The organism is Micromonospora sp. NPDC048930 (assembly GCF_043197935.1).
In the GTDB taxonomy this organism is placed as follows: domain Bacteria; phylum Actinomycetota; class Actinomycetes; order Mycobacteriales; family Micromonosporaceae; genus Micromonospora.
In genome coordinates this window covers 1-57,045 of sequence record NZ_JBICUB010000027.1, presented here as the reverse complement: position 1 = coordinate 57,045, position 57,045 = coordinate 1, and the positions used below count along the sequence as shown (strand labels likewise).

Sequence of the window (57,045 nt, the reverse complement as noted above, 5' to 3'; positions counted from 1 at the left end):
ACAGCAGGACGGCGAGGTGCGAGCTTGCTCAGGCGCGCAGCGCGTCCAGCGCTGAGATCGCGGCGGCGCGTAGCCCGCCGGTCAGGTCGCCGGGCAGGTCGGCCCCGGGGCGCAGCGGCGCCGCGGTCACCGTCAGGTACAGGTTCGCGTCGTAGGTCACCACGGTGAGGCCGGTCGCCTCGTCGGTGTAGGTGTAGGCGGTAGCGCCCAGACCGGTCAGCTCGGTGACCGGTCCGCTGCCCTGCTGCACCTGACGCAGCCCCTCGTACATCAGCCGGCCAGAGTCGGGCGCGCCGACGTCCGCGCGTACCGTCACCACCACACCGCCAGGAAGGCGCCCGACCGTGACCGAACACGCCAGGCTGGCGAGGCTGCCGCCCGTGCCTGAGGCATCGTGCTGGTCGCTGACCTGCCCGACCAGGTCGGCGACCGCCCGCAGGTCGAGCCGTGTGCACAGCGCGCTGACCGGCCGGTAGGAGGCCGCGGGAGACGGGCTCGACACCGGCGCGCTCGAGTGGCCGGCCCCGGCGGGCGACGTCGTGCCGGCAGCAGGGGAGGGCGGGTCCGCGGTCGTGGCGCATCCCGACGCGACTAGTCCTGCGACGCCGAGGGCCCCCAGCACGGCCGCCGGCCGGCTCGACCTCACCGCCGACCGGCGTGACAAACCCGATGAAACGCGAGATGTAAACGGCGAAAGAATCATTGTGCACACCTGTTTCAGGACGCGATTGATTATCCTGCGCGCAATCTGCGGCAGGTTTCGAAAACCCATTCCTGTGGTCGGCCGGCGGTGCGCCGGCAGCGGAATCAAATTCAGCACGCCCGCCTGAGCGGTGTCCACACTTCTTGCCAGCTCTGGCAGCATCGCCCAGCCACCGATCGCTGCGGCGATAGGCGGCTGGCCTGCCCATACGACGGGGGCGCCCCCTGCCTCGGCAATGCGAGGGCGAAGATGACGGGCGCACGAGGAGACGGTCAGAGCGCCTGCATGCGCGAGGCGAAGGCAACGCGGCGCAACCCGTAGCGTCCGCCCCTTTTTTTTCAGGTCCCGCGGCCGGTGTGCCCGGCGGTGGCGGCACAGTTTCCGGCCACCGGCATAAGGGGTGGCTCGTACCTGGGGACTCGATGTCGGCGGCATCTGGGCGATCTGGGACCGCCCGTTGTCGGGCTGGCTGGCGGGAGAAGCGGCAGAGCGCCCCGCCTCTTCGAGGGTGCACGTCTGGTCGTCTTCCGGCACGGACCACTGTGTAGTCATGGCGTAGCCCGGAGGTCACGACGGCAAGTTGCGCAAAGCGACCGCGCCCGCATCCGTGAGGGCACGGGCGAGGTGGCGTAGGAGTCCGGCTCGCTGAGCCCGGGCCACCAGTCGTCCAGTGGCGCCAGTCCCGGCTCAATCAAGGTGAGGTCGTCGGGCAGAGCGGTGAGCTGCCCGTCGACGCGCAGTGTGATCGTGGCGGTGCCCGGGTGCGGTACTCGTTCTTGACCATGGCCCTGCGGGGGGCTAACCGGTCGCAGATCGGTGCGACGACGTCGTCGATCCGGTCGTCGGGAACCTGCTGTAGGACGACGCAGTACAGCAGCGCGGTGGTTGGTCGGAGTCGATCACGATGGCGAGGTCGCGGACGGCAAGCGCGTCGAGGATCAGGTAGTGGCGCAGCACGTCTTCTTTTCCGGCACGGTCGCGGGCCGGGGAGCCGCAGTTGGTGGCGTTGCGGCCCGGCAGCGGACGACGGCGGTGTAGTTACTCACTCGTAGGATAAAGAGCGTCACCCGTCCATCGACCTAAAGGTTCCCCTTGACAAGTCAGCACGAAACCGATATTCCGCCGATCAGCGCCTTGCCCCTCCTGACTGCGCAGCTAGAGGCCAGCAAGTTGGCGATACAGGCACATCTGAGTCTCCTGCCAGCGACAGATTTGCCGATAGCCGACTTGAGGGCGTTGGAACAGGAGTGGGAGGCATCCCTTCACGAGCTGCACGAGATGTTTGAGCTGCCAGGCCGAGCCTGGCTCGAGGACCCTGACCTCTCCTCGTCGAGCCGCCGAGAGGTCGACCAGTACCTGGCATTGGTCGGCGAAGTGAGGAAAATTGCTGATGAGATCGTTAGTGCAGTTCGCGCCCTTGGCGCAAAGAAGGCAGTTTGACCGGTTGGGGTAATTTTGGGCGCATGGCATTATGGAAGTTCCAGGTCCGGGTATCGGAGGAGCATGAGAAAGTGCGATTTGTCGTAAGGGTCTACCTTGGATGAATTGCGCTTGGTCGCGCGCTTCCATAACCTAGACCCTCCCCCGAGGGGGATGGGAGTCGTCGTATCGGCATAGGCGAACGGGGGGAGATGAAGGCATGACCGGGTGGCCCGGCCTGCTGGCGCTAATTCTCATTTGGTCGGCCGTTGGGTACCGGTCCTGGAGCCTGCTGCGCCATCCAAGGGGCGACACCGCATGGGCCTGGTGGCGGTCGCTTCTGGCCCTGGCGGGCGCTGTTTCCCTGTTCTATCCGCCGGGCTACAACGCCGTCTACGCCCTCACTGGGATCCCGAACGCAGCCGAAGTGGTGGGGCATTGGCTGATTCTGATCAGTGGCTGGCAGGCATCCGCAGTGCTGATCTTTTTGGCGTACGGGAAGGAACCGGCTGTCGCCCAGCGGATGCTCCGGAGGCGGGGAATCCTGGTGCTTGCCACGCTCGTAGTGGCAACGTACTTCTTCAGCAGGATTCCCGCCGACACCAACACCACCAGGTTCACCACCGTCTACGCGGATGCCCCTTTCATCAACCACTACTGGATCACGTACCTGGTGGCAGTCAACGTACTGCAAGCCGATATTGCGCGACTTTTCATGACGTACTCGTTCAAGAGCACGCGGGAAAGCTTGAGGATTGGGCTGCGGGTCATCGCCGTCGGCGTCCTGATCGGATCGCTCTACTGGGTGCACTGGATCGTCTTCCTGGTGGTGCAGAACTCGACCGGTGAGACGCCCGCCTGGCTCGACGTTTGGGGATCTGTCGCGGCGGTGGGCGCGGTGCTGTTGGTGGTGATCGGATCAACGATCCCGGTGTGGGGACGCCGGGTCGGGTTGAAAGGGCCACTGACTGCGTGGCGGGAGTTTCGGGCTCTACGGCAGCTCAAGCCGCTGTGGCAGGCTCTCACGTCTGAGCTCCCGGACATCGCTCTACGTGAGCCAGGTGACGAGCGACTGTCCTACCGGCTCTATCGGCGAAAAGTCGAAATCCTCGACGGCATGCTTGCGCTTCGTCCGTACCGAGATCCGGAAGTCGAGCGCCAGGTACGGCAACGGTGGCAGTCGCAGGTGACCGACGTGGATGATCTGGACGCAAGAGTGGAGGCTGCAATGATCAAGCATGCCCTGGCTGAACGACGTGCCGGCACCCCCGCCGCCCGGGCTGCCGCCGGCCCCATTCAGAGCGCCGTCAGGGAAGATGTCGCGTGGTTGTGCACCGTGAGCAAGGAGTTTGCCCGGCTGCAGCGGCCCGGCTCAGAGGGTAGGTGACTGCTTTGATCTGGCCTAGTTTGCGCCGAATCGCGCCGCCGGTGGTGAGCCGTATGGCTCCCCGCAGTAAGACCGCCGCTTCCACGAAGTCGCTTGCTTCGTCAGCTCGGGCAAAGTTGCGGGAACTGACACTCGAACTACCGTCGCCCTTCTCTGCGGACGCACTCTGTGCTGTCGTCAGCCGGCAACGTAACCGCCCGATTGTCATTCTGGAAGTCGACAACGTCGACGCCGACGCGCCATGCGGGCTCTGGATCGAGACCGATACCGCCGATTACGTGATGGTGGCCGAGGGTGCGACGAAAACGCATCGGGACCACATCGTGCTGCACGAGCTGGCCCATCTCCTTTACGACCATCAGGGCGCATTGGGAAAGGATTACCTGCATCTCAGCTTCCCGAACCTGAGCCCGGCAGTCATTCGGCGTGCCCTGGGTCGCGGTTCGTACGACGCCCACGAGGAGCGGGAAGCCGAAGTGTTTGCGTCGGTAGTTATGGAACTTGCGGTACGAGAGCAGGAAAGCCGTGCGGTGGGTCACGATCGCGAAGTGCTCGCTACCCTCCGGGACATATTTGAATGATCCACCTCGTCACCGGCGGTTGTCGGAATCCTCTGCCGCACTGGTTGGGGTATCCAGTCCTTCGATGGCGCGTACGTGCTCGACAATATCTGCGATATGACGCAAGCTCTTCGTCGACAGCCCCCCGAGCCGCGTGGCGACCCGTGAAATCCTGGCATCGCTGAGCAGCTTTACCGCGGCCAGCTCGTCGGCGATAGCGCGCGATTTCGCGTCGTCAAAGAAGTAGGCAGGCGACACGTCGAAAAACTTGGCGAGCGCTTCCAGGTGGCGCTTCGTAGGGTTGTCTCGCTCGCCTCGGCGTAGCAACCAAAGGTACGTCGCGGAAATTGTGGAGGTGCCTCCAGTCTTCGCCATTGCCGCAGCAACCTCTTCGTTGCTGTGGGGCGTTCCGTCTGGCCGGCGGATCGTGTCGAACAAGTTATTGATCTTGTCGGCTAGCGACCACCTCGTTCGATCAACGCCAGCCTCGTCACGTTCGCCCGGCTTGCTTGCGGCCATGATCCCCCTTGCTTCACGCGTCAACCGATGTGGATCGGATGTGGTTAGACCATCACATCAGTTGACACCCGTTGCCTACTTGAGTTTAAACTCAGGCCGAGGCGCCGCTCAACTGGTGTGAACCAGGCCGGGCGCGAGCTTCATGAGGGTAACGGGGGTAGAGGGAGCGATGAGGGGCCGCCGAGGTGGGGCGGCCTTCATCGCGCCCTCCGCAGTCGTCGGCCGCGCCGCTTTGCCTTCTGCCGCCCCCCGGGCATGTCCACTGGTCACTCGTGTGTGGCAAGTGGACGACCGTCGGGCGAAGCCGGGCGGCCTCGCTGCGCGGCCAGCACTACATGGGACGGTGATCTGTCAAGGAGTCGGAGGGCACCCGGGTAGCTCCCCTGCGGTTACGCTCTGATGTTTGGTCCGGCACTGATCGCGTATCAGGAGGTCTGGATGCTCTTGGCTCGGGCGCGTCTGTCACGGCGTCTGCGGGAGGCCAACGTTCCACCCCCGCCTGCTCCGTACACCGTGGACGCCTGGTGCGAGGCGATTGGCCGAGCACGCGGACGTGACCTGCGGGTCCATGACGTACGGCTGGGCGCTGACCTTCCGCCGGGGCTGCTCGTCAGGCGAGCCCACGTCGACCGCATCCTCGTCGACGAGGCGCTGCCCGCGCTCGCGCGGGCGCAGACCGTGTTGCACGAGGTCGCGCACGTCGTCCTCGAGCACGACGGTGACGTGCTGCACGACGACGTCGATCCCGCTGTGGAGGCCGAGGCCGAGCTGGCTGCCGACCTGCTGTACCGGCAGTTGACGCGCGCCGCATCCGCTACGGCTGCCGCGCACGCCGCTATGGACGTCTCCCGCATGAGGCTGCCCGGCGCGATGCCGGCGTGGTGGGCCGACCGGCGCCACGACTGGGATCTGCTGCAGTTGTGGATGACGCTGCGAGAGGGCATGCCTGATGTCGCGCTCGTCAGCACCAGCACCGCCGCGCCGGTCCCGGTCGAGATCCGTGGCAGTCGACAGCGCTACCGCACCGTAATTGAGATCCACGAGGCGCTTCGAGTGTTGCGGCCGTGGTGCAGTCGGCAGGTGTACGCCAGCGCGGCCCGACGCGCGCGACGTCACCGGCTCGATGCCGCCGCCGTGGCGGCCGTCGCGGAGGCTGCCACAGTCGCTGTCGCGCTGCGCCGCCGTCATACCTCGCTGCCGCCCGGCGCCGACGATTCGCCGCTGCTGTCCGAGCGCCATGACCCGCACGACGTGCGCGCCGAGGCCCGCCGGCTGGCCCGCATGGCCCGCGCGTTGCACGAGTCTCCGCTGGTCGCCGCGGAGATCGCCCGGCGGGTGCCGGTGGTCGCCGCCGTCGCCGCCGAAGACGCAATGTCTGACCCGACGCCCGTGGGCGGCACTCCGGTGATCTCACTAGCCGCGACGCCGCGGGACCGTTCGCCCAGCGCGGTGTAGCGGTAGCACCCGCGCTGCCGCGTGCAGCGGGGTGGGCTGCCACACCTGCGCGTGGCTGCGGAGCTGGCTGGGGAACATCTCGCCGCCGACCAGTGGACCGCTGCCCAGGGCGCAGCCGAGCCCGGCCAGTTCGCGCCGTTCGTCGTCGGTGGTGATCCCTGGTGCGATGACCGTGAGGTCCAAGTCGCTGGCGAGGTTCACGGCGGCGCGGATGACCGACCGGGCCGGCTGCCAGCCCGCGTCCAGGGCGTAGGCCGGATGCAGACGCAGGTAGCTCCACGTGGCGGCGTCGAGCGACTCGATCCCTCCGTGGCCGCTGCCATAGCTATCCAGCAGCAGCCGCACGCCGAACTGCCGCATCCGCTCGGCGCCGTCCAGTGCGTCCGGCTGCGGTGGCCGGCCGAGCGCCAGCACCAGCGACGTGCCCGCCACGGCATGCTCCCGCAGCAGGTCACGGGTTGTATCGGCGAAGCCGGGCGTGAGGGCGCCGGCCGGCACCGGCACGACCAACGCTGCGTCCGGCAGCGCGTCACGCCAGGTCGCCGCAGCCGACAGGGACCGCGCCACCACTTTCCCCGCCAGGGTCTCCAGACTGTCAGGATCATCGACGAGCTGGTAGGCGTAGTCGTCGGCGGTGAGAACCTCGTGTCGCGAGTACAGCCAGCGCGGTGTGGACTGCACCATGGCGATCCTGTCGCTGACGAGGTCGACAATCGGCTCGAACGAGATCGACATGCGTGCGTGCGACAGCTCACGGGCCAGTGACCACTCGCGTACCGGGCCCGACTGATACGACACCAGCCTGTCCTGACCTCGCCGGATAGCCCGCCACAACACTCGTTCGGCCGCGTCGAGCAGGCGTGGTCCAGGCGGGCCGGATGCCATCCCCGCGCTGGCCCGCACCACCAGCCGGCGCCCATCGACGTTGATCTCGCGGCGCAGCTCTGCCACCGCCCAACACGCCCGCTGGTAGGCGATGTCCGTCGTGACGTCCCCCATGACCAAGGCGAACGTCACGTCGCCCACGCGGGCTACCGCTGAGGTCGTGTCCCTCGGCAGCTGACACAATCGATCGGCGAGAGTCTTCAGCAGCGCCGAGGCCCGGTCCCTGCCGACCGCGTCGGCCAGGAAGTGGTAGTTCTCCAGGCGGATGACCACCGTATGGCACGACTCGCCGGACATCTCGCTGAGGCGATTCAGCAACGCGGCACGGTTCGGTATGCCGGTCTCGTCGTCGTGCGTCGCTGCTGCCTCGTGCTGCCGCGCCTCGGCCGCGAGCTGGCCGTAGGCATGCGCGAGGTCGACACTGGACGCTAGGGTCGCCGCGAAGGCTTGCAGAGCCGCGCGCTCCCGCACCGAGAGCGCATCACGCGGCCCATTCAGGTGCAGCCGCACAATCCCCTGCACCCCGTTGGCGTCGCCGCCGATCTCGTGCCGCACCACTGACCGCGGCCCGGCGACGTCGGGAGCCTCAGCGGCGGGCCCGTCAAAGACCACACGGGTCACACCGCCCTGCTGACTGGCGCGCACCAACCGCCGGCCGCCTGTGAGCTCGATGTCCGCCGCCCGAGCGCCGAACAGGTCGACCGCGCCGCCGGCCGCGGTGTGCAGCACCACGTCGAGGTCACGGGCGGTCAGGGCGTCGCTCAACGCGGCCAGGTGTTCCCAGGCCCGCCGCTCCTCACGAACCCGCAGCCGATAGGTGAGCGAGAGGTGCAGGATGAGCATCATCACCGGCAGCGCTACCAGCGCCCGCTTCTCCAGCCCGGTGACGACCGTAACCACACCGGCGATGCTGATCTCCGCGACAGCCACGCCCAGCCGGGTGAGCCACAGACCGCGCAGCACAACCAAGAACGGACGCCCGGTCGACAACGTCACCGCCGTTGTCGTGACCAGCTCCTCGAATACCACCACGACGAGTGCCGCGACGAGGAAGCCGAACAGATGACGCGAAAGCGACGGGGCAGTCGGCGCAGGCTCGCCAAGATGCGGACGGATGCCGAAGGCAAACATCACCGCACTAGCCAGCGCGGCGGCGATGATATCCATGCTGGTGTTGTGCACGACCTTGTGCGGGCAGAACGAGCGCGGGCGTCGCGCCAACAGTCGGGCCACAGTCAACCCGGCCGCCGCGCACACCACCACCCAAGGTGCTGGCAGCACTGACGCGCACACAAGGCACGCCGTTGGCGTCAGCGTGACCCGCATCGACAAACGCGGCTGCAACGGCACTGAGAACGCCGCGCCCATGGCCATGAGCGCGGCGCCCATCCACAGATACACGTGATGCTCAGGCGGCGGCGATCCCAAGTTTCCTAACGCCCACGCAACACACGCCAGCGCCGTCACGACCCCTGACGTGGTCAGCAGAACCAGCGCCCACCCGTCACGCCGGAACGACATCGATCAGTCCCCCGTGATCATCAACCCCAGCCCCCAGTCGAATAATCATCCACAGTAGCAGGTCGTTTACGGGGAGTTCAGTCCCACTCGACACCCTTACGCATGGCTACACCCTCCTTCCGCTGAGTTCGCGATAAGCGGAACATATCGCCATGCATCGGCATCGATCAAGACTAAAGAGTCGGATTGGTCGGTACATGCACACTGGGATCAAGCGTCATCGCGGACGGTAGTTGAGTTGTAGCGCCGGGCAGCTCTTCTCGACGCTTCCAGACAGCGGTCCTGAACCGGACCATGATGTGAGTTCTGTCCGCCGTAGCCAGTCGACGTCCGCAGTGGGGGAGACCACGGCAACGTGGCGTGGGCAACAGTGCGAGCGCCGGCCACGTGCTGCGGGCACCCTGCGTTCGGCTGACTGGATGGGGCCAGGGAGCAGATTTCCGGGCGGCAGGGACAGCGCTGTCAGGCCACCGGTTGTCTCACCATCCGCCGTGCCGGTTCGGAGTCGTCGCGAGCCTGATGGGCTGGGCCTGGGGAGGCCGGTCACGGGGCGGCTCATGTGTGGAGGGCTGAGGGTTGCCGGCGGCGAGCGAGTCGGAGGACGAGCCCGCTGCCGCCGGCAACGAACCGGCCGCCGTCCCTCACTGATGGGCGGCCGGGTGGGGTAGGCGTCGCACGGCGCCTACTGGGTGAGGGCTGCGGGGAGTTGACAGCCTCCCTGCGGCCCGGGTCTGTGCGCGGTTGCGGGAAGGCCGCTGGCCTCCGGCCGGGATTCGGGCGTGGTGGGCCGGGCGGCGGCACCTCGACCAGCCCAGACAGCGTGCTGCGGGTCAGCTCGCTCTGCGGGCGTGAATCGCCCTGCGTTCGTAGGAGCCGAGGACCACGGTGGGGTCGGTCATGAGGTTGAGGAACCGGTCGAGGTCGGCGTGGGTGACGTCGGGCCCTATCAGGGTCGGGCGGAGGTGGTCGACGGCGTCGGCGAGGAGCCGGCATCCGGGGCCGCCGCCGGTCCAGGTTTCGGTGGAGGTGTGGGTGCAGGCCTGGGCCATGCCGTTGCCGAGGAGCAGGGTGTCGACGTCGGTCGCCCAGGTGCCGCCGCCGTCGGCGCCGGCGATGGTGCGGTAGACGCGCCGCATGACGGTGTGGATCAGGCGAGCGTCGCCGTCGGGCGCCCGGAAGACTCGGGGCGGGGTGTCGGTGACGTCGGCCAGGACGAGCCAGCCGCCGGGCCGCAGTCGGGCGATCATCTGTTCCAACACCTCGGCCGGGTGCGGCAGCGCTCCGTACAGCCACCGGGCGACGACGAGATCGAAGCTGTCGGCTCCGCCGGGAAGCACGTCACCGTCCAGGTTCCGCTGGTAGACGTCGATGACGGGCGTCGGGTTGAGGTAGCTGGTGTCCTTGTCGACCGCGCTGACCGTGCCGTGCTGGCCGACGAGGCGGGCCAGACGGGCGGTGATTTCGCCGGTGCCGGCGCCGATCTCCAACACGCGGTGGCCGGGCCGGACGTCGAGCCTGTCCAACTCCTGCCGGATGATCGGGTCGAGCAGCTCGCGCAGCCGGGCAGGGCGTAGCTGGTCGTGCTGGATGGTCGCCATCGGGAATCCTCCGGGTGGATGAGGGTGTAGTGGGGGCGGCGGGCCGGCTCGTCGGGAAGGGTGTGCGGGTCAGCGGACGGCCGGGGTGCTGGCCATGGCGATGCGCCGCACGAGGTCGGCGGCCTCGTCGACCACGGCCTGCTGCTGGGGTGAGAGGGGCTCGACGGCATAGCCGGCGACCACAGCGGCGAGGGGGTCGGTGACGCCGGTGGTGGTGCCGGCGAGTGTTTCGAGGAACGCCCGGACGCAGTACGGGACGTACCACGGGTTGTAGCCGCCTTCGTGGGCGGCGACGAGCCGCCCGTTGCAGAGCCTGTCCGCGGCGTCGGTGAGCAGCCCGGTCATGGTCCGGTAGGTGTCGGCGGTGAGCATCTGCCTCGCCATCGGGTCGAACACGTTGGCGTCGAAGCCGGCCGCGAGCAGGACCAGGTCCGGCGCGAAACGGTCGAGGGCGGGAAGGACGACCTGGTTCATGGCGTACAGGTAGCCGGCGTGTCCGGTGCCGGGTGGTAGGGGCACGTTGACGGCGTAGCCGGTGCCGTCGCCGTCGCCGTTTTCGTGGGTCCACCCGGAGTCGGGTGGGAAGCAGTTGGCCTGGTGCAGGGAGATGGTGAGCACGCTCGGGTCGGTGTAGAAGATGGATTGGGTGCCGTTGCCGTGGTGGGCGTCGAAGTCCACCACCGCGATCCGCGCCAGGCCCAGCTCTGTTTGAGCGTGCCGGGCGGCGACGGCGACGTTGTTGAACAGGCAGAAGCCGATCGCCTGGTCGGCGGTGGCGTGGTGTCCGGGTGGGCGGGTCAGCGCGTACCCGTTGGTGATGTCGCCGTGGGCGACGGCGGTGACGAGTTCGATCAGCCCGCCGGCCGCCAGCCGGGCGATGTCGTAGCTGCCGTAGCCCACCGGGGAGAACCCGTCGCCGGCGTCCCCTCCTGAGCGCAGGTCGCTCTGCGCCTTGATGCGCTGGATGTGCTTCAGGGTGTGGACGCGCAGGAGTTCTGCCTCGGTGGCCCGGCGGGGTTCGATGACGGCCAGCTCGCCGAGCAGCCCCCAGGCGTGGATCAGCTCGTGCGTGCGCCGTTTGGCCTCGGGGTTCTCGACATGCACGCCGGGCTGGATACCGGCCGGCGGGTTCGCGGGCAGCAGCCCGGCGCTGGTGCCGGTGTCGTGCCACAGGTACTCGGGATGAAAGACGTAGCCGGTGAGGGTCATGTGGGTCGCCTCCGTGGCGCGGTAGACGGTGCCGGAACGAGGACGTCAGTGCGAGGCGGCTGATTCCGTGACGGCGGTGTTTCCGTGGGACGGGCGCGGGGACGCGGGATCGATGCCGCTGGTGGTGTGATGGCGGCGGTGATGTCGGCGACGAAGGCGTCGATCTGCCTGCGGGTGACGCCGGGCATGCAGATGACGTGGCTGACCGCGCCGTCGGTGGCCAGTAGCCACTTCTGCCGCACGGTGGCCGGTGGCGTGTCGAGGACGATGGTGAAGGCGTGCGGGTGCCGCCACGCTGGCCAGCCGGCGGCGGTGAGCCGGTCGACGGTGTAGGCGGCGAGCTGTCGTGCTTCGCTGGCGCGCCACCGGTGGCCTTCTCGGCCGTAGCTGGCGATGGCGTGCCACAGCAGGGCGGCGGCCAGGCCGCACCGGGATCCGCTGATCGTGGTGTCGGCGGTGTTGGTGTAGGTGATGTGCCCGCCGTGGATGCGGGCGGCTCTGTCGCGGATGAGCACGACGCCGCACGGCATGGGTACGCCGAGGAACTTGTGCCCGCTGATGGCGATGCTGCCGATGCCGCTGCCGTCGTCGATGCGCAGCTGGCCGTCGAGGGCGAGGGGGATACCGGACAGGGCCGCGTCGACGTGCAGGTGCCCACCCGGGCCGTGCGCGGCCAGGACGTCGCGGATACGGGTGGTGTCGTCCACCGCCTCGGTCATCGTCGTGCCAGCGGTGGCGACAACGATCGCCGGGCGGGTGGGGCGTCGCCGCACCTGCGCGGCGAGGTGCGCATAGTCCATCTCCCCGTCGGGGCGTGCGTTGATGACGACCGCCCGGGCACCGATGACGTCGACGATCTTGGGTATGGAGTAGTGCGCGGCGGCGGAGTAGTAGACGACCGCTCGCCGGTGGCGGCGGTGGGCGGCGTGGAGGGCAGCGAGGTTGCCCTCGGTGCCACCCGTGGTGACGTATCCCCACCGGTCATCCGGTGGCATGGCGAGGGTGTCGGCGAACCAGGCGACGACGGCCCGCTCCAAGGCCTTGGTGTGAGCGGCTCCGCCCGGGTCGGTCGCCGGGTCACCGATGTTGTTCCACAGCCGGTGACCGAGGCGGGCGACGACGTCGGTGTAGTCGAGGTCCACCGCGCCGGGAAACCCGATGCTCGTCGCCGCGGCGGCGTGGGCCCGGTCCACGAGGTGCTCGAGCACGGCCGGGACATCGATGTCCATCCGGCTCAGCTCCGCCACGACGGCGAGGTCGGCGACAGGGCTGGTGGTCACGCCGGCCGCCGGTCGGTGAGGTGGGCGGTGAGAACCCGGTGCAGGACCTCAAGCAGGGTCCATGTCTGGCGGGTGGTGTCGTCGCCCTGCTCAGTCAGGTTCGCGTACCGGTTGTAGTAGCTGATCCGGTCGGGGTCGAGGGTCTTGGTGCAGCGGATCCCCTCGTCGCCGACGGGCCGGTTGCGGTTCTGGTCCACATACAAGGCGGTGCCGTCAGTCAGCAGGGCGTAGCACTGGCCGCGCAGGTCGAACATCGACACCCCACCGCCGAGCCGCTGGTCCCGCACCTGCCGCGCCACCCGGTACCAGGGGCCCATCTCCGAGTCGAGCGTGGTCACCGCGACCCCGACGTAGACAGCGGAGGACGGCAGTGTCATGTCTCCCCCGTTGACCAGAGAGTTCTCCGGTCCGAGCGGATCCCACCGCCGCCCCACCCTGGCGGCGCGGGTGACGTTGTCGGTCGCAACCTCGACTAGGTCGACCAGAACCCGGTGCAGGTCATCCGACTCCGGCGACGACAGGAACAGACGGGTGGCCAGCTTCAACTCGAACCCGTGCGGCTGGTGCTCGGCCGGCACCACGTACAGCAGCCCGATCCCGTGCGGGCCGAGGGCATTGCCGCGATCGAGCCGCTCGTAGGCCGCCAGCACGTGGCCGACATTGGCCCGCTGCAGCCGGAACCCGACCTGCCGACGCAAGTGCGCCCACCATCGGTCCTCCGTTGTCACCGGCTCGTCGGCCGGCACCTGACCGGACACGCCCAACGATGCGGCAGCCGGGGCGCCGGGCGCGGACGGCGCGGCCGCGGTGTCGGGTGCGCGCGGGTAGTCGGGGGGCATTCGCGCCGCGCCGTAGCCACGTGGTGGAACGTGGGTGGCTGGGCTTGGGTATGCGGCGGGAGGTCCCGCCGGTGGGGATTCTGGTCGCCAGCCGGGATCCAGCGGGTCGACGCCGTAGTGACGGCCGGGTGGCGGCGTGGCCGCGTGAGTCATCATCCTCGCCCCTGGTCAGATCGAAACGTTCACGGCGTCGGGAACGGCGTGGGTCTTCGGGGTGCCTCGGCCGATACCGGCGTACACATCCGGGCGGAACCGGCGCAGGTGCCTGGCCCATACCCCGCCCACCACAGCGGCAGCGAGGATGATCACGGGCAGCAGGAACGGCAACGGCGACCCGGGTGCTGCGCCGAGTAGGGATCCGACGTTGCCGACCATCGCGGCCAGCACCACCACCCCACCGGCCAGGCCCAGCCCTGGCGCGAGTGTCCACGACCACAACCCGGGCCGCTGGCCCCGCACGTTCTCCTTCGCCGCCATCGTCGCGACCGACGCGGCCAGCAGCAGACACAACAGGCCCAACGCGCCCAGCGTCGACAGCCACGTGAACATCACGACGAGGGGGTCGGCGCGGGCCACAGTGAATGCGGCCACGAGCACCGCCGCGACCGCGGTCTGCACCAGCGACCCGCCCCGCGGTGCGCTCACCCGGGTGCCGCCGCTGGCCCGGGCGAGACCGGCGGGCAGGACTCCCTCGCGGGCCATCGCGAACACATACCGTGCGACCACCGAGTGGAAAGCCAGCATCGAGGTGAGGATCGCAAAGACCAACAACAGCTCCGCGAGGGCGACCCACACGCCGCCGACACGCTCCAGGACCACGAACGGCAATCCCGCCGCCGGATCCGCAGCCACCTCGGCGACAGTCTCGGGGCCGACCGCCACGCCCATCGCCCACGCCGCCAGGGCGTAAACCGCGCCGAGGATCACCACCGCGGCGATCGTCGCCTGGCTGATCGACCGCCGGTCCACGGCCTCCTCGGCGAAGCTCGCCGGCGCGTCAACGCCCATGAACGCCGCCACGCACAGGGCGACCGCCCCGCCGATACCGCCGACGGCCAGCCCCGAGGCGTTGAAGCCGTCCCAGGACACCTCGCCACCTGCCGGCTGCCCGAGCCCGGCGAGGACGAACACACCGACGACCAGCAGCGACGCGGCGAGCACAGTGGCTAGGACCAGGGTGGACAACGCGATCGCCCGCATCCCCAACAACCCGACGAGGGCCAGGGCGATACCCGCCCACACCCACCAGGTGCCGCCGAGCTGACCGGCCATCGTGGCGCCGAACAGCCCGTACAGGCTGGCCTGGATCGCGTTGTAGGCCACCAGGGCGACCAAACCCGCCGCCACACCCCAGCCCCGCCCGAGGCCGTTCGCGAGGATCGCGTAATACACCGCCGGATGCCCGAGCTGACGAGCCATCGCCGTGTACCCGACGGTCAACAGCGCCACCACGCCCGCGACCAGCACGAACGTCAACGCCAGCGCGGTCACCTTGGTGGTCGCGTACGTGGCGACGATGCCTCCGGCCAGCACCACCATTGGCGCGGACGCTGCCGAGCCGAACACCCACAGTCCGATCGGCGTCAACGTCCGCCGGGCGAGGGCCACTTGCGTATGAGTCGTGCTCACCGCTGCTGCCCTCGCTCCGGGGAGTTCGGGCACGACGCGCTACGGCAGCCGTCCACCGGGTGCCGGTTCACGTCGGCGGCGTTGGCGGGCACGACGTACACCGCTGCCGGCCGCACCGGGCCGCTACTCCAGTAGCTCTCGTCCCGGGCGAGCTGCCGTTCGGCCTCACTCTCGTTCGACGTGAACCCGAACAGGTCGTGGGCGCCGTCCGGCCACTCCCGCCGGATCGCGTACCCCCACGCGAACTCCTCCGACGTCACGTCTCCCGCGCCCGTGACGGCGGCACCAGTCCGCGCGGCGGTCAGCCATGCTGGCAACCACCGTCCAGCATTCAGCCGTCGTGGTGGCGACGAGGTGGCGCAACGAGTAGCTACGGTCGGCATGAGGGGTGCCTCCTTCGAATCGGGGTGCAACGAGGTAGCCCGCCGGACGTGAGGTCATCGCCCGCAGGTTGATCGACTTGGTGCGTTATTGGGGTGGTGCGGTATCGGTGGTCAGGGAGAACGCGGTGATGCCGCCGGCATCACCCGACCGCGAAACGGTGTCGCGCTCCGAGACAGGCGCACCCGGCGCGGCAGCCCGCCAGGCTGATCTCCGCCCGGCGGAGGCCGCCACATCCGCCACAGAACAGGGCCGCCCGGCTCCAGCAGAACCGGCGACCGCTGCTGATAACCGAGCCGAGCAAGCAGGCTGTCCCGAGGCCGGTCGCTGTCGACCTCCGCACACGACGGCAACCCATCAGCGTCCAGAAGACGGTGGTGGTCGGTCAGCAACGCGTTCGCGGCTGCGTCCTGCCCAGAACGGGCCGCGATCTGGGCGAGGTAGTGATGCGGCGTGTGCGGGTGCACCGCGTCGACGTAGGCGTGCAGCAGCGCGAACCGGGCCGCGTGCCGCCCGAGGAGCCGGTGCAGGTCGAACACCCACCCGGCCGCCGGCGGCGGTGGCTCCAACTGGGCGTACCACACCGCCACTGCGGCGTAGTCGTCGGTCGTGTCGACCTGGCCGTACTCCAACCCGTGCGTCACCACGAGATCCGCGTAGCGGTACAAGACCTCCGGGCGCTCGGCCGCATCCGGCACCAGCCAGGCTCCCACGGCATGGGCCATCAACGCATCAGCCACCACCGTCGACAGCGCGGCAAGGTCCTCGCCGGTAGCGCGGCGGACGGTCGTATCTATCAGCTTCACGTCGCTCCCCTCCGGAAGCGGTCGGCCCCACTGCCCCTGGGCGTCGCGTCCAGCGCAGGCTCCACGGCATTCGTGCTCGACGGGCGTGAGCGAGACACCCACAGCGCCGAATTGAGCGCGTGCTGAAAAGTCGCTGCGAGGTGCAGACAGCCCGGCTCCACACCTGCAGCGGGCAGACGAGTCCGAGCCGCCTCAATCAACTGCGGTGAGCCGCAGACATAGAACGCCTGCCCTGGCCGATAGTGAGACAAGGCCATGCTGAGCAGATCGCCTTGCGCGGCTGGCTCAACGTCACGGTCGTCGGAGAAGGCCAGCACGACTGTGAGCCAGTCACGCTGTGCCTGTGCAAGCTTGTCCAGCGCCACCGAGTCGTACAGGTCGAGCAGCGAACGTGCACCCACCACCAGGGTCACCCGCCGCTTGATCGGCGACGCGGCCACCTGCTCGACCAGCGCCCGTATCGGCGCAAGACCGGTACCACCCGCCGCCAACAACAGATCAGCCTCACCGGCTACCTCCAGCGACAGCCCGACATCGAACGCCGGCCCCAACCACAGCGACTCCCCCGGCGCCACGCGCTCGACCAGTACCGGTGACACCGCGCCCTCCGAGATTGCGCGGATGTGGAACTCCACCGTCCCGTCCGGGCGAGGAGCGTTCGCCGGCGAGTACCACCGCCACACCCCCGGCAGGCGAGGCGTGCACACCGGCATCGCCTGGCCAGGCAGGTAGCGAAGACGCCGCGTCGGCCGGACGGTCAACACCGCGACGCCATCTGCCGCCGCATCGCACGCCTCGACTTCGCCGACCGTGACATGAGGGCCATCGCCCATCGCCGCCGCCGTCCGCTCGGCCAGCCGGATCACCCGGCGGCAACCCCGCTCCCAGACACCGGCCAGCTCCGGCTCCCAGCTGGTACCCGCGAACCGGCGCACGGTGTCCACCATCGCCGCCGCGACCACCGTGCCGTGATAGGGGTACAGCCCGAAGCGCCGATACATGCGGCCCAGCACCGCCAGCCCTGCACGCCGGCCAGCCGGAGCGTCCCTGCTCGCGACCAGGTGCCCCAGCGTGGAGAAGAAGATCGGCGCGAGCTGGTGTGGGAGGAATCGCACGCTGCGGTCCTCCATGAACGACCAGAAGTGGTCGGCGGCGCGGTCGTGCGCGGCGAGGGCGCACGCGAGCGACTGTGCTGGATCAGTCATCGGCCCGGCTGCTCCTGGGACGACGAACTCCTGTGGGCAGGGCCCGCGGGCCGTGCAGTGGAGGGCCCTGAAGGCCGGATGGCTGGATGGCTGGAACGCAAGGTCGCAGTGGTATTGCCGCTCGTCTGCGCCTTGACGGTTCGGTGGTGCGGGTTACGTTCGTCGGGCCCTCCGCACGACCTTCGAGGGACGCTGCGGCGGCTCTGCTGTCCGGGGAAGGGCAACCGAGAGGATTGAACGCCCGGTCGTCGGCCGGGAGGAACCACTTCATCCGCCGCATTTCATCCCTCCTCGTTCACCTGCCGGGCATTGACGGGTAGCTCGCTGCAAGTCAACGATCACGCAACGACACGGAGCTGGGAATGCCGACCTTCGGTCCGACTTCAGGTACTGACTTGCGGTCCGACCAGTAGGTGACCTGCGAAAACGTGTCGGACCGACAGCTGCGCCAAGATCATCCCCCGGGCTGGCGGGGTTACATTGACCTCACCCCGGCCGGCCATCCGTCGATCGGGCGTACGTGGTCCCTGGAGGCTGCCGGTGAACCGTCCCAGTCCGTACGTCCGCCGACGATGGCTTGGACGCGAGATCCGTCGCCTGCGTGAGGAACATGGCCTGACGGGCGAGTCGATCGCCCGTGCTGTTGGGTTTCCGCGGCAGCAACTCAGCGCGCTGGAGAACGGGCATCTTGGGCCTGACATCGACCTCGTCAGCGGGATCTGCGACTACCTCGCGGTCGGGGTGAACCGGCGAACAACCATCATGGACGCGGCGGCCGACGGTTGGACGCGCGGATGGTGGGCAGCCGACGCCGAACGGATGGGCATCCGGCAGGCCATCTACGCCGATCTGGAAAGCGGCACCAAGACCATCACCGAGTACGCCATGGCCCTGATTCCCGGCTTGCTTCAGACGCCCGCGTTCGCCGATGCGCGGCTACGCAGCGACCCTGCCCGCCACGGCGACAGGTTCGACCCTGCCGCCGCGGTCGCCGCCCGCGCACGTCGGCAGAGCCTGGTGCTCGCCGCGGGCGGGCCGCGGTACGAGGCCGTCATTGACGAGATCGCGATCCGACGACGCGCGGCCGACCCCGTAGTCGTCGCCGAGCAGCTTCGGCACGTCGTCGCCGTGTGCGCGAACGATCCATCCGTGACCGTCCAGGTGCTACCTCTCGATGCATCGATCAGGGGTCACAGCGCCCCCCGGTCCGCGTACTCGATCTACCGCTACCGCGACTCGTACGGTTCACAGGCCGTCGCGGTCGACACTCTGACCCACGACGTGATCCACACCGAACCGGGCGAACTGGACCCCTATTTGAGCCTGCACAGCCGACTCAAGGCCGCCGCCCTCTCACCCGAATCAAGTATCCGTCTCCTCCGCGCCGCGGCGGAGAACCTGACACCCACCGAAGGAGTCCCGGCATGACACCCCAGCACACCTGGCGCAAGTCCAGTTACAGCGACGACGGCAACTGCGTCGAGGTTGCCTACACCCACGAACCGGTCCTGGTACGCGACTCGAAGAACAGTGCTGGGCCGGTGCTGCGGTTCGACCCGGAACAGTGGCACGCCTTCATGGAGGGCGTCCGTGATGGCGGATTCGTATCCCCGGCCGTGACGGAGAGGCACAAGTACCTCTAGCGTCACGACTCGGGCGGGTCCAGCACCCAGGAGGCCGAGATCGGCCACCCTGCCTCGGCGACGCCGCCCGGGACTTCCTTGACTCTGAGTGTGCCCGCCACCACGCTGGCGGCAGCGGGCCGCGCAACGCTAATACGGCCCTGGCTGAGGGTGCCGGCGAGCGCGCCGGGGCATCTGCATGAGTCCAGTCAGGTACACGGGGAGGAGGTGTCGGTGCCTCGTCATCCGGAGACGATGATCAGGCCCAACACGCTACTCACCGAGAGACGTGCGGGCCTGCCATCGCCCCGGCGGCCCGGCCAGCGCATGTCCCGGACCGAACTGGCCGATGCTGTTAACGCCGCCCTGGATCAGCTCTACCCGGGCCGGGACCTCGCCGCTCACTACGTCGACCACCGGTGGGTGGGCAAGCTGGAACGCGGGGAGCACCGCTGGCCCAGCGAGGAACGCCGTGCCGCCCTACGGCTCGCCCTCGGCGCCGCCACCGACACCGATCTCGACCTCTACAGCCCTCGGCGCTCCGCCAGCAGGCGGACGGACGAAGTTGAGCGGGAGCAGGTCGCTCGGTCCGGTCCACGGCCCGACCTGCTGCCCGACGGCGATCTGCTGCAACTCGGAACCCCCACGCCTGGACGCCAGCTGCTGCCCGACGGTGACCGTTCCCTGTGCCGCACGATCTCGGCCCCGACAGGACAGCACTTCCCTGGAGCGGCGATCGACGTCGAGATGTACCCGGCGGTCGACGACGGCCGCGTCCTCGCCACGATCACCAATGCCGACACAGAACAGAGATGGCGCCGTTCCGTTCAGCGGCGGCTCATTCTCGGGCATGTCGACAAACCGGATCGTGTCGGTGTCTTCGCGCTGGACTCTCGGCGGGCGTTTCGGCATCTGGTCGAAGCCGGTCGGGATGCCCGCCTGCTCATCCCTCGCGTGTACCAGCTCGACGCGATCACTGCCGGGGTTCTGTGGGCGGTGGCGAACCTCGACCTGTCGCTACTGCTGGACGACGCCCGGTTGGACGCCGCCCAGGCCGCCGCATCCACGTACAGGGACATGGCCAGGTCGGCCGCAAGCCGCGACATCGCCGAAGACTTGGATTCGGTGTCACGGCTGTGGATCGGATCGGCATTCTGCGCCGACCACATCCGCCGCCACTACCATCTCCTGTCCGACGTGCCCGTCTACTGGACGCGGGAGCAAAGCGGGGAGGAAGCCAGCACGTGGCTGCTGTTCCGACACAAGCTGCGGTACCTGCGCGAGACCGCCGAACGGTTCCGAAGCGCGTCCAAGCCGATGACCAGGATGTTCTGCCTTCCCCCGCACGCGGTGGCCGCCTCGTCGACGTCTGAACGGATCCTGCTGCTGCTCGCCGTGGCATTGATGGAATCCCTCGGGATTCACACCGCGGTCACCGACGACCCGGAGTACGCTGCGCTGCCCGGACTCGTCATGGACAAGCAGCGTGCGATCATAGCCACCTGGATTCGCGCCGATGACGTCTGGCACGTTGATGTCGCCGACCACCGCAACACCGTCGCCGCCTACCGTGACGCCCTCGGCCATGTGCAGGCTCATTCCGTCACGGCCGGCGACACGCCCGGCGGACGGCTCCGCCACCTAGCCGACTACTTGAGCCTCGACTGGCCCTGGCTGCAAGGCCGCTGTGCCGACCTCGGCCAGTACGGCTTCGCGGGCCTCGCCGAGCCCCGCAGCCGTCTACTTTCCCTCGACGGCGTCGACCAAGCATGCCGCTTCATCGGCACCCTGCCGTACTAGGCTCCTGCGCACCACGCCGCGACCGCCGGAAGGAACTGCCGTGTCCTCGACCCCGACAACGCCCGGGCCGAAGGTGGTGGTGTTCGGCCTTGGCGGCACGATCGCCATGACCAGCGGCACCGGCGAAGGCGCCAGTCCCACGCTGTCCGCACGCGACCTGGTTGACGCCGTACCAGGGCTGGCCTCGACCGGAATCGACATCGAGGTGGTGGACTTCCGCCGACGCCCGGGGGCGTCCCTCACGTTCGCAGACGTGGCCGCGCTCGCCACCGCGGCGACCCACGAACTCGCCGCGGGCGCCACCGGAGTGGTCGTCACCCAGGGCACCGACACGATCGAGGAGACCGCGTACCTGCTCGACCTGCTACACCACCGACCCGAGCCCGTGGTCGTCACCGGCGCGATGCGCAACCCCACCATGGCCGGCGCCGACGGACCCGCCAACCTCCTCGCCGCCATCCAGACCGCTGCCTCACCGACCGCCCGGCACCAAGGCTGCCTCGTCGTTCTCGCCGACGAGATTCACGCCGCCCGCTGGGCCGCCAAGACCCACTCCACCAACGGCGCCACCTTCCGCTCACCGGATACCGGCCCCCTCGGATCCGTCATGGAAGGCGCCGCAAGGCTGCTGACCCGCGTGCCGTGCCGGCTCACCATCCCTACCCCGAGTCAGGCCGAACGCGCCCGTGTCGGCCTCTACACCGTCAGCCTCGACGAGGATCCCACCCTCCTCGACGCAATCGGACGGCACTGCGACGGCCTCGTCGTCGCCGGATTCGGAGTCGGCCACGTACCCGAACCCCTCGTCGACACCCTCACCACCCTCGCCGAACGAATCCCCGTCGTCCTCGCCTCCCGCACGCCGGCCGGCCCGACGCTCACGCGCACCTACGGCTTCCCCGGCTCCGAACGCGACCTCCTCGCCCGCGGGCTCATCCCCGCAGGCTGGCTGCACCCCTACAAAGCCCGCATCCTGCTCCGCACGCTCCTCGCCGCTCAAGCCAAGCCGCAGGACATCGCCCCAGCATTCGCCGTTGCGGGCAACCTGGATGAACCGTCCTCCTGGCCCTGGCCGACACCAACCCTGACCGACGACCGAACGGAGGCAACAGCGGCGCATGCGTAGCCACAACCTGACCCCAGGACGGATGATCGGTGTGGTCTTCGATCACGGCGACGACTTCTTCACCGCCCTCGCCGACGCCTGCCGCGCCCACGACATCAAGCAGGGATACGTTCCGATGTTCATCGCCGGCCTGTCCACAGCCAAGATCGTCGGCACGTGTCAGCGCCTCGACAACCCCGGGGCCCCGGTCTGGACGCACGTCGACCTGACCAACGTCGAAGCACTCGGCGGCGGCACCATCGCCTGGGACGACACCACCCAGAAGATCCGCCCTCACATACACATCACCGCCGGGCTCAAGGAACACAGCGCCACTGCTCACACCAGCCACCTGCTGGACGCCACTGTCCAATTCCTCACCGAGATGCTCATCATCGAGATCAGCTCACCGGACATGCGCCGGCTACCGAACACCGACCTGTACGACGTACCACAACTCCGCTTCGGCTAACGATCCCCAACGTTGCCCACGGAGGAGGGCACAGATGCCCCGCCACCCCGACACCGTCATCACACCCAACACGCTGCTCACCGAAGCCCGTCGCCGCCTGACGTCACCGCAGCGACCCGGCCAACGCATGTCCCGGGCCGAACTGGCCGATGCCGTCAACGCAGCACTCGATCAGCTCTACCCGCGCACGGACCTCACCGCGCACTACGTAGATCATCGCTGGGTGGGCAAGCTGGAGCGTGGGGAGCACCGTTGGCCCAGTGAGGAACGTCGCGCCGGGCTGCGGCATGTCCTCGGCGCCGCTACCGACGCCGAACTCGGCCTCTACAGCCCACGGCGTACCGGCGGCATGTCGGCTCCTGGTCATGAGCGCGAAGCCCCAGACAACAGTTCGCTGGCCGATCTGCTTCCCGTAAACGATCTGCTCCAGGTCGTAATGCCCACTGTTGGGCGCCGAGTTGGCCACGCCGCCGTGAGTGATCTGGCCGCCCGAGTCCATCGACTGCGACTGGCTGATGACGTCCTTGCCGGTGGCGACCTTATCGCTCCTGCCTTTCGCGAACTGCGGGCTGCGACGAAGCTGTACCGGGAGACGTCCCATACGGAGACGGTTGGACGCGGGCTGCTGGTCCAAGTAGGCGAGCTGGCGCAGATCGCGGGTTGGATCGCCTCCGACGCAGGGTTCGCCTCGCTAGCCGAGCGTACGTACCGGCTGGGTGCATCGGCCGCCCGGCAAGCCGGCGACCGATCGCTGGCCGCGAACTTGCTCGGGTCGCTGGCCTACCAGCATGCGAACACCGGTCGCGAACGACTCGCCGTTGATCTCGCCCGAGCCGCGTTGCGGGAAGCCGGACCGGAAGCACCTGCCGAGGCCCGAGCATTGTGTTTGGACCGTCTGGCATGGGCCTATGCCCGGGTCAAGGACCCACAGCCGGCTCTGCGCGCGCTCGGAGAGGCGCACGATGCACTACTTCGCAGGCGCGATGGTGATGCGCCTCGTTGGGCGTACTGGGTCAGCCAGGATGAGCTGGACGTCATGGACGGTCGTGTGTTCACAGAACTCCAACGGCCACTCAAGGCTCTACCGCTACTGTCGAGGGCTCTGGAAGGCTACGACGCGACGCACGCCCGCGAGGTGGCGCTCTATCTGTCGTGGTTGGTCGTCGCCTACGCCGATGCGAAGGAGCCAGAGGCAGCTGCTTGCGCAGCAGCGCGCATGCTCGATCTCACCGAAGGCCTGCCCAGCGCGCGAGTTGCCCACCGGGCGTGCCACGTCATGGAGAGGATGATCCCCTTCCGCGGTGTCACCGAAGTACGTGCGCTGCTTGCGGACCGTTGGGCGCCAGGCCGAGGGAAGGCGTAGGTGCCTCGCCATCCGGCGTCGGGTGGGGCACCGCACTTGATGGAGAGCCACAGCTGATCAGACGAGCCGTCACTCACGGCGCGCATTCGCGCGGGCTTGGTTATGCGGTATCGGCTCGCGGTGCAGGAGTCGGCTTGGGTCGGCGAAGGCGAACACGCACACTCGTACTACCGCGGTAGACATTGACTACTTCGAAACCCGCCGGTGTGAGGTCTGCGGTGGCTTCCAGCTTGCCGACCCAACGGAAGTTGACGTAATGGGCGGTGAGGTCGCGGCCCGAGTAAATCCGGTCGAGCGCCGCGTTGACCGCATCGGCCAGCTCGCTGCGGGACATGCGCTGGCCAGGACGCATCCGCGAGGGTAGACGTTGCCGGGCGCCGCTGAGCACGGTGTTCGGCTTGATCATGGTGTCCGGATGGCGAGGCACCGTCTCCTCCCTCGACCAACATGCCGGCCCTGCCGACTATGCCACCGGCTGTCTAGATCATCCACCTCCCATGCATCCGCGCTCGGAAGCGACACGGGTTGAGAGCGAAGTCGGACCGTAAGTCGGTATTCCCGCACCGGTCACCATGGGTGATCGTGTGAGGCGTACTCGGTAAGGCTCGGTGCGGCAGCCGGCCTTCACAGCCCTCTTGTAGGCGTTACGGGAGAGCAAGCGTCGCTGCTCGATCGGCAGCGGCAGCCAGCCAGATAGCTGAGGTAGGACGACATGACAACCACAAGCGAGCAGCGTGCTCAGGATCCCGCGACGTTGCGTGCGGTGATGGTGTCCGAGCTACGCGAGGACACCATCACTTCAGAGGCCGTGGCCGCTGCGTTTTCGGTCGTGCCACGTCACCTTTTCGCTCCCGGTGAGCCGCTGGAGGCGGTGTACGACTCGAACACTCCGCTGGTGACGAAGAGCGGTCCGGACGGTACGGCGCTCAGTTCGGTCTCCGCGGCGCACATCCAGGCTGTGATGCTGGAGCAGGCCGAGATCGAGCCGGGGATGCGGGTGCTGGAGATCGGCTCGGGCGGGTACAACGCGGCCCTGATCGCGGAGCTGGTTGGTCCTGATGGCTCGGTGACGTCGGTGGATATCGATCCGGAGATCGTCGCTCGGGCCCGCGCCTGTCTGCAGGCGGCAGGTTACGAGCGGGTGCGGGTGGTGCAGGCCGATGCTGAGCACGGCGTGCCGGAGCACGCGCCGTATGACCGGATCATCGTCACGGTGGGGGCGTGGGACATCCCGCTGGCTTGGATCGACCAGTTGTCTGAGCGGGGCAGGGTCGTAGTTCCGCTGCGGTTCGCCGGGCTGTCCCGCTGCGTCGCGTTCGACCGGTCCGGGACGGGGTTGGTCAGCCGCAGTTACTGCCTTGGTGGTTTTGTGCCGATGCAGGGCGAGGGCACGTTCAGCGAGACGCTGGTGCCGATCAACGGTGAGGCGACGCTGCGCCTCGACGGACCGGACCCGGGCTTCGACGTGCCGGCGCTGCGCAAGGCGATCCACGGGCCGAGGATCGAGCGTTGGTCTGGGGCGGCGTTCGACCTGCCCGACGAGCTGGAGTTGTTTGTGGTGACCAGCGTGCCGCAGGTGCCGTTTCTGTACGCCAGCCAGAACCTGGTGGATCAGGGGGTGTTCACTCCGGCGGTGACCTACGGCGCGGCCGTCCTGGTCGAGGGCGGCAGTTTCGCCTACCGGACGAAGCGGGAGAACGAGGATCTCGGCGGGTGGGAGAGCGGTGTCTTCGCGTACGGGCCGCACGCCGAGGCGGTCGCGGAGCGGTACGTCGGGCTGCTGCGTCGCTGGGCCGCGGACTACCGGCGTCGCGGGGCCGCGCGCATCGAGTACATCCCCACGCGTGCGGGCAAGGCCGCGCCGGCCGGGTGGTACGCGGCGAAGCGCCACGGCGTCGTCGCGGTTTCCTGGCGCTGACAGCTACCGGCGCCTCGACCGGGGTGCCGGAGGATCACAACCCCTCGAAGGAGGCCGCCATGTCGATCATGACCGAGGACAGGACCGCCCCAGCCGCGCCACGCGTGAACGGTAGCGAGGACGAGTTCGGTCCGGATGACTGGGAGTTGGACGTCACGTTCGTCGAGTCCGGTGAGGGCATCGACAAGCTGATCTACATGACCAACGACGGGTGCGGCAAGACCTGCCAGTCCGCCTGCAGCACCACCTGCCCGAAGTAGGTCGAGATCCCGGGGCGTCTGGCCGTGCGGTGCTCCGCACGGTCAGGCGCCTCACGTTCAGGGGAGGAAGCGTGTATCGGCACCTGGACGCGCTGGTGGTGCGCGCTGCGGTATGCCCTCCGGACCGCTCGTCTGGCGGGTGGCCGGACCTGACCGAGTCGGCGGCCGGTGCAACGTCGTGGCGGCCGTGGTTGCAGCAAGCCCTCGCGGTGCCGGAATTCGCCGCCGCGTTGGAGCAGGCCAGCCCGGTGCTCGCCGAGCGCGTCCGCGCGATCTGCGACGGCCGCTCGGTGGGTGGGCGTGAGGCGCGCCGGGTGGTGGTGTCGGTCCTGCGGTACCTGCTGCGGGCGCGCGGACGGGCGACACCCTATGGCCTGTTCGCCGGGGTCGCCCCTGCCCACCTCGCGCCGACCGCAGGGGTCCGGATCGGTGGCGGACACCGAGCGGTGGCGCGGGTACGGGCGCAGTGGCTGGCTGCCCTGATCGGCCGCCTGGAGGCCGACCCGGTGCTCCTGCCGCACCTGACGGTCCGCGCCAACAACCTCCTGACCTGCCACGACGACCAGATCGTGCTGGAGCATCGCCCCAACCAGGCTCCCGGCGAGACGGTCACCCACGTGCACGTGCGCGCCACCGGACCGGTGCGCGCCGCGCTGGCCGCGGCGAGGGATCCGATCCGGCTGGAGGATCTGGCCGGCAAGCTCGCCACCGACCACCGTGTCCCCACCAGCACTGTGCATTCGATGCTCGCGGAGATGGTGTTGCAGCGTCTGCTCCTGACTCATTTGCGGCCAGCGACCACCTCCACCGACCCGTTGTCCGTCGTTACCGCGGGCCTCGAACAGGTGGTGGCCGATGCCGACGACAGCACCGCGGGCCACGGCAGGCTCGCCCAGGCACGCGCCACGCTCGGCATGCTGCGAACCCTCGTCGAGCAGTCGGCGCAGCACAACGCGTCGCCACACGGCACCGGGGAGCAGCGCATGCGGCTCGCCGCGACGATGGCCGCCCTGCACCGTACCGACGAGTCGCCCGTCGTAGTCGATGTCCATGTGGACGTCGATCTGCGCGTTCCGGAGGCTGTCGCCGTTGAAGCCGTGACAGCAGCCGGCGTTCTCACCCGCCTCGCTGCTCCCGGCCGTGCCGGGTGGGCGGCGTGGCACCGCCGTTTCCTGGAGCGCTACGGGCCGCACACGTTGGTTCCGGTCCGTGACGCGGTGGACGCCGATATCGGCCTCGGCTATCCCGCCGGCTACCGGGGTGCCCCGCCTGTTCCGCCCGTGGCCCTGACACCACGAGATCGGAAGCTGCTGGCCCTGGCCCAGGAGGCAGCGCTACGACGCCAGCACGAGGTCATGCTCGACGACTCCATGATCCGCGACCTGGCCGGCGAGGAGCCGATCACGCAGGTCCAGCCCAGCACCGAGCTGACGGTCGCCGTTCACGCCCGCACCATGAGGGAACTCGATCAGGGTGACTTCCGGCTCGCGGTCGTCGGCGTATCCCGCAACGCCGGTACCACCACCGGCCGGTTCCTCGACCTGTTCAACCCGGCAGACCGGGCGCGGATCGCCGGCCAGTACGCGACCCTGCCAACCACGACTCGCGGTGCCCTGCTCGCCCAGGTGTCGGCAGTGACCCCGTACACGATCACCGAGGACGTGGCCCGCGCCCCGCAGGTGATGCCGCACCTCATCTCGCTCGGGGAGTACCACGACAACGCACCCGACCGGATTGGGCTGGACGACATAGCCGTCACCGCCGACGCCGACCGCGTATACCTGGTGTCTATCTCCCGGCGCTGTCCGGTGGAGCCGATCGTGCTCAACGCGGTCGAGCAGGTCCACTACACCCTGCCGATCGTGCGGTTCCTCGCCGAAGCCTCCACCGCCTCCACCGCCTTCACCGCGCCGTGCAGCGCGTTCGACTGGGGCGTCGCGAACGGGCTGCCGTTCCTACCCGCCCTGCGCTACCGGCGGACCATCCTGTCGCCCGCGCGCTGGCTGCTGCAGGCCGCCGACCTGCCCGCTCCCGCCGCCGGATGGCGGCAGTGGATCCAGGCCGTGGCCGCGTGGCGCGACACGGCCGGGTGCCCTCCGGCGGTCTATCTCGGTGACGGCGACCAGCGCATCGGCCTGGACCTGGCCAAACCCGCACACCAGGCACTGCTGCGCGACCACCTCAGCCGCACCACGACCGCGGTGCTGCGCGCCACACCGCCACCGGACGCCGCCGGGTGGATCGACGGGTACGCACACGAGATCGTCATCCCCCTCGCGTCGACGGTCGACCCAGCGCCACCGCCCCGGCTGCTCGCCACCGCGCCGATGATCGATGTCCGCGAGCACGGGCACCTCCCCGGCAGCGGTGATCACCTTTACGTCAAGCTGTACGGTCACCCCGACCGACAGTCCACGATCCTCACCCGGCACCTGCCGTCCCTGCTCCAACAGCTGAGTCCACGGGTCCGGTGGTGGTTTCTCCGCTACGGCGATCCCGAACCGCACCTGCGGCTGCGGCTGGCCGGCGACGCGAGCAGCGTCCTGGTCGGCGAGTGGGCGCAGGACCTTCGCCGCGCCGGCCTGATCGCCCGGGTGCAGGTCGACACCGACTACCCCGAGACGGCCCGCTTCGGCGGCCCCACCGCCAGCACAGCGACCGGGGACGTCTTCGCGGCCGACTCGGCAGCCGCGCTCGCGCAACTCGCCGCCGACGGCGACCGCAGACCGGCATCCGATGTCCGCGCGGTGACCGCCGCAAGCCTGCTGGACATCACCACCGCCCTCATCGGCGACACGGCCCTGGGCATGCAGTGGCTGATCGACCACGCGCGCCCGCACCGGCCCGCTCCACCCCGCGACGTCTACGACCACGCCGTCCGGCTGGCCAACCCCGACCGCTCAGGACTGGCCGAGCTTCCTGGCGGCGAAGAAGTCCGCGCCGCATGGGACCGGCGCCGCCGGGCGTTGACCACCTACCGCGACACGCTGCGAACCGTCGCGGTCACTCCCGCGGCCGTGCTGCCCGACCTGCTCCACCTCCACCACACCCGCATGATCGGGCCCGACCCGGACAGCGAACGCACCTGCCTGCACCTGGCCCGCGCCGCCGCGCTGAGCTGGACCGCCCGAGCAAGGAGCCGCACATGACCCCCACGCACCCGGCGGCGCTCGCGGCAGCCACTGCGGTCGCCGAGGCGCTGGCCGACCCGCAGGCCATTCAACGCGAGACATTGGATGGGCGGGCCCGGCCGCAGTCCCTCGCGGGCGGCGCGGTCGGCATAGCGCTGCTGCACATCGAACGCGCCCGCTCCGGCCACGGCGACGATGCTCTCGCCCACGCCTGGCTGAAACTCGCCGCATCCCAACCGATCAGCGCGGGCAACAACGCAAACCTGTTCCACGGCGCACCGGCCCTCGGCTTCGCCCTGCACGCCGCCAGCACGACCCGGTACCGACGAACCCTGGCCGCGCTCGACGACACCACGATCGCGCTCACCCGGACGCGCCTGGCCACCGCCCACACCCGCATCGACCGGGGCGATCCACTCCTGATGCGCGAGTTCGATCTGATCCACGGCCTGACCGGGCTCGGCGTCTACCACCTGCACCGCCACCCCGCGCACCCCGTCACCCGCGACGTGCTGGCCTACCTGGTCCGCCTCACCCACCCCCTCCCCGGCCGACCCGGCGTCGAGGACGTGCCGCCGTGGTGGATGCCGGTGGGCCTGTCCGGCGAGCCCCACCCGAACTACCCCCAAGGGCACGGCAACATCGGGATCGCCCATGGCATCGGCGCGATCATCGCTTATCTGTCCCTCTCCATCCTCCACGACGTGCCCGCAGCCGGCGTCCGTGACGCGCTCGCCCGGCTCTGCGCCTGGACCGACCAGTGGCGCCACCACGACACCACCGGCCCCTGGTGGCCCGGCTACCTCACCCTCGACCACACCCGCCGCCTCGAACCACCGCAACGCCCCCGGCCATCCTGGTGCTACGGCATCGCCGGCACCGCCCGCGCCCAGCAACTGGCCGGCATCGCCCTCGGCGACACCAATCGGCAAGCAACAGCCGAGAACGGAATGCTCGCCGCGCTCCGCGACCCAACCCAACGCGCCCTGCTACCCGAAATCGGCCTGTGCCACGGGAAAGCCGGTCTGCTCCAGGCCGCCTTCCGCATGGCTGTCGACGCCCGCAGCCCGGCGTTGGCCGCCGAACTGCCCGACCTGGCAGCTCAACTCGCCACCCAACTGGCCCAGCCGATGACCGATCCCGAACTCATGGACGGCGCCGCCGGAGCCGCCCTCGCGCTGCACACCGTCGGCACCGGCGCCGCACCCGCCTCCGCCTGGGACGCGGTCCTCCTGCTGGCCTAACGATTCCCCCACGCCTCTGAAGGACAGCCATGACGCCCTCACCGTGGCTCCAGTTCAACATCGAGCTACCCGATCCGAAGCGGGCCGAAGACATCGCCGTCGCACACCTGGCCCCCCTCCTCACTGAGGCAGAAGCCGGCGGCCTCATCACCGCCTGGTTCTTCATCCGCAAGACGCCCCAATGGCGGCTGCGCTACCTCCCCGCGGAGGAGGCCACGGCAGCGCGGGCGCACCTGCGCGATCGCCTCGACAGGCTCACACGCGGCAAGCACATCAGGCACGCGGTCGAGGTGGTGTACGAGCCCGAAACCCGCGCCTTCGGCGGCGCCCAGGCCATGACAGTGGCGCACCGACTGTGGCACGCCGACAGCCGACACGTACTCGACTACCTCGCCGCCACCGCACCGGACCCCACGACCCGACGCCGGCGAGAACTCCCGATCTTGCTCACCAGCACTCTGCTGCGCGCGGCCGGCCTGGACTGGTACGAGCAAGGCGACGTCTGGGCCAAGGTCGCCCACCACCGAGCCCCGCCCGACGACCTCGGCCCGAACGCCACCACTGCCCTCCAGGCGGCGCTCCGCCGACTGATGAGCATCGACCTCGCCCGCCTCACGAACCCGGGGGCACCACATGCTGCGGCTACCGACTGGGCAGCGCCATTCGCCGCCACTGGCCACGATCTGGCTCACCTCGCCGCAACCGGCGACCTACACCGAGGGCTCCGCGACGTCCTGGCACACCACGTCATCTTCGCGATGAACAGACTCGGTCTACCCGCCACCACCCAAGCCGTCCTCGCCACCAACGCCGCCACCGTCATCTTCGGCCCCGACCCCACCCGGCCCGCGACGCGCACCGACGGCCGACACACCACAGCAGCACCGGCAGCCGCCACCAGCCCGGGAACCGGTAGCTGATGGACGCCACCGCACCGCAAGCCCGCCGATTCCCCCTCGTCGCCCGTCCCCGGCCCGCCTGCACACCCCTCACCCAGCGCGTGGCCGACCTCCGTCGCCGCGCCGCTGCCGCAGCCCACGAAAACGATCCCGCCGCGGCGACCGCCGTGTTCAACCTCGCGGCGCTGCTGGCATCCGACTGCGGACGACCCGACCTGGCCCACCAATGGTCAACGCGGCTCGCCCGCGCCGCGCTCACCCACCCACCACAGGACTTCCAAGCGGCGAGCCACAGCCTCGAACCCATCATCAACCTCGCCCGGCTCCGCACCCGCGCCGGAGACGGCATCGGAGCCTGGGCGATCCTCGAGGAGCTCTACCGGGCGGTCACCTCCCGCACCGACACCACCGTCGCGGGCATCACCGTCCCCGCCTCACGCCTCGCCGCGGACCCCACCGAGCACCGCGAGCTCCGCCGATGGCTGTGGGCAGTCCTGCTCTCCAGTGGCGCGCACGCCCTGGCCGTCACCGGTCGATGGGACGACGCCTACCGCCGGCTCGACCAGCATCACGGCATCGGCCGACGCATGCTCGACGGCCGGCAGATCGCCGTCATCGCCCACACAACCGCCGGCAGACATGGCCAAGCATCGACCCTGCTACGCGACACCGAGCCCGGCGAACCGTGGGAACGAGCAGTCACCGCGTGCCTGACGCTGCTCTGCCAGCGGACCACCACCAGCATCGAGCGCAACCACGCCGTACACGCCTACCAGGCGCTGAGCCCGGCCGAGGCAGGCCTCGCCGTGTTCCACACCCGTCTCGGTCTCTCCCTCGTCGACGCGCTCGGCGGTATCCACCAGCCGGCAGCACACCCCATCGCCACCGGCCTGATCGAACGGGCCACCGGGGATGGATACGCAGCCCGGGACCTCCTCGCCCATGCCGGCTGCCGCAGCATCCTCACTCCGCGACAGGTCGAACAGTTCACCGACTGCGTCAGTACCTGCGGGCTCGACGCGGGTGTCGTAACGGACCCCTTGCTGGCCGAACTCGCTGGTGCGCTCGAAATCGCCGCACGCCTCCTCGGCAGAACGCCCACCGCCAGCGCAGCCCCGCGAGCACCACAACCCGACGGTTGAGGGCCGGGTGCCTTCCGCCGCCGGCAAGCCACTCGTTTTGTCGCATGCGCCCGATATTGTCGCCGCGCATCCGCACCGACGCCCACCCACGGAGGTCAGATCATGGCTGGTTCCGCGCTCGACACCATTCCAGCCGATGAGGCTCGCGCCCGACTCGTCAACCAGCTACTCGCCGACGGCAGCATCACCTCACCATCGGTGGAGATGGCGTTTCGCCGGGTGCCGCGGCATCTGTTCGCGCCCGACGGCGTCAGCATCGACGCCGCGTACGCCGACGACGTGGTAATCACCAAACGCGGAACGGACGGGCGCGCGACGAGTTCAATCTCCGCGCCGTGGCTGCAAGCCACGATGCTGCAAGCCGCCCGCCTTCGCCCCGGCGCGCGAGTGCTGGAGATCGGCTCCGGCGGCTACAACGCCGCGCTGATCGCCGAGGTCGTCGGCCCGCACGGCGCGGTCACCAGCATCGACATCGACCCCGACGTCGTCGCCCACGCCCGAGCCGCGCTCGACACCGCCGGGTACCCGCATGTCCAGGTCGTAACGGCGGACGCGGAAACCGGCTGGCCCGCCTCCGCGCCATACGACGCGATCATCGTCACCGTCGAAGCCAGCGACATCCCACCCGCCTGGACCGACCAACTCGCCCCCGACGGCATCCTCGTCGTGCCACTCCGGATGCGCGGCAACACCCGAGGCCTCACCCTCACCCGAGAAGGCGACCACCTCATCGCCATCAGCGCGATCGTTTGCGGTTTCGTACCCATGCAAGGCGCCAGCGCCAACCCGGTCACCCGGCGGGCCCTGCGCGGCGACGACGTGACCCTGCGCATCGACGACCCCGACACCCAGGCCCTGAATCTCGACGCCCTGACCGCCGCACTGAACGGACCCCGGGTCGACGCCTGGTCGCCGGTCACCACCCCACCCGCGACACCGTTCGACTCCCTGCACCTGTGGCTGGCCAGCCAACCCCACCCCTACGGCCAGCTCGCCGTCGACCGCCACCGCGCAGCGGACATGGACCCGCAGAACTGGGTCGCCTGCCCCGCCCTTCTCACTCAGGACAGCATCGCCTACCTCGCCACCCGCAAACTCGACGACACCACCTGGCAGTTCGGCGCTCACGGCTACGGCCCCCAAGCCGCCCCACTTGCCCAGCACATTCTTGACCTCATCGCCGTATGGGACCGCCGCTACCGCAACGAGCCCGGCCCACACATCGCCGTCTACCCCAGCAGGGCTACCCTCCCGCCCACCAAGCAGCCGCGCCTGCTCGTCCCCCGCTGCCACACCATCACCGCAATCACCTGGACCACCTCCGGAGGACCCGCATGACAGGCGAAGACCCTGTCCTCGTGATCGTGCGCGGAAACTCGGGAAGCGGGAAGACGACCGCCGCCCGGGAGGTTCGCCGCCGCTATGGGCGTGGGGTGGCCCTGCTGGAGCAGGACCATCTGCGCCGCGTCGTCCTGCGCGAACACGACAGCGCTCACATCGACCCGGTCGCGCCGGCGTTCATCACCGCGATGGCCCGCACCGCTCTCGACCTGGGCTACCACGTCATCCTGGAAGGCATCCTGCACGCCGAGCGGTACGCCGAGGCGCTGTGCCAGCTCATCAACAACCACCCGGGACCGGTGGCCGTCTTCTATATGGACGTGTCTTTCGACGAGACCGTTCGCCGCCATCTCAGCCGGTCCGAGCCCATCCCGGTTACGGCCGACGAGATGCGCCAGTGGTACGCCCACCGCGACCTGCTCGACATCCCCGGCGAAACGGTTATCCCCGAGACGACCACCTTCGAGCAGATGGTTACGACGATCCTGCACGCCAGCGGCCTCGCCGGCACAACACCGCAAACGCCCTGCCCGCGGCGCTGCCGGCACTGCGCCCGCGAATCCGCCCAGCCGTCGCCCACCGTCGCAGCGGCTCCTTGATGCAGCGTGCGGTCCCCGGCCCGGCCGGGGAGCCATCAGAAGACTCGCCAGGCACCACGACGCGCGGATCCTTCCGACCCGAGGGGCGACGACACCGGCAGGGCGGAGACGGTCACCTACGCCCGCAGCGCCGGCGTGCCCGAGGCACTACTGGGCGGGCTCCGCTGACCGTCCCCGGCCGGCGTCCCCACCTCGCCGCCTGCTGTCGGTGTGGGGCAAAGCGCTACGCCGAGGACCGCCTGGGCAGACGAGAAGAGCGGCCCCTCCCGTCCAGGAAGGGGCCAGTGTCGGATCTGTGTGGCTTGGCTGGTGGTGGGTTAGGCGGCTTTGCGGTGCTTGCGGGGGACGAGTTTGGTGGTGGCTTCGGCGGTGGTGCGCTTGAGTTCCTGCAGGACGGAGGTGTAGGTGTCGGCGGTGAGTTTGTAGGAGGCGTGGCCGAGGGTGTCTTGGATTTCCTTGATGCTGGCGCCGGCGGCGAGCATGAGGGTGGCGGCGGTGTGCCGCAGGTCGTGGAACCGGACGGGGGGTAGGCCGCTGGCGGTGACGAGGCGGTCGAAGCGGGCGGTGATGAGTTCGGGGTGCCAGGGGCGGCCGTCGCGGCGGACGAAGAAGGTGCTGCTGTGGTGCCACTTGTGGCCGGCGGCGAGTTTCCATGCGGCGCGTCGGGCGAGGTAGGCGCGCAGCACATCGACGGTGTCGTCGGCCAGGGGCACGATGCGGTCGCCGGCGGCGGACTTCACCTCTTTCTCGATGACCTGGTAGCCGACGCTGGTGCGTTGGTCGGTGATGGTGATCTCGCCGGTGGTCAGGTCGATGTCGTAGTCGTGCAGTCCGGCGAGTTCGCCGCGTCGGGGTCCGCGGTGCACGGCGAGGTCGAACAGCGCGGACAGTTCCGGGTCGTGTGCCTCGACGTAGTCGAGGAACTCGCCGACCTGGGCGGGGGTCCACACCATGACGGGGCTGGGGCGTCGTCCGGTGTGCCGCCAGCGTCTGACGGCGGAGGCGGTCCAGAGGCGCGGCTTCGGTGGGGTGCCGGAGCGCAGGTCAACGGCCTCGGCGGGGTTGTGGTCGGCGAGTTGGTGGTGGTAGAGGCGGCGGGCGTCGTTGAGGGCTTTGCGCAGGGTGGCCCGGATGCGGTGCATGCTGGCAGGGCTCACGGTGCGCACACCCTTGACCGTGTCGCGGACCGCGCGGTCGGTGCTGGCGCGGAGGGTGAGGATCTCGGCGTTGCGGGCCTCGATCGCGGCGAACACGGTCTGGATGTGCCCGGCGGTGAGGGCGTGCAGGGGCACGTGTCCGATCTGCGGCTTCCAGTACTTGGTGATGTGGTCGCGGTAGCTGCGCAGGGTGGCCGGCGCGAGTCCGGTGCGGTTGTTGATCCAGGTGTCGAGGTAGGCGCCGAGGGTCAACGCGCTGTCCCTGGTGGGCACGCCGGTGTGGATGCGGCGGGCGACGAGGTCTTTCTGGGGCAGGGGTTCGCCGGGCTTGAGGTGGTGCAGCAGGTCGCCGATGTGCTGGCGCAGCACCTTGTCGGTGCCGGCGAGGTCGAGCAGCCCGCGGGCGTGGTCGCGTTCGTTGGCTGCCTGCTCGCGGGTGTCGAAGCCGGCGCGGCGGAGCTGCCGGCGGGAGCCGGTGGCGTTGGTGGGGAGTTCGAGTTGGTAGGCCCAGCTGCCGTGGTGGGGGTTCCAGCCGTTGCCGCGGCGCAGCTTGGGGCACTTCGCGCCGAGGCGCTTGCCGTTGCGGCGGCAGCTGCACTGTTTGGTGATCGATCCGTCGGCCATCAGAGATGCCTCTCTTTCACGCCGATGCCGTTTGCGGCGGCATCGGATTGTCGGGTGTCGCTGGTGGTTGATCGACGCTCGTCACGGCCACACGATCAAGTCTTCGGCGGTGGCCGGCTGGGGTCGGTGGCGGTGAGGACGGCGATGATCGCGGTCACGGACACGCGGTAGCGGGAACCGACCTTGATCACCGGCACGGGCAGAGTCCCGTCGCGGGCCATCTGGTAGGCGCTGCTGCGGGACAGGCCGAAGATCTGCCCGGCGGTGGCGACGTCGGTGACCGTGCCGAGCGCGCGGACACGCTCGAGGGTCCACGGACTCTGATCGGGGGGTGGTGGCTGGGCGGACGGCTGGCGCGATGACATGAGGTGCTCCTTCAAGGGGATAGGCAATGCGGTGTGCGGGCGGGGAAACGGGACCCCTGGTGGAGTCAGCTGGGCCTGTCGGTCTGGGGTGGGCGCCCGTGCTGGGCAGACGCCCAGCCCAGGCCGGGACGGGTGTGTCGGGTCAGTGGCATGGCTGCCAGCGCAGCCGGGCGATGTGGTCGGCGCGGGGCAGGGCGGGTCGGGACCAGCCGGGCATGGGTGGGCGGGCGGCGACGACGCGCCACCCGGCGGCACGGAGGCTGTCGTCGGTCATGACGGCACCTGCCATCGGTGCGGGCACAGCAGCAGCCGCAGCGCGGCTGCCGCCTGCTGCGGGACGACGCCGTTGCCGAGGACCCGCAGCGCGAGGGTGCGGGGCAGCCCGAGCGCGGGGTCGGTGACGTGGCCGGCGTCGAGGCCCATCAGCCATTCCACGAACGGTGGGGCCAGCACGGGCTTGCCGTGCTGGCCCGGCTGTGTGGGCTCCGGTGCGGGCCGGCCGAGCAGCAGTTCCCACCGGGCGACGGCGGCGGCGTAGCCGCCCCACCGGTCCTCGTCGAGGTGGCCGAGGCGGGCGACGGTGGTGCGCAGGTCCGCGCCGCCATCGCCGTGGTGTCCGGGGCCGCGTCCGTCGGACGCGCGTGGGGTGGGCAGGGTGCGGGCGGGTACCCGCACTGCGGCGGAGGGGAGGGTGAGGTCGCCGTGGGAGCCGCGCTGGCCGGGGCAGCCTTTCGCCCCGTCGGTGGCCCTCGGGGTGGGCAGCAGCACCTGCGACAGCGGGGGCCGGAAGCCTGCACCCGCCTTGCGCCCCGGGGTGCCGGTGTCGCTGGCGCGTGGGGTGGGCAGCAGCCGGGTGGCGTCGGTCAAGGTGCGCCCCTGGTGATCGGTCGGGGTGGCGCGGCTAGCGGTGGCGTTGGCCGAGGAACGGCTGTCTGCCGATGTCGGGGTGGGTAGCAGCGCCTGGGGGTCCTCGGGTTTGCCGCCGGGATGCGGTTGGTATCCGCGGACTGCGGATTCCAGGGCGGGTCTCCAGGTGTCCCGGTTGCTGCCGCTCATGTAGCCGGTGCCGCCCCCGGCGGTCGGGGTGGACAGGAGCGATCCGGCGATGCCCGCCAGGCTCGGCCGGCGGGCCGTTCCCGCGGATGGGGATGTGTTCGACCCGTGTGGCGCCGCGGTGGGGGTGCGTAGGAGGCCGTGGGTGGAGCCGGACGGTTCGATCAGGTCGGGCAGCCCGTACTGGTGGCCGGGGCCTTTGCCGTCACGGGCGCACGGTGTCGGCAACGTCCGCACCCCCTCCCAGCCGGTCGGCGGGTGTGGCGAGCAGGAACAGCCGGTCGCGACGGTGAGCGGCGCCGATGTCGGATGCGCGTAGGCACGTCCAGCTCGTGTCGTACCCGATCGCGGCCAGGTCGGCTTCGACGACGTCGAAGCCGCGGCGGAGGAGCGCGGCGACGTTTTCCACGAACACGAGCGGCGGTCGAAGCGCGCGAACGGCGTCGGCGACAGCGTTCCACAGGCTGGAGTGCGCTCCGGTGATGCCGGCGCGTTTGCCGGCGTTGCTGATGTCCTGGCAGGGGAACCCGGCGGTGAGGATGTCGACCGGCGTGACGGTGCTCCAGTCGACGGCGCGGATGTCACCGAGGTTCGGGATGCCGGGCCAGTGGTGGGCGCACACGGCGCTGGCGTGGCGGTCGGTTTCGGCGTACCAGGTGAGCTGGCCGCCGAGCACCAGCTCGACGGCCATGTCGAGGCCGCCGTAGCCGGTGCACAGGGATCGTGCGCCGTGAGGCGCTTCGTTGTATCCCCACCACAGGTGGGAGGAACTTGAAGGGAGGTTCCTGGGTCGCCTGACTGACCTGGACGCGAAAGCGCGAGGGGACAACAGCATGTCAGGTAAGCGGTGGCCGCTCGGAGGCGTCCTGGGCGGGGTGCCGTGAGACCCGCGCGATATGGCCAAGGCTGGATTGCTTGAAGCCCAATCCCCAGGTGGCGAATCTGCACACCCGCCGGAAAGGACGTCTGTAACCGGTGCCACGGTCTGCTCTGCCCACGGGTCGTCAGCGGAGCAACCTTCGGTCCGTGGACCATCTCCCAGCGAGGGAGGGCAAGGGGATGAGTGGGCGGCCTACGTCGTGCTCGACACGTACAGCGAAGACGTACCACGGGATCACCTACCGGGCGCGAGCCCCATGGTGACGGAGTGCCCGTAGTAGTCGCAGGAGTAGCGCCCTGCCAGGGCGGCCGGGAAAGCCGGTCACAGGGCGAAGGGGCACAGGTGAACTCGACGCTTGGCGATGGGAGGCATGCGAAATGCAGAGCGCTACAACGGTGCTGAGCGTCATCCGGGAACGCGGCAGGCGAGGCCTGCCGTTGGAAAGGCTGTACCGCCAGTTGTTCAACCGGCAGTTGTTCCTCATGGCCTACGGGCGCATCTACGCCAACGCTGGCGCGATGACGCCCGGGGCCGGTGGGGAGACCGTGGACGGCATGTCCCTGGCGAAGATCGACGCGATCATCCGGGCGTTACGCGCGGAGACGTACCGATGGACGCCCGTGCGGCGGGTCTACATCGAGAAGAAGGGATCACGCAAGAAGCGCCCGCTGGGCCTGCCGACCTGGTCGGACAAGCTGGTCGCCGAGGTAGTGCGCTTGCTGCTTGAGGCGTACTACGACGTGCAGTTCTCCGACCACTCACACGGTTTCCGGCCTCGGCGGGGCTCCCACACCGCCCTGCGCGAGGTCGAACGCCGCTGGCAGGGCACGCACTGGTTCATCGAGGGAGACATCTCGGACTGCTTCGGCAGCCTCGACCACGAGATCATGCTCACGGTCCTCGGAGAGAAGATCCACGATGGGCGGTGGCTCAACCTGATCAACCGGATGCTCAAGGCGGGGTATCTGGAGGACTGGCGGTGGAACGCCACGCTCAGCGGCGCGCCGCAGGGTGGAGTGGCCTCCCCGATCCTGTCCAACATTTACCTCGACCGGTTCGACCGGTTCGTTGAACAACACCTGATGCCGGATTACAACCGAGGTGACCGGCGTCGGTGGAACCCGCCGTACTCCAGGCTCGACGGGTTGATGAAGCGGGCACGCAAGCGCGGAGACCGGGCTGCGGTGAAGCAACTGCGCAAGCAGAAACGCGGTCTGCCGTGCTTCGATCCCGCCGACCCGACCTATCGACGTCTGCGGTACGTGCGCTACGCCGACGACTGGCTGCTCGGGTTCGCCGGACCCAAGCGAGAAGCCGAAGAGATCAAGGCCCGGATCGCGACGTTTCTGCGCGAACAGCTCAAGCTGGAGCTGTCGGAGTCCAAGACTCTGATCACGCACGCCGGCAGCCAGCCGGCGCGCTTCCTCGGCTACCACCTGAAGGTTCAGTACTGCGACACGAAAATCACCGGCGGGCTGCGCAGCATCAACGGCACCGTCGGCCTGTTCGTGCCGCGCGACGTGATCCAGCATCACTGCGCGACGTACCTCAAGGGCGGGAAGCCGGTACACCGGCCCATGCTGCTCCACGACAGCGACTACTCGATCGTGGCGCGGTACCAGGCGCAGTACCGAGGACTCGTCCAGTACTACCTCCTCGCCCAAGACGTGTTCCGGTTCAACCGGCTGAACTGGGTGATGGGGTACTCGCTACTGGCCACCCTGGCCTGCAAGCACAAGTCCTCCGCAGCGAAGATGGCCCGCAAGCTCAAGGCGACCGTCGACACTCCCAGCGGACCCAGGGCCTGCTTCGAGGTCAAGGTGCAGCGAGAACAAGGGAAACAGCCGCTGGTCGCCCGCTTCGGCGGGATACCACTCAAGCGGCAACGCGACGCGCAGCTGACCGACCGGACGCCGACCATCAGCTACACCAGCACCAACGAGCTGCTGCGTCGGCTACTGGCCGAGGAATGCGAGCTATGCGGATCAAGGACCAACATCGAGGTCCACCACATCCGCAAGCTCGCCGACCTCAACAGGCCCGGACGGTCACCCGCGACCCCGTGGATCAAAGCCATGGCGAGCCGCCGCCGCAAGACCCTCGTGGTCTGCCAAGGCTGTCACCAGGACATCCACGCCGGCCGCGCCCCAGCCTCCACCCGGAGATGAGTTTGCTGGAGAGCGGTGTGCTGGGAAACTAGCCCGCACCGTTCGGGAAGGGGCCGTCGGAAAAGGGTCCACACCACGGACACCTCGCCGGCGGCCTACTTCACCGATCCGGGGCGGAAGGTGCTGCTCAATCACGCCACCTCCCGCCCCGGCGCCGCTACCGCGTCGAGTGCCGCCTCGGCGGGCGGGTCGGCGTGGGGGCAGGTCCATGGCCCGCACCCCGGCGTGTCCGCCGGCTCCTGTGCGCGGGGGCGGAGGGTGACCCGGTTGAGGGGAATCCGTTGGCGGTGGAGGAAGAACTGCCCGCGCAGAGGCCGCCCGGCGGCGTTGGCCCGCGCCGATCCGTGGCGGATAGCCGCGTCGAACGCCACCGCTTCCGCCCACCCGGCGGGGTCTTCGCGGCGCAGCCGCACCCACTCGGCATCTGTCCGGTAGGGACACCCGACGCACGCGCTGCGTGGGGTGTCCGCCAGGTCGTGTTCGGTGAGGTAAGCCAGGCAGTCCTCGCGCCGCCAACCCAGGTCGAGCAACGGGAAGGTGTTGCGTATGTAGGCGACGTCGGCGTCGCGGGCCCGGCCGATCTCGTCGAGGCTGATCCCGATCGCCATCTCGGCGACCACACCCGCCGGAATGCGGGCGGGGTGCGGGTAGCCGAGTCGACGCCGCACCTCCGCCTTGATGGGTTTGATCTTGTACTCGGAGGTGCACTGGCGGCGAGCCATCCCGCGCTCGCCGCCGGGCCCGAGCGTGAAGAGTGGCATGCTGGCGAACCGGTGGGCCGGGTCGAGGGCGTCGTGGCGGATGTTGCCCGCTGACACCCGCACGACCGGGATCCCGGCCGGGGCGGCGAGTTGTTCCAGGCGTCGCAGGTGGGTGTAGACCGGGGCGGGCTCCCATCCCGTGTCGGCGAAGATCGCCGCGTCGAAGGTGGGGATCTCCCCGCGCGCGGCGAGCAGCAGGACGGTGGAGCTCTGGACGCCGGCGCCGAGGCTCAGGTAGCGGCGGGTGGGTATGCTCACGCGGCCACCCCGCCCCCGGTGGCGTCCTTCAGGATTCCTGAACTCGGGTCCTCGCCGTCGGGGCGGCGGAAGATCAGCACGTCCTCGTGCGTGATCAGGTGCAGGGGTGTGCCGGCCGTGCGAGCCTTGCGCACGGCCTGGAGTTGGAAGAACGACGGCCGGGCGACGAGCTGCCCGTCGCGGACCGCGGCGAGGAGCGCGACGCACCGCTCGGTCGGCACCAGGCCGGCGCGGACGCCGGCGGCGATCACCGCGGACGGCAGGTCGACCAGTTGGCCGTTCTTGCGCCACGGCCGGGCGGTCACCACCACGGTGCCGCCGGGCCGCAGCAGCATCGCGCAGCCGCGCAGGATCTGCTCGAACCCGTCGGCCAGGCCGGTCAGATCCCGGTAGGCGAGGTTCCCGCGGTCGGTGCCGTCGTTGTAGGCGTTGTCGAACTTCTCGACCCCGTCGGCTCCGGGTCGCACCAGGCCGTGGACCGTGGGCCCGTACGGCGGTGAGGTCACGACCAGGGCGACCTGCCCGGTCAGTGCCGCGGGCAGCAGGGCGGCCAGGCGGGTGGCGTCGCCGCGAACCACCGACGCCCGCCCGGTGGCGCCTTGGGCGTGGGCGTGGGTGATGTTGGCGTCGGCGATGTTCGACCAGCGGGGCTCGTACTCGACACCGATGGCGTCGCGGCCGGCGTGGATGGCCTCGACGAGGGTGGTGCCGATCCCGCACATCGGGTCCAGGACGAGGTCGCCGGGCTGGGTGTAGGCGTGCACGGCGTGGGCGGCGATCGCCGGGAGCATCCGGGCGGGGTGCTTGACCGACTCCGGCACGTACCGGCCGCGTCTCTGCACCGGCCCGGTCTTCTGCGCGGTCGTCCACACCGACAGGCCGTCAGGCTCCGCGGCGTGCCGTTCGGTGGTGTCCCGGTGTCGGCCGTCGTAGGCGCGGTGCCGGCCGTGGTAGGTGTCCTCGCCCGGCTGGTTCGCTTCCGCGGGGGGCGGGGTGTGCTCAGCCACGGCGCTCACCCCCGTCCCGGCGCCCGTCGCTAGGCGCGACGACGGGCGAGAAGACGAGCAGGTCGGCGTGGACCGGCATGTGCGCCACCGCCCACCGCGGGTCGCTCTGGTGGGTGAGGGTGAGCAGTTCCTCGTCGGTGACGTGGTAGACGAACGCGTCGCCTTCTGCGTCGGCGGCGACGGCGACGATGTGCTGCAGGTAGCCCAGGCCCACCGACGCGGCGGCGGTGGCCACCGGGGTGAAGTCCTCGGGTCCGCCAGCGGCGGTGGGGACGGTGACGACGAGGACGAGGCAGCCGCCGGGGCGCAGCAGCCGCGCGCACGCGGTCAGCAGCCATGCCAGCCGGATCCGGTTGGTGGCGTCGGCGGGGTCGAGGGGCCAGCAGGCCACGACCAGGCTCGTCGCCCCCGCGAAGGACGTGTGGCCGGGCGGGGTGTTGGGCGGTTCGGTGGGCAGGTCGGGGTCGGTGAGGTCGTCACCGAACCAGGCGCTCATGTCTGGCACGTCCTCGCCGTCGTCGCCGAGGGCAGCGGGGTCCGGGCGGGTCGGCCGGGTGGGCGGTCCGATGATCAGGCTGGACGCGTCGGTGAACCATGCCGGGTGGTGCCGCCGGCCGCCCGCCGCGCTGACGGCGCCAAGGGCGTGGTCGGCGGTGACGTCGACAACGACCTCGCCGGGACGGGTGTAGGCGGCGACGAGCCGGTAGGCCAGCCGGGCGCTGATGCTGTGGCCGGCGTCGGCCGGGCCGTGGGCGGTGCGCCACACCGTGACCGGCACCGGCGGGTCGCCGGCGACCAGGTCGATCAGGGTCGGGTCGACCTCGAGCGGGTCGACGGAGTGGACAGGGTCGTTGTGGTGCTGCGGCGTGTGCTCGCTCATGTGATGTCGGCTCCGCGCCGCGCATGCAGTGCGCTGACACCCTTAAACCCGCGTTTGTGTGCTCTGGCGAACGCCTGCCTCACTCACACCGGGTCACAGCCACTCACAGGGCGTGGGGCGCGCCTGTGTCCTTTCTCAGTTGACCTGCTCTTTTCTCACTTGAGGTGATCCGGCTGCCTGTGAGCGGGTGACCGCCAGGCGGTTTCTGACAGGGCTGAGGCTCGTTTGTCAGGTTCGTGAGCGCTGCTTCGGGTTCCGTCGCCGCTGTCGACGTCGTCGACGCGGACGAGTTCATGATCGGGTTCGTTGGCGTGGACGGTCGGATGCGCTGTGAGCCGCTGGCTCGGTGTGGCGGGGTGCGGTTTGAGGACGTCGCGCCGGCGCGGGCGTTTCCGATGTTCAAGGGTCAGCGGAACTTCCCGGGCCGCTGGTGGTCGTCGACGGTGGGCCGGCATGTGGGCTTCGAGTCGTGGCTGGAGCGGGATCAGGTGATGCTGCTGGACTTCGATCCGGCGGTGGTGGGGATCGCGTCGCAGCCGTTCTGGCTGTCCTGGCCTGTGGCGGGCGGGGTGCGCCGGCATCTGCCGGACTACTTCGTCCGCGTCGAGGACGGCACCGGGCTGGTGATCGATGTGCGCCCCGATGAGCGGGTCAAGGCCGGTGATGCGGAGGCGTTCGCGGTGACGGCTGCGGCGTGTCAGACCGTCGGGTGGCGGTTTCGTCGTGTCGGTGTCGTGGGGGCGGTGTTCGCGGCGAACGTGCGCTGGTTGTCGCGGTATCGGCATCCGCGTTGCGGCCGGCGGGAGGATGTCGCGGCCCGGTTGTTGGAGGTGTTCGCGCAGCCGGCGCCGTTGTTTGAGGGCGCCGAGCGGGCCGGGGATCGGCTGCTGGTGCTGCCGGTGCTGTTTCACCTGCTCTGGCGGCAGGTGCTGGCGGCGGATCTGGTCGGTGCGCTGCTGGGCCCGGCGACGGTGGTGCGCGTGTCGAGGCCGGCGTGGTGAGTGGGCGGCGGTTGCCCCGGCTGCGTCCGGGGGATCGGGTGCGGGCCGCCGGGATCGTTCGGACGGTGGTGGGTTGGTCCGGGACGCTGGTGCTGCTGACCGACGAGGCCGGCCAGACCGAGGGAATCCGGTTGGCGCACCTGCTGTCGGAGGCGGACTTCGCGGTGCTCGGGCAGCGCAGCGTCGCCGCTGCGGTGGGGTCGGCGGCGGTGCTGGACCGTCTTCCCGACGACGTGGCCGAGCAGGCGTTGTGGTGGGAGCGGCAGGTGTTGGAGGTCATCCACGGCCTGGCGCCGGACGCGCCGGCCGGCGCGGTGGCCCGGCCTGGCTTCGACCCGGCGGTCACGACGGTGACCAGCCGGGAGAAGGTCAAGGCTGCGGAACTGCGGGCGGCCGGATACGCGGTGACGGTGGCGACGCTGAAGCGTCAGCGGCAGCGTTACGAGGCCGGCGGGGTCGCGGCGCTGGTCAATCAGCGGCTGTTGCGGCAGCCGTCGCGGTTCGGCCGGATCGACACGCGGGTGGTGGAGGCGGTGCAGGCGGCGGTCGCCGAGGCCACCGACGACTCGACTCGCACCGGCGGTTACGTGTTGTGGCGGGCGCGGCAGATCCTTGATGAGCGGCACCACGGCCTGGTGGCGATGCCGTCGCAGGCGACGTTGTATCGGCTGCTGGACAAGCTGACCGTCGGCCTGCACACGACGGGATCGGCCCGCACTCGCCGCTCGGTGGCGGCGGCCCCACCGGCGCCGTTCTCTCGGCCTCGGGTGTTCGCCCCGGGTGAGCTGATGGAGATGGACTCCACACCGCTGGACGTGCTGGTCCTGCTCGACGACGGCACGCCGGGGCGGGTGGAGCTGACCGGGGTGATCGACGTGGCCACCAGGACGGTGACCGCGGCGGTGCTGCGCCCAAGCACGAAGTCGGTCGACGCCAGCATCCTGCTGGCCCGGACCCTGACACCGGAGCCGATGCGGCCGGGCTGGACGCAGGCTTTGGCGATGTCCCGGTCGGTGTTGCCGCACCGGCGGCTGGCCGGCATCGACGAGCGGCTCGAACACGCAGCCGCCCGGCCGGTTATCGTTCCGGAGACGATCGTGGTCGACCAGGGCAGCGTGTTCCTGTCGCGCAACTTCCGCTCGTCCTGCGCGTTCCTGGGGATCAACTTCCAGCCCACCCACCCCGGCTCCCCGGCGGAGAAACCGCACGTCGAGAAGCTGATGTCGGCGGTCGGAACCCTGTTCGCCCAATTCGTGTCCGGCTACGCCGGCTCCAACACCGAACGCCGGGGCCGGCGGCTGGAGGCCAAGGCACTGTGGTCGATGCTGGAACTGCAGAACCTGCTCGACGAGTGGATCGTCGCCGCCTGGCAGAACCGCCCCCACGACGGCCTACGCGACCCGGCCGCTCCGGGACGCACGTTCACCCCGAACGAGAAGTACGCGACGCTGGTCGAGTCGACCGGCTACCTGCCAGTCGCGTTGTCCGGCGACGACTACATCGCGTTGCTGCCGACCTGCTGGAAAGCGATCAACGCCTACGGCATCAAGCACCGGCACCGCACCTACGACGCCGAACAACTCAACCCGATGCGTCGGCAGCCGTCGGGAAACGCGGCCCACAAGAACCTGTGGCAGGTCCACCACGACCCCTACGACGTGTCCCGGATCTGGATACGCGACCCAGACACCGGCGACTGGATCACCGTGTTCTGGACGCACCTGCACCGCGACGGACTGCCGTTCGGGGAACTGGCCTGGGACCACGTCCGCGCGAAGCTGCCCGACGCCACGGAAGCCGAGATCGCCGAGGCGGTGCAAGCGCTGCTACGACGCGCCAACCGCGGCCCCGACCCGACGCCTTCGGCGTCCAAGCGGGACCAGCGGGTCCGCGCCCGCACCCGCTCCACCGCCCAGCCGGCCTGGCCACGCCCCGAACCCCCAGCCACGCCGGAGCCCGAAACCGGCCCCACCCACACCGGCGCACCCGACAGCGACGACACCGGCGAAGCACTGGCCGAGGTCATCCCGCTGGGCGTGTTCGACCCCTACCTGGAGGCAACAAAACGATGGTGACCGCGGCCCCCGCCCCCGCCGCCCAGCCGACACCACACGACAGCACCGACGCCGAACATCTGCAGCTGACGACGCTGCAGGGATGGCGACGGTTCGTGCAGACCGCCCCGCAGGTCCCCGACCTGCTCGACCACGGCCGACTGGCCACGCTCACCGCCAGCCAGCGGCTGGCCTACGACGAAGCCCGCCTCACCCACCACGCCCAACTGGTGGTGATCGCCACCGCCACCATCCGCCGCGTGACCCTCGAGGGCCGCCGGCTGACCTACCTCAACCGCCACGCGCAGACCGGACGCTGCGGGCTGATCGTCTCCGGCCCCGCCCGCACCGGCAAGACCACCGCGATCATCCAGATGGCCAAGACCCTCGAGGTCATCCACCGGCAGCGCCACCCCTACAACGGCGGCGACATCCCGGTCGTCTACATCACCGCCCCACCCGCCGCCACCGGCCGGATGATCGCCGTCGAGTTCGCCCGGTTCCTCGGCATCCCGCTACTGCGCAAACCCAACATCACCGAGGTCATGGAAGCCGTCTGCGGCGTCTGCCTCGACGCCCGCACCAACCTCATCGTCGTCGACGAAATCCACAACATCAGCCTGACCACCCGCAACGGCGCCGAAGTGTCCGACACCCTCAAGTACTTCGCCGAACGCATCCCCGCCACATTCGTCTACGCCGGCATCAACGTCGAACGCAACGGCCTGCTCTCCGGCACCCGAGGCGAACAGATCGCCGGCCGGTTCGGCATGGTCCCCACCGGCCCGTTCCCCCTCGGACCCGACTGGACAGCCCTGGTCAGCGCCGTCGAGACCAGCCTGCGCCTGCACCACCACACCCCCGGCACCCTGGCCCACCTCGACCGCTACCTGCACCAACGCACCGCCGGCATGATCGGCAGCCTCCTACGCCTGATCCGCAGCGCCGCCATCCAAGCCGTCATCGACACCACCGAAGCCATCACCCGCGACAGCCTCGACACCATCGCCGTCGACATCGCCGCCGAGGCCAACCGCAGGACACGACGATGACCAGCCCCGACACCAGCGACGTCCTCGCCGACCGGCCCCAACCACTGCCGGTCATACCCCGCCCGCGCCGCGACGAGACCCTCGGCTCCTACGTCCGACGTCTCGCCCTCGCCAACCACCTGCGACCCAGCTACCTACGCCAATACCTCTGCGCCCCGCCCGCCTACCAAGGGTCGGTACGCGCCGCACGCCTGGCCGTGCTCACCAACCGCACCGTCGACGCCCTGACCCGCCACTTCACCACCCTGCAAACCACAGCCCGACCCCACCGCCTACACCCCGAACCCAACACGCCCACACCGCAAGAACCCGAGCCCGACGAACCTCCGCGCCGACCGCGCAGCATCGCCAACCTGGTCAAAAAACGCGGCCAGAAAGCCGCCCGCGAACTCCTCGACGCCATCCGCCAGGAAGCGAAGATCAACCCGTCCCTACGCTCCATCACCCGCAAGTTCAGAGTCCACGCCGACACCGTCCTCCTCGCCCTCACCACCGACCCGAACCCGCCGACGTTCAGGCGCACACCACCCCGACGGAACCGCATCTTCGACCCCTACGCCCACATCATCGACGACCTCCTCGCCCAAGACCCGGCCATCTCCCGGTGGGCAATCTGGGAACACCTCGTCGACGAACACGGCGCCGAACTCTCCTACGGCTCCGTCCGCGACTACATCATCGGCAAGATCCGCGACCAAACCGTTCCACGGAGCAGATCAACTGAGAAAACCAGCCCGAAACGCCACAGCCGAGCAGGTCAACTGAGAAAACCCGACCACCCGCATTCTCAATCGAACTGATCCGCCCAGCTCAGCGCGTTCCGCCCGGAGCAACTTCATTGAGAACGGACAGCCTGTTCGTTCTCAGGCGATCTGCCCCGTTCCCAATGCTTCTGTTCCAAACCGCGCCGGCCTTCTCACCGCTCGCCTCGCCTTACGGGGCTGGATTGCATGAACGCGGCCACAGCGCTGCTCAACGGGATCTCACCGGACGCCGCGCTACCTCGACGTCATCGACGAATGGCTATGACAAAGTGTCACGCGGCGCGGTGCGGCATCGGCATCCGCGTAGCTGTCATGGCCGCCGTGTCCAGTGGCGCGTGACCGAGCCGGACATGTGCGTCGGTGTCCTTGGCGTTTTCCCTGGGACGCTGGGGCGATGCCCGGCGGAGTGCAGCCGGCGGAAGTGCGCGTCAGCGGCATGGCATGGGTGCTGTGTCGGTGACCGGGCCAGTGTCAAATGCCTGATCAATGGCCCTGTCGGACAAAATGTCAACGACGGACGCCGATGTTATGGCGGGGCTCGTCCACGGCGGCGTGACCTGCGTGGGTGATGCCAACCTTTAGGTCACCGGCCCGATCCGGCGCGCCGGCATGGCCGGCGCCGCTTTGCCACTACACACGTGTCCATCGACGGTGTTCGTTGACATGTGTCGCGCTGACATGGCGCGCCTCGGCCCCCGTCCGGACGCCGACCAACCTCTGTCATCGCTCGGCTGTCACGCGCCGGATGGCATGTCCACGTCACTGACAGCGGCGACCGCTTCCATCGCGTCGACATGCGCAGTTGCTCGGTGCGCGTCGCCGCCAGGTCTTCACCAGCTCGGCGGATGCCGGACATCCTGTCCTCTAGGTGGCGTGGCTCTGCGACCTCGCCGCGCCGTGAGCGTCCGGAGGCGGCAACACCTGGCCGGGCGGTGGACCGCGTCAGCAGAGGGCGCATCCGGCCCGGGAAGGCACCGCGCCGGACACCAGACGGGTCGCTGTGAGCGGCTGTGAGTCGTTGTGAGCGACCCTGAGGTACGCCAGCCGGTGTGGGCAGTGGCGGAGCGGGCCGCGTGTCGCGTCGTTGTTGGGCGGCATGGCGGGGGCATCGCTGGCACTCACAGGCCTGCTCAAGGGCCCTGCCGGGCACCTGGCGCCACCAGTGCCGGCCGGATGGCCCGGTTCGCTGCACTGAGTGCCCCACAGGGGGGTCGTGCGGCCCTGACCTGCGGTGTGAGCGTGTGTGAGTCGGCCATGGCGTGATCGGTGTCTTCGAGCGTGGCCCAGATGTGACGGCTACGCCGCATCGTCTCTGACCTTGGAGTGGCAACGATGACTGCCTCGAACACCCAGTGGCCGGATTCTCCGCTGGAGGCCGCGGACGTGGCCTTCGCCCTGCTGACCAGCGACCCCGAGCCCCTGTCGATTGACTGCGACGCGTTCAGTCCGGACGTCGGACTGCCGGCGGAGGTGATGACGCTGCCGGCGGTGCGGGACTGGCTGCTGGCGCACCCGCGTGCCTTCCTGGCGCGCGACGCGGTGTGGGCGGAGGTCATCCGCCGCGCACGGCTGGACGGGCCGCAGTGGGTTATCGGCGCGGTCGGCATGGCCATGCCGGCGCTGCGCCGCTATGCCCGCCAACTGCGTGCCGGCTACCGTGGCGACCCCGACGACATCGAGGCGGAGATCCTTGCCGGGTTCCTCGCGGCGCTGCGCGACCACGTGGACCTTGCCCAACCCGCCCCGTACGCGGCGTTGTGCCGTGCCGGGTGGCGCGCTGGCCACAAGGTGCGTCAGCAGGCCGGGGAGTTCACTCCGGTGGAGGACGTGGAGCACGCCACGGGGCCGCGTACCCCACGGGTGCCGTACGGGCATCCGGACGTGCTGGTCAGGCGGGCCGTTCGGTTGGGGATCCTCGACGAATGCGATGAGCAGCCCTACATCGACGTGCGGCTGGGCCGGCGGGCGATCGAGCCCATCGCTGCCCGGTTGGGCCTGACCACCGACGCGCTGCGGATGCGGTTGGGTCGCATCGACACCCGCATCGCCGAAGCCCTCGCGAGCGGACTGCTGACCGGAGTCGCGTCCCCTCAGGCCGCGAAGGAGCTGACGGCGCGGGCCGAGCGGCGGGCCGCCTTGCGCGCCGCCAGCCGACAACTCGCCCGCAGCGGCACGCCACAGGCGGCAGCCGCGTAGTAGACGACAACCGATACACGTGGCGCCCCTACCCCGCCCGGTAGGGGCGCCGCGCCGTGTCCTGCCATCGAGCACGCAACCCAAGGGGCGTCAGGCTCGCGGCTTACAGCTCGGCCGTCGCTGCCACTGGGGCCGTGGTGTGAGCGGTTGTGAGTCGCTGAGAGCGACTGTGAGTACGGCAGGCGTTCGCCAGGGCACACAAACGACGGTTTAAGGGTGCGGGCCTTCCCGCCCGCCCCATGGCGGGCCGCAGGGGTTCCGCCCGCCGCCAGAAGACCGGGCACGCACCAGACACAGCCCGTGCCGGACGTCTCCGGGTGCCGCGCAGCTCGGTGCGCTGACACCTCATCGAACGCCGCTACCCGACAAGGGAGGACGTGCTCCTCCCGGGGACGGCTCGTGCTCGTGGCGCTGTCCGCGCCCGCCCTCTGGCGGTGGTTCACGCACCCTGTCCGCCCGCAACCGCCCCGCCACGCGCTCTTACGGCCGCCGGGGCCGGAGGTGACCACCCTGATGTTCCGCATCCCGGCACGTCTTCGTGCCCTCACCCGCTCCCGCACCATCTACCGGGTCGCTGCGGTGATGGCCGCCGTGATCCTGCTGCTGTCCGCACCCGCCGCCGCGCACGCCGCCCCCAGCGGGCAAGTGGTCCTAGCGGCGAACTCCCTGCCGGTCGTCATCGGCAACCTGCAGACCTGGCTGATGGGTTTCCTCGCCGCCGTCGCGACCCTGTTTCTCATCCTCGCCGGCGTCTACTGGGCCACCGCCGGTGGTGACCCGGCGCAGGTCGACCGGGCCAAGGGCGCGTTGAAGAACGCGCTCATCGGCTACGCCCTCGCCGTGCTCGCGCCGGTCCTGCTGCAGGTCGTGCAGGGAATCGTCGGGGGCTGATCATGGGCTGGCTGCTCGACCAGATCCTGGACTGGCTGGCGACGGCGATCCTGGCGACCCTGGACGCGCTGTTCGGGGTGATCGGCAGCGCCTTGCTGATCACCCCGAACGTCACGAGCCTGCCGCAGGTGCAGGCCCTGACCGGCCGTTCCGTGCTCGTCGTGGACACCGTCTTCGTTCTGGCCTTCGTGGCCGCCGGCGTGCTCACCATGACCGCCGGCGGCAGCGAGACCACCCGCTACACCATCAAAGACCTGATCCCGAGGTTGATCGTCGGGTTCGTCGCCGCGCACTTCTCGCAGCTGTGGTGCGGCATGCTCATCGACCTCGCCAACGCCCTGACCGGAGCGCTCACCACCCCGGAAGGGGACAGCGACGGCGCGCTGCGGGCGATCAAGACCCACGTCGCCGCCGGACAGGACAAGATCGCCGGGCTGCTGTTCGTGATCTGCGCGGCGATCATCGCCGTGCTGCTCGCCAGCACCACGTTCAGCGTGATCGTCCGCTTCGCGGTTGTCCTCGTCCTGACCGCCTTCGCGCCGCTGGCCCTGGCCTGTCACGCGCTGCCGCACACCGATCCGGTCGCCCGGCTGTGGTGGAAGTCGTACATCGGCGTCCTGGCCGTGCCCGTGGTGCAGGGCTTCACCCTCTACGCGGGGCAGTGGATGCTCACCGACCCACAGCACCTGCTGCCGGTGCTCGGCCTGCCGGTCGAGCCCGGCGGTGTGCTCAACCTGTTCGTCGTCATGGTCATGCTCTGGACCACGCTGCGGGTCCCCGCCCTGATGCGCCGCTACGTCGCCGCCGGAGGCAGCGGCGGCCGCGGGGTGAACATGCTCGGCGCCGCCGTGCGGGTCATCGTCGTGCAGCAGGTCACCCGCTCCATCCCCGGTCTCGGCCGCGGACTGAGGGCGGTGGGCCGATGAGCACCCATGCCGACCGGTCCGACGCGGCCCGGGCGCGGATGCCGACGGGCGCTTCATACTGCCTCTCCTGCGGATGGTGTTGGGGTTCGCGTGGCTGACCGTCGCGTTGGCGATGTCGGCAAGTGTCCAACGAGTGAGTGGGGTTGACCGCGCCTGGTAATGTTCGGGGGTCGTTGCGTTGGCGGGGTCTGCGCTGTCAGGGTGGTGTGCGGGGCGTGGGCGGGAGTGTTCACGCCCCGCACGGCGGGCATCCTCGGCGAGGAGACCGTCCTGCCGTCGGCGGGTACGCCATCGCGGGGAGCGGCGGGTGGCCAGGCAGACGGGTCAGGTTCAGCGGGTGTACGGGAAGGGCAATCTGCTGCTGGGTTGCCGAGGCCGGGTGGTTGGTCTGCGTGGTTGGTGGTCAGGGGCGTCGGCGGGTCAGTTTCCACGCGGTTTCGGTCACGGCGGCTACGGCGAGGCCGTAGGCGAGGTGGGCGACGAATCCGCGCAGGTGGGCGGTCAGGGGGTAGGCCCGGTTGGGGGCGGAGAATCGTAGCGCTGGGGTGAGGCCTTCGTCGACGATGAGGGACATGGCCGCGCCGGAGGCCAGACCGGCCAGCACCGGGTTGAGGCCGGTGGTGCGGCGTAGCACCGAGTAGATCGGCGCCCAGCTGATCGCCAGGCCGTAGTGGATGGCCATCCCCGCCCGCTGCCGTGCCGTGCCGCGTAGGTCGACGCCGAGCAGGCGCAGGGTCTTGGCGGCGGCGATCTCGTAGGGCAGGCCGGGGCGGGCGGTGTCTTCCCGCTTGCGGTCGGCGTCGGATTCGAGCTGGTAGAGCTTCATGCTGATCGGGTCCATCACTTTGGTTGCCGCGTAGCCGGCTGCCGGGGCGACGGCCAGGTCCTTGATCGTCTCGGTGAGCCTCATCGTGCGGTCTCCTTCGGTGGTGGGCGCGGTGCCGCTGGTATGTGACTACCCGGGGATGTCGTGAGCGTGCAGGAGTGCGCCGAATTCGGCAGTGCCGCTGTCCCAGGGGGCGGTCAGGAGGCGCAGCAGGACAGCTTCGCCACGTCGCGGGTGAAGGTTTGGGCGGCGAGTTTCAGACTTTCGGCCATGGTCAGGTAGGGGCACCAGGTGTCGGCCATCTGCGCCACGGTCATGCCGGCTTGCACCGCGTAGACCGCGGCGGCGATGACGTCGCCGGCGTTGTCTGCTAGGACGTGCACTCCCCGGATGCGGCCGCTGCCGCGCTCGGCGACGATCTTGATGAGGCCGCGGGTGTCGCGGTTGACGATCGCTCGTGGCACGTAGTCCAGGGGTAGGACGCGGCATTCGCAGTCCAGGCCCTGCTCGGCGGCTTGGGCGTCGGTGAGCCCGACTGAGGCGATCGCTGGGGTGGTGAAGGTGACCCGCGGCAGGTGGGTGTAGTCCATGCTGCGGCTGGCGTCGTCGAAGGCGTTGTCCACGATCAGGGCGCCGTGTGCGCCCGCCACGTACACGAACTGCGGATGCCCCGTGACGTCGCCGGCGGCCCAGATCCGCCGGTTGCTGGTGCGTAGGTGCTCGTCGACGATGATCTCGCCCCGCCGGCCGACCGTGACCCCCACCTGGTCGAGGTTCAGGCCCCGGGTGAGGGGGCGGCGGCCGGTGGCGACCAGCAGCTGCTCGGCGGCCAACTCCAGGGTGCCGGTACTGGTGGTGAGGGTGAGTGAGTAGCCGGCGGCCTTGCGGGCGACGGCGGTGACGGTGGCGCCGGTGTGCACGGTGATGTCCTCGTCGGCGAACACGCCCTCGATGGCCGTCGAGATCTCCGGTTCCTCGAACGGCGCGAGCCGGTCCACGGTCTCCACCACGGTGACCCGTGTGCCCAGGCGGGCGAACAGTTGTGCTTGTTCCAGGCCGATCGCGTTGCCGCCGATGACGATCATCGACTCGGGAAGCCGGTCGAGGTCCATCGCCGTGGTGGAGGTCAGGTAGCCGGCGTCGGCGAGCCCGGCGATCGGCGGCGTCCACGGCGCCGATCCGGTGGCCACCACGTAGTGCGTGGCCTCGATCGTGCGGGTGCCCCCGTCGGCCTGTTCCACCGTCAGGCGCGGCTGGTCAGGGTCGCCGGTGAAGCGGGCCGTGCCGGGCAGGATCTGCCAGCCGTACTCGGCGGCCAGGTCCACGTACTTGTCCGCGCGCATCGTCTCGACCATGGCGCGTTTGCCGTCGATCAGCGCCGCGAAGTCCACCACCGGTTCCGTCGGCCGCAGACCGGGGAACCGGCCGGCGGCGAGCGCGGTGTGCCGGGCGTCGGCCGCGGCCAGCAGCGCCTTCGACGGCACACAGCCGGTGTTCACGCACGTGCCGCCGACGGTGCCCTTCTCGACCATCACCACCGACAGGTCGCGTCGTCGGGCCGCGATGGCCGCCGCGAACGCCCCACCACCGGAACCCACGATCGCCAGGTCGTACGCCATGGCCCTGTCCTCCACCCTGCTCAGCCGAGCCCTGTTACCCGGATGGGAAGATGCTACGCTCTCATCTTGATATCCGGATGAATAGGGGTTTGTTTGGTGGGTCAAGAGTCACGCGATCGGATCATCCTGCTGCCCGACGAGGCAGGCGGGGTGGAGATGGTCGCCAAGTTCTTCCGCGCCCTGGGTGACCCGACCCGGCTGCGGCTGCTGGAGTTCCTGCTCCACGACGAGCACACCGTCGGCGAGTGCGTCGCGCACGTCGGCCTGGCCCAGGGCCGGGTCTCCACCCACCTGGCCTGCCTGGCCGACTGCGGCTACGTCACCGCCCGCCGCGACGGCCGGCGCACCTTCTACACCGCCACCGACCCCCGGGTCGCCGACCTGATCCTGCAGGCCCGCTCGCTGGCGGCCGACAACGCCGCCGCCCTGGCCGCCTGCATACGCATCACCCCCAGCCCCGAAGACGGCGCCCGATGACGATACGCAACCGGCCCTCCGCCGCCCCGACGGCCGCAGCCGCTGGCGGCGTGGCCGCCATGGCCGCCTGCTGCACCACCCACCTACTCATCCTCACCGGAGTCCTCGGCGGGATCGGCGGGTTCATCCAGGGCGGTGTCGCCCTCGGCGCCGGTGCCGCAGTCGCCGCCGCAGTGGCCATTGAGCGTGTCGAAGATCGCTTCGATCCACTGGCGCACGTGTAGCAGGCGCTGTTCGGTGGGACTCACGGCGGGGGTCGGATGTCCTTGCGGGCGGGGCGGACCAGGTGGGCATTGAGGTCGTCGAGGAACGCCTCGAACGCCTGACCGGCGAAGCCCCGGTCGGCCAGGATCACCTGGCCGGACTGGACGAGGTGGTGATCGACTTCCAGCAGGGCCCTGGTCACCTCGCGTTCGTCGAGTTTCGGGTGGCCAGGCACCAGCTCACCGGCATGCCCTCGACGGTCGTGACCAGATACAGGTGCATGCCCCAGAAGTAGCGGGAGTGGGAGGCGCAGTAGCCGTAGCCGGCGTCGCCTGCCAGGTCGCAACGTTTGGCGGTCTCGCGGGAGGCTCCGCAGGGCACGGGCGTGGAGTCGATCAGTCGCAGGGCCGGTACCCCGGTCGGGGTGTTGGCGGCCAGGTGCCGGATCACTGTGGCGCCCAAAAGTTCGCGTGTCGGCTTCACTGTGAACCACCCGTACTCGTGCGGGTGGACGCACATCGGGTCGGCGCGCTAACGAGTGAATCACCACAGTTGCGGGGACGGGACCGTTAGCGAGACAGCCCCGGGCATACGCACGGGTGTTGTTGACGGGGCTGAGGCTCGATTCGTGTCGTGTGGGTTCGGCGTTCGTCCGGGTGGTGGCTCGTGTCGCGCCTACGATGGGGGCATGCCGCCCTCGAGACGGGAGCTCACGCGGGAGCGGGAGACGTTTTTCCGGTCTCTGTCGTCTCGGGCGGGGCGTGCGCTTCCCTGCTGGGCCGCCGGCGTGGTGTTGATCAAGGTGGAGGAGGGTGACGGCGGGGAGTTCTGGCGGGTGGCGATGCGTGACCAGGCTGTCGTCGTGGACAGGGGCAGCGAGCCGGCCGATGCCACGGTGGTGCTGTCGGCTGGCCTGTTCCACGACTTGATCACGGGTGGTGATCAGTTGATCGCCGCGTTGCTGCGTAACGAGGCGACGGTGATGGGGGAAGTCGCGCTGTTGTTGGTGTTGAGGCGGTTCTTTCCCTCCGCGCCAGGGTCGGGTGACCCGAGGGACGTGGTCGGTGGCAGCCGTTGGCGGGAGCGGATGGACGAGACCATCGCCCGCAGCACACCAGCGGAGCGGGCATGAAGCCGTTGGTCAACATTCTTGACGGCAACACGTTTCTGGTCAGCGACCGGCAGGGGGATGTGGATCCCTCGCCGGCCTTTCCCACGGGCTTGTTCTCCTACGACACCCGCTTCTTGTCCACCTGGCAGTTGACCATCAACGGTGGCCGGCTCACCGCATTGTCAGTGGATGACCTGCAGTACTACGAGAGCCGGTTCTTCCTCGTGCCCGGTGAGCCGACCCACTACGTGGACACCGACATCTCCGTGATCCGTCACCGCACGATCGGCGGGAGCTTCGATGAGGATCTCGCGGTGCTCAACGAGGGCAACGAGCCGGCGGAACTGGTGGTCAGGGTCGAGATGGGCGCGGATTTCGCGGACTTGTTCGAGATCAAGAACCCGACCCGCAAGGTCGCGCCGGTCACCGTCACCGTCCGCGACGGCCTGCTGTGTTTCACCTACCGTCGGGGCAGCTTC

51 protein-coding genes and 1 pseudogene are annotated in these 57,045 nt (G+C 69.6%); 29 read left to right on the top strand and 23 right to left on the bottom strand.

Annotated elements, in window-relative coordinates:
• Positions 1 to 28: 28 nt before the first annotated feature.
• On the bottom strand, positions 29 to 502 hold the full coding sequence (locus ACGFI9_RS35925) for a hypothetical protein (RefSeq protein ID WP_393185334.1): 474 nt from the start codon (positions 500 to 502) through the stop codon (positions 29 to 31).
• 1,293 nt (positions 503 to 1,795) lie between these two features.
• On the opposite strand from ACGFI9_RS35925, the gene ACGFI9_RS35920 reads away from it, so the two are divergent.
• From ACGFI9_RS35920 to ACGFI9_RS35910, 3 genes are all read left to right on the top strand, one after another.
• The gene (locus tag ACGFI9_RS35920; protein WP_393185332.1) at positions 1,796 to 2,143 is read left to right on the top strand and encodes a hypothetical protein; all 348 of its coding nucleotides are present in this window, start codon (positions 1,796 to 1,798) and stop codon (positions 2,141 to 2,143) included.
• A gap of 199 nt (positions 2,144 to 2,342) precedes the next feature.
• Positions 2,343 to 3,509 (top strand): MAB_1171c family putative transporter, encoded by a 1,167-nt coding sequence (locus ACGFI9_RS35915; protein WP_393185330.1) that lies wholly within the window; start codon positions 2,343 to 2,345, stop codon positions 3,507 to 3,509.
• Positions 3,510 to 3,562: 53 nt separating this feature from the next.
• Positions 3,563 to 4,090 (top strand): hypothetical protein, encoded by a 528-nt coding sequence (locus tag ACGFI9_RS35910; protein ID WP_393185329.1) that lies wholly within the window; start codon positions 3,563 to 3,565, stop codon positions 4,088 to 4,090.
• Positions 4,091 to 4,099: 9 nt separating this feature from the next.
• Here the strand turns inward: ACGFI9_RS35910 and ACGFI9_RS35905 are convergent, their stop codons facing one another.
• Entirely contained in the window at positions 4,100 to 4,588 is a 489-nt protein-coding gene (locus tag ACGFI9_RS35905) for a helix-turn-helix domain-containing protein (protein WP_393185327.1), read from the bottom strand.
• Between the two features lie 399 nt (positions 4,589 to 4,987).
• On the opposite strand from ACGFI9_RS35905, the gene ACGFI9_RS35900 reads away from it, so the two are divergent.
• On the top strand, positions 4,988 to 6,043 hold the full coding sequence (locus ACGFI9_RS35900; RefSeq protein WP_393185326.1) for a DUF6545 domain-containing protein: 1,056 nt from the start codon (positions 4,988 to 4,990) through the stop codon (positions 6,041 to 6,043).
• Here ACGFI9_RS35900 and ACGFI9_RS35895 read toward each other — a convergent pair.
• The 9 genes from ACGFI9_RS35895 to ACGFI9_RS35855 all read right to left on the bottom strand — a co-directional run bounded on the left by ACGFI9_RS35895 (position 6,002) and on the right by ACGFI9_RS35855 (position 17,396).
• Positions 6,002 to 8,449 (bottom strand): EAL domain-containing protein, encoded by a 2,448-nt coding sequence (locus tag ACGFI9_RS35895; RefSeq protein ID WP_393185324.1) that lies wholly within the window; start codon positions 8,447 to 8,449, stop codon positions 6,002 to 6,004. The genes ACGFI9_RS35900 and ACGFI9_RS35895 overlap by 42 nt on opposite strands.
• 830 nt (positions 8,450 to 9,279) lie before the next feature.
• The gene (locus ACGFI9_RS35890; protein ID WP_393185322.1) at positions 9,280 to 10,047 is read right to left on the bottom strand and encodes a class I SAM-dependent methyltransferase; all 768 of its coding nucleotides are present in this window, start codon (positions 10,045 to 10,047) and stop codon (positions 9,280 to 9,282) included.
• A gap of 69 nt (positions 10,048 to 10,116) precedes the next feature.
• A complete protein-coding gene (locus ACGFI9_RS35885; protein ID WP_393185320.1) occupies positions 10,117 to 11,256 on the bottom strand; it encodes a class II histone deacetylase in 1,140 nt (379 codons plus the stop codon).
• Positions 11,253 to 12,485, bottom strand: coding sequence for a histidine decarboxylase (locus ACGFI9_RS35880; protein WP_393185361.1), 1,233 nt, complete (start codon positions 12,483 to 12,485; stop codon positions 11,253 to 11,255). The genes ACGFI9_RS35885 and ACGFI9_RS35880 overlap by 4 nt, the downstream gene beginning before the upstream one ends.
• A gap of 47 nt (positions 12,486 to 12,532) precedes the next feature.
• Positions 12,533 to 13,234, bottom strand: coding sequence for a hypothetical protein (locus ACGFI9_RS35875; protein WP_393185318.1), 702 nt, complete (start codon positions 13,232 to 13,234; stop codon positions 12,533 to 12,535).
• A 309-nt stretch (positions 13,235 to 13,543) separates the two neighbouring features.
• Entirely contained in the window at positions 13,544 to 15,037 is a 1,494-nt protein-coding gene (locus ACGFI9_RS35870; RefSeq protein WP_393185316.1) for an APC family permease, read from the bottom strand.
• Positions 15,001 to 15,264 carry a hypothetical protein gene (locus ACGFI9_RS35865; RefSeq protein ID WP_393185314.1) on the bottom strand — a complete coding sequence of 88 codons (264 nt, stop codon included), beginning with the start codon at positions 15,262 to 15,264 and terminating at the stop codon, positions 15,001 to 15,003. Before ACGFI9_RS35865 ends, ACGFI9_RS35870 begins: the two co-directional genes overlap by 37 nt.
• Positions 15,265 to 15,498: 234 nt before the next feature.
• Entirely contained in the window at positions 15,499 to 16,191 is a 693-nt protein-coding gene (locus tag ACGFI9_RS35860) for an N-acetyltransferase (RefSeq protein ID WP_393185312.1), read from the bottom strand.
• Positions 16,188 to 17,396, bottom strand: a complete 1,209-nt coding sequence (locus ACGFI9_RS35855; protein ID WP_393185310.1) for an FAD-binding oxidoreductase — start codon at positions 17,394 to 17,396, stop codon at positions 16,188 to 16,190. Before ACGFI9_RS35855 ends, ACGFI9_RS35860 begins: the two co-directional genes overlap by 4 nt.
• Positions 17,397 to 17,936: 540 nt before the next feature.
• Here ACGFI9_RS35855 and ACGFI9_RS35850 point away from each other — a divergent pair.
• The 6 genes from ACGFI9_RS35850 to ACGFI9_RS35825 all read left to right on the top strand — a co-directional run bounded on the left by ACGFI9_RS35850 (position 17,937) and on the right by ACGFI9_RS35825 (position 23,758).
• Positions 17,937 to 18,824, top strand: a complete 888-nt coding sequence (locus ACGFI9_RS35850; protein WP_393185308.1) for a Scr1 family TA system antitoxin-like transcriptional regulator — start codon at positions 17,937 to 17,939, stop codon at positions 18,822 to 18,824.
• Positions 18,821 to 19,039 (top strand): DUF397 domain-containing protein, encoded by a 219-nt coding sequence (locus ACGFI9_RS35845; protein ID WP_393185306.1) that lies wholly within the window; start codon positions 18,821 to 18,823, stop codon positions 19,037 to 19,039. The genes ACGFI9_RS35850 and ACGFI9_RS35845 overlap by 4 nt, the downstream gene beginning before the upstream one ends.
• Before the next feature lie 90 nt (positions 19,040 to 19,129).
• Positions 19,130 to 20,818, top strand: coding sequence for a hypothetical protein (locus ACGFI9_RS35840; RefSeq protein ID WP_393185305.1), 1,689 nt, complete (start codon positions 19,130 to 19,132; stop codon positions 20,816 to 20,818).
• A 40-nt stretch (positions 20,819 to 20,858) separates the two neighbouring features.
• Entirely contained in the window at positions 20,859 to 21,944 is a 1,086-nt protein-coding gene (locus ACGFI9_RS35835; protein ID WP_393185303.1) for an asparaginase, read from the top strand.
• Positions 21,937 to 22,395, top strand: coding sequence for a PPC domain-containing DNA-binding protein (locus ACGFI9_RS35830; RefSeq protein ID WP_393185301.1), 459 nt, complete (start codon positions 21,937 to 21,939; stop codon positions 22,393 to 22,395). The genes ACGFI9_RS35835 and ACGFI9_RS35830 overlap by 8 nt, the downstream gene beginning before the upstream one ends.
• 34 nt (positions 22,396 to 22,429) lie before the next feature.
• Positions 22,430 to 23,758, top strand: coding sequence for a hypothetical protein (locus tag ACGFI9_RS35825; RefSeq protein ID WP_393185299.1), 1,329 nt, complete (start codon positions 22,430 to 22,432; stop codon positions 23,756 to 23,758).
• A gap of 100 nt (positions 23,759 to 23,858) precedes the next feature.
• Here the strand turns inward: ACGFI9_RS35825 and ACGFI9_RS35820 are convergent, their stop codons facing one another.
• A complete protein-coding gene (locus ACGFI9_RS35820) occupies positions 23,859 to 24,164 on the bottom strand; it encodes a hypothetical protein (RefSeq protein WP_393185297.1) in 306 nt (101 codons plus the stop codon).
• A 306-nt stretch (positions 24,165 to 24,470) separates the two neighbouring features.
• Here ACGFI9_RS35820 and fxlM (ACGFI9_RS35815) point away from each other — a divergent pair, with 306 nt between their 5' ends.
• The 8 genes from fxlM (ACGFI9_RS35815) (at position 24,471) to ACGFI9_RS35780 (ending at position 34,292) form a co-directional block, all read left to right on the top strand.
• Positions 24,471 to 25,676, top strand: a complete 1,206-nt coding sequence (gene fxlM / locus ACGFI9_RS35815; protein ID WP_393185296.1) for a methyltransferase, FxLD system — start codon at positions 24,471 to 24,473, stop codon at positions 25,674 to 25,676.
• Between the two features lie 59 nt (positions 25,677 to 25,735).
• Complete coding sequence (locus ACGFI9_RS35810; protein WP_393185295.1) at positions 25,736 to 25,936, top strand: FxLD family lanthipeptide; 201 nt, start codon at positions 25,736 to 25,738, stop codon at positions 25,934 to 25,936.
• Positions 25,937 to 26,007: 71 nt separating this feature from the next.
• Complete coding sequence (locus ACGFI9_RS35805; protein ID WP_393185293.1) at positions 26,008 to 29,085, top strand: lantibiotic dehydratase; 3,078 nt, start codon at positions 26,008 to 26,010, stop codon at positions 29,083 to 29,085.
• Complete coding sequence (locus tag ACGFI9_RS35800) at positions 29,082 to 30,311, top strand: lanthionine synthetase C family protein (RefSeq protein ID WP_393185291.1); 1,230 nt, start codon at positions 29,082 to 29,084, stop codon at positions 30,309 to 30,311. Before ACGFI9_RS35805 ends, ACGFI9_RS35800 begins: the two co-directional genes overlap by 4 nt.
• Before the next feature lie 29 nt (positions 30,312 to 30,340).
• Entirely contained in the window at positions 30,341 to 31,231 is an 891-nt protein-coding gene (locus ACGFI9_RS35795; RefSeq protein WP_393185289.1) for a thiopeptide-type bacteriocin biosynthesis protein, read from the top strand.
• Positions 31,231 to 32,352, top strand: a complete 1,122-nt coding sequence (locus ACGFI9_RS35790; RefSeq protein ID WP_393185288.1) for a hypothetical protein — start codon at positions 31,231 to 31,233, stop codon at positions 32,350 to 32,352. Before ACGFI9_RS35795 ends, ACGFI9_RS35790 begins: the two co-directional genes overlap by 1 nt.
• 102 nt (positions 32,353 to 32,454) lie before the next feature.
• The gene (gene fxlM / locus ACGFI9_RS35785; RefSeq protein WP_393185286.1) at positions 32,455 to 33,690 is read left to right on the top strand and encodes a methyltransferase, FxLD system; all 1,236 of its coding nucleotides are present in this window, start codon (positions 32,455 to 32,457) and stop codon (positions 33,688 to 33,690) included.
• Positions 33,687 to 34,292, top strand: coding sequence for an AAA family ATPase (locus ACGFI9_RS35780; protein WP_393185284.1), 606 nt, complete (start codon positions 33,687 to 33,689; stop codon positions 34,290 to 34,292). The genes fxlM (ACGFI9_RS35785) and ACGFI9_RS35780 overlap by 4 nt, the downstream gene beginning before the upstream one ends.
• A 317-nt stretch (positions 34,293 to 34,609) precedes the next feature.
• On the opposite strand, the gene ACGFI9_RS35775 is transcribed toward ACGFI9_RS35780, so the two are convergent.
• The 5 genes from ACGFI9_RS35775 to ACGFI9_RS35755 all read right to left on the bottom strand — a co-directional run bounded on the left by ACGFI9_RS35775 (position 34,610) and on the right by ACGFI9_RS35755 (position 38,209).
• Complete coding sequence (locus tag ACGFI9_RS35775; RefSeq protein WP_393185282.1) at positions 34,610 to 36,073, bottom strand: tyrosine-type recombinase/integrase; 1,464 nt, start codon at positions 36,071 to 36,073, stop codon at positions 34,610 to 34,612.
• 95 nt (positions 36,074 to 36,168) lie between these two features.
• A complete protein-coding gene (locus ACGFI9_RS35770; RefSeq protein WP_393185280.1) occupies positions 36,169 to 36,438 on the bottom strand; it encodes a helix-turn-helix domain-containing protein in 270 nt (89 codons plus the stop codon).
• 142 nt (positions 36,439 to 36,580) lie between these two features.
• Positions 36,581 to 36,712: a hypothetical protein gene (locus ACGFI9_RS35765; protein ID WP_393185278.1), complete on the bottom strand. Its 132-nt coding sequence runs from the start codon at positions 36,710 to 36,712 to the stop codon at positions 36,581 to 36,583.
• On the bottom strand, positions 36,709 to 37,305 hold the full coding sequence (locus ACGFI9_RS35760; RefSeq protein ID WP_393185276.1) for a hypothetical protein: 597 nt from the start codon (positions 37,303 to 37,305) through the stop codon (positions 36,709 to 36,711). The genes ACGFI9_RS35765 and ACGFI9_RS35760 overlap by 4 nt, the downstream gene beginning before the upstream one ends.
• 391 nt (positions 37,306 to 37,696) lie before the next feature.
• Positions 37,697 to 38,209, bottom strand: a complete 513-nt coding sequence (locus tag ACGFI9_RS35755) for a DNA cytosine methyltransferase (protein WP_393185359.1) — start codon at positions 38,207 to 38,209, stop codon at positions 37,697 to 37,699.
• A 557-nt stretch (positions 38,210 to 38,766) separates the two neighbouring features.
• On the opposite strand from ACGFI9_RS35755, the gene ACGFI9_RS35750 reads away from it, so the two are divergent.
• Positions 38,767 to 40,539: a reverse transcriptase domain-containing protein gene (locus tag ACGFI9_RS35750; RefSeq protein ID WP_393185275.1), complete on the top strand. Its 1,773-nt coding sequence runs from the start codon at positions 38,767 to 38,769 to the stop codon at positions 40,537 to 40,539.
• A 131-nt stretch (positions 40,540 to 40,670) separates the two neighbouring features.
• Here the strand turns inward: ACGFI9_RS35750 and ACGFI9_RS35745 are convergent, their stop codons facing one another.
• The 3 genes from ACGFI9_RS35745 to ACGFI9_RS35735 are packed head-to-tail and all read right to left on the bottom strand — an operon-like array spanning position 40,671 to position 43,445.
• A complete protein-coding gene (locus tag ACGFI9_RS35745) occupies positions 40,671 to 41,558 on the bottom strand; it encodes a hypothetical protein (protein WP_393185273.1) in 888 nt (295 codons plus the stop codon).
• A complete protein-coding gene (locus tag ACGFI9_RS35740; protein WP_393185271.1) occupies positions 41,555 to 42,574 on the bottom strand; it encodes a TRM11 family SAM-dependent methyltransferase in 1,020 nt (339 codons plus the stop codon). The genes ACGFI9_RS35745 and ACGFI9_RS35740 overlap by 4 nt, the downstream gene beginning before the upstream one ends.
• Complete coding sequence (locus ACGFI9_RS35735; RefSeq protein ID WP_393185270.1) at positions 42,558 to 43,445, bottom strand: hypothetical protein; 888 nt, start codon at positions 43,443 to 43,445, stop codon at positions 42,558 to 42,560. Before ACGFI9_RS35735 ends, ACGFI9_RS35740 begins: the two co-directional genes overlap by 17 nt.
• 236 nt (positions 43,446 to 43,681) lie before the next feature.
• Here ACGFI9_RS35735 and ACGFI9_RS35730 point away from each other — a divergent pair, with 236 nt between their 5' ends.
• From ACGFI9_RS35730 to ACGFI9_RS35700, 7 genes are all read left to right on the top strand, one after another.
• The gene (locus ACGFI9_RS35730) at positions 43,682 to 44,446 is read left to right on the top strand and encodes a TnsA-like heteromeric transposase endonuclease subunit (RefSeq protein WP_393185268.1); all 765 of its coding nucleotides are present in this window, start codon (positions 43,682 to 43,684) and stop codon (positions 44,444 to 44,446) included.
• A 65-nt stretch (positions 44,447 to 44,511) separates the two neighbouring features.
• Positions 44,512 to 46,521 carry an integrase gene (locus ACGFI9_RS35725; protein WP_393185266.1) on the top strand — a complete coding sequence of 670 codons (2,010 nt, stop codon included), beginning with the start codon at positions 44,512 to 44,514 and terminating at the stop codon, positions 46,519 to 46,521.
• Complete coding sequence (locus ACGFI9_RS35720; RefSeq protein WP_393185264.1) at positions 46,515 to 47,552, top strand: TniB family NTP-binding protein; 1,038 nt, start codon at positions 46,515 to 46,517, stop codon at positions 47,550 to 47,552. Before ACGFI9_RS35725 ends, ACGFI9_RS35720 begins: the two co-directional genes overlap by 7 nt.
• Entirely contained in the window at positions 47,549 to 48,352 is an 804-nt protein-coding gene (locus tag ACGFI9_RS35715; protein ID WP_393185262.1) for a TniQ family protein, read from the top strand. Before ACGFI9_RS35720 ends, ACGFI9_RS35715 begins: the two co-directional genes overlap by 4 nt.
• Positions 48,353 to 49,648: 1,296 nt before the next feature.
• Positions 49,649 to 50,512 (top strand): hypothetical protein, encoded by an 864-nt coding sequence (locus tag ACGFI9_RS35710; protein WP_393185260.1) that lies wholly within the window; start codon positions 49,649 to 49,651, stop codon positions 50,510 to 50,512.
• Between the two features lie 513 nt (positions 50,513 to 51,025).
• Positions 51,026 to 51,403, top strand: a complete 378-nt coding sequence (locus ACGFI9_RS35705) for a pilin (RefSeq protein WP_393185358.1) — start codon at positions 51,026 to 51,028, stop codon at positions 51,401 to 51,403.
• Between the two features lie 2 nt (positions 51,404 to 51,405).
• The gene (locus ACGFI9_RS35700; RefSeq protein ID WP_393185258.1) at positions 51,406 to 52,329 is read left to right on the top strand and encodes a conjugal transfer protein TrbL family protein; all 924 of its coding nucleotides are present in this window, start codon (positions 51,406 to 51,408) and stop codon (positions 52,327 to 52,329) included.
• A 403-nt stretch (positions 52,330 to 52,732) separates the two neighbouring features.
• Here ACGFI9_RS35700 and ACGFI9_RS35695 read toward each other — a convergent pair whose 3' ends face one another.
• Together ACGFI9_RS35695 and merA are read right to left on the bottom strand one after the other, a co-directional pair.
• Entirely contained in the window at positions 52,733 to 53,239 is a 507-nt protein-coding gene (locus ACGFI9_RS35695; protein ID WP_393185256.1) for a DUF1440 domain-containing protein, read from the bottom strand.
• A gap of 113 nt (positions 53,240 to 53,352) precedes the next feature.
• Positions 53,353 to 54,774: a mercury(II) reductase gene (merA, locus tag ACGFI9_RS35690; protein WP_393185254.1), complete on the bottom strand. Its 1,422-nt coding sequence runs from the start codon at positions 54,772 to 54,774 to the stop codon at positions 53,353 to 53,355.
• 96 nt (positions 54,775 to 54,870) lie between these two features.
• On the opposite strand from merA, the gene ACGFI9_RS35685 reads away from it, so the two are divergent.
• Positions 54,871 to 55,251, top strand: coding sequence for an ArsR/SmtB family transcription factor (locus tag ACGFI9_RS35685; protein WP_393185252.1), 381 nt, complete (start codon positions 54,871 to 54,873; stop codon positions 55,249 to 55,251).
• Positions 55,252 to 55,418: 167 nt separating this feature from the next.
• Here ACGFI9_RS35685 and ACGFI9_RS35680 read toward each other — a convergent pair.
• Positions 55,419 to 55,911: pseudogene (locus tag ACGFI9_RS35680) on the bottom strand (transposase); the annotation flags it as partial.
• Between the two features lie 331 nt (positions 55,912 to 56,242).
• Between ACGFI9_RS35680 and ACGFI9_RS35675 the strand changes: the two are divergent.
• Together ACGFI9_RS35675 and ACGFI9_RS35670 are read left to right on the top strand one after the other, a co-directional pair.
• Positions 56,243 to 56,587, top strand: a complete 345-nt coding sequence (locus ACGFI9_RS35675; protein WP_393185250.1) for a sterol-binding protein — start codon at positions 56,243 to 56,245, stop codon at positions 56,585 to 56,587.
• Positions 56,584 to 57,045, top strand: a 462-nt coding sequence (locus ACGFI9_RS35670; RefSeq protein ID WP_393185248.1) for a glycogen debranching N-terminal domain-containing protein, incomplete at its 3' end; no start/stop codon positions are given. The genes ACGFI9_RS35675 and ACGFI9_RS35670, both read left to right, overlap by 4 nt.

Bases quoted from the DNA above. Each gene is read 5' to 3' on its own strand.
- ACGFI9_RS35915 (WP_393185330.1), top strand. From the start codon at position 2,343: ATGACCGGGTGGCCCGGCCTGCTGGCGCTAATTCTCATTTGGTCGGCC.
- ACGFI9_RS35910 (WP_393185329.1), top strand. From the start codon at position 3,563: ATGGCTCCCCGCAGTAAGACCGCCGCTTCCACGAAGTCGCTTGCTTCG.
- ACGFI9_RS35905 (WP_393185327.1), bottom strand. From the start codon at position 4,588: ATGGCCGCAAGCAAGCCGGGCGAACGTGACGAGGCTGGCGTTGATCGA.
- ACGFI9_RS35900 (WP_393185326.1), top strand. From the start codon at position 4,988: ATGTTTGGTCCGGCACTGATCGCGTATCAGGAGGTCTGGATGCTCTTG.
- ACGFI9_RS35895 (WP_393185324.1), bottom strand. From the start codon at position 8,449: ATGTCGTTCCGGCGTGACGGGTGGGCGCTGGTTCTGCTGACCACGTCA.
- ACGFI9_RS35890 (WP_393185322.1), bottom strand. From the start codon at position 10,047: ATGGCGACCATCCAGCACGACCAGCTACGCCCTGCCCGGCTGCGCGAG.
- ACGFI9_RS35885 (WP_393185320.1), bottom strand. From the start codon at position 11,256: ATGACCCTCACCGGCTACGTCTTTCATCCCGAGTACCTGTGGCACGAC.
- ACGFI9_RS35880 (WP_393185361.1), bottom strand. From the start codon at position 12,485: ATGGACATCGATGTCCCGGCCGTGCTCGAGCACCTCGTGGACCGGGCC.
- ACGFI9_RS35855 (WP_393185310.1), bottom strand. From the start codon at position 17,396: ATGACTGATCCAGCACAGTCGCTCGCGTGCGCCCTCGCCGCGCACGAC.
- ACGFI9_RS35845 (WP_393185306.1), top strand. From the start codon at position 18,821: ATGACACCCCAGCACACCTGGCGCAAGTCCAGTTACAGCGACGACGGC.
- ACGFI9_RS35830 (WP_393185301.1), top strand. From the start codon at position 21,937: ATGCGTAGCCACAACCTGACCCCAGGACGGATGATCGGTGTGGTCTTC.
- ACGFI9_RS35825 (WP_393185299.1), top strand. From the start codon at position 22,430: ATGCCCCGCCACCCCGACACCGTCATCACACCCAACACGCTGCTCACC.
- ACGFI9_RS35820 (WP_393185297.1), bottom strand. From the start codon at position 24,164: ATGATCAAGCCGAACACCGTGCTCAGCGGCGCCCGGCAACGTCTACCC.
- fxlM (WP_393185296.1), top strand. From the start codon at position 24,471: ATGACAACCACAAGCGAGCAGCGTGCTCAGGATCCCGCGACGTTGCGT.
- ACGFI9_RS35810 (WP_393185295.1), top strand. From the start codon at position 25,736: ATGTCGATCATGACCGAGGACAGGACCGCCCCAGCCGCGCCACGCGTG.
- ACGFI9_RS35800 (WP_393185291.1), top strand. From the start codon at position 29,082: ATGACCCCCACGCACCCGGCGGCGCTCGCGGCAGCCACTGCGGTCGCC.
- ACGFI9_RS35795 (WP_393185289.1), top strand. From the start codon at position 30,341: ATGACGCCCTCACCGTGGCTCCAGTTCAACATCGAGCTACCCGATCCG.
- ACGFI9_RS35790 (WP_393185288.1), top strand. From the start codon at position 31,231: ATGGACGCCACCGCACCGCAAGCCCGCCGATTCCCCCTCGTCGCCCGT.
- fxlM (WP_393185286.1), top strand. From the start codon at position 32,455: ATGGCTGGTTCCGCGCTCGACACCATTCCAGCCGATGAGGCTCGCGCC.
- ACGFI9_RS35780 (WP_393185284.1), top strand. From the start codon at position 33,687: ATGACAGGCGAAGACCCTGTCCTCGTGATCGTGCGCGGAAACTCGGGA.
- ACGFI9_RS35775 (WP_393185282.1), bottom strand. From the start codon at position 36,073: ATGGCCGACGGATCGATCACCAAACAGTGCAGCTGCCGCCGCAACGGC.
- ACGFI9_RS35770 (WP_393185280.1), bottom strand. From the start codon at position 36,438: ATGTCATCGCGCCAGCCGTCCGCCCAGCCACCACCCCCCGATCAGAGT.
- ACGFI9_RS35765 (WP_393185278.1), bottom strand. From the start codon at position 36,712: ATGACCGACGACAGCCTCCGTGCCGCCGGGTGGCGCGTCGTCGCCGCC.
- ACGFI9_RS35735 (WP_393185270.1), bottom strand. From the start codon at position 43,445: ATGAGCGAGCACACGCCGCAGCACCACAACGACCCTGTCCACTCCGTC.
- ACGFI9_RS35720 (WP_393185264.1), top strand. From the start codon at position 46,515: ATGGTGACCGCGGCCCCCGCCCCCGCCGCCCAGCCGACACCACACGAC.
- ACGFI9_RS35715 (WP_393185262.1), top strand. From the start codon at position 47,549: ATGACCAGCCCCGACACCAGCGACGTCCTCGCCGACCGGCCCCAACCA.
- ACGFI9_RS35710 (WP_393185260.1), top strand. From the start codon at position 49,649: ATGACTGCCTCGAACACCCAGTGGCCGGATTCTCCGCTGGAGGCCGCG.
- ACGFI9_RS35705 (WP_393185358.1), top strand. From the start codon at position 51,026: ATGTTCCGCATCCCGGCACGTCTTCGTGCCCTCACCCGCTCCCGCACC.
- ACGFI9_RS35700 (WP_393185258.1), top strand. From the start codon at position 51,406: ATGGGCTGGCTGCTCGACCAGATCCTGGACTGGCTGGCGACGGCGATC.
- ACGFI9_RS35695 (WP_393185256.1), bottom strand. From the start codon at position 53,239: ATGAGGCTCACCGAGACGATCAAGGACCTGGCCGTCGCCCCGGCAGCC.
- merA (WP_393185254.1), bottom strand. From the start codon at position 54,774: ATGGCGTACGACCTGGCGATCGTGGGTTCCGGTGGTGGGGCGTTCGCG.